Genomic DNA, 57671 nt, shown 5'->3' with positions numbered 1-57671 from the left:
ACCCCCGTCCGGGCCGAGGCCGCCGAGGACCTGCTGACCGCCGCGCTCGACGAGGGCGGATTCTGGGAGAGTGGACAGGTCATCACCCCGTCCCTGGCCCGGCGGTTCGCGGACCTGTGCGCCGCCGCCTGCAACCCCATCGACGACGTCCGGGGCACCGCGGGCTACCGCCGCCACGCGATCGGCGTGCTGGCCCGCCGGACGCTCACCTGGACCTGGGAGACGTACCGCGGCACCCGCCGCGCCGCTGAAGGAGCTGCGTGATGCGCGTCAACTTCACCGTCAACGGACGGCCGCAGGAGGCCGACGACGTCTGGGAGGGCGAGTCCCTGCTGTACGTGCTCAGGGAACGGCTCGGCCTGCCCGGCTCCAAGAACGCCTGCGAGCAGGGCGAGTGCGGTTCCTGCACGGTCCGCCTGGACGGCGTGCCGGTGTGCTCGTGCCTGGTCGCGGCCGGTCAGGCCGAGGGCCGCGAGGTCGTCACCGTCGAGGGCCTGGCGGACCACGCCGAACGGCGCTCCGGCGGCGGCACCCGGGGGACCACCCTCGACGAGGCGAAGCACTGGCGGGCGCAGGGCGGCGGCGCCCGGACCGGCGAGGGCGCCGGGCTCTCCCCGGTCCAGCAGGCGTTCATCGACGCCGGCGCCGTCCAGTGCGGTTTCTGCACCCCGGGTCTGCTGGTCGCCGCCGACGAGATGCTGGAGCGCACACCGAACCCGACCGACGCGGACATCCGCGAGGCGCTGTCCGGCAACCTGTGCCGCTGCACCGGCTACGAGAAGATCATGGACGCGGTCCGGCTCGCGGCGGCCCGCCAGTCCGAGGGGGTCTGACCATGCCGAACGGCGCTCCCATCAAGATCACCCAGGGCACCCGGACCAAGGGCGGCATCGGCGAGTCCACGCTCCGCCCGGACGGCGTCCTCAAGGTCACCGGCGAGTTCGCGTACTCGTCCGACATGTGGCACGAGGACATGCTGTGGGGGCAGATCCTGCGCTCCGCGGTCGCGCACGCCGAGATCGTGTCGATCGACACCGCCGAGGCACTGGCCACCCCGGGCGTCTACGCCGTGCTGACCTACGACGACCTGCCGGCCGGCGTGAAGAACTACGGCCTGGAGATCCAGGACACCCCCGTCCTGGCCCACGGCAAGGTCCGCCACCACGGCGAGCCGGTCGCCGTCGTCGCCGCCGACCACCCGGAGACCGCCCGCCGCGCCGCAGCCAAGATCAAGGTCGAGTACCGGGAACTCCCGGTCATCACCGACGAGGCGTCCGCGACCGCCCCGGACGCGGTCCTCGTGCACGAGAACCGCACTGATCACCACAGTGCCCACGTCCCGCACCCCAACATCGTCCACCGCCAGCCGATCGTCCGCGGCGACGCGGCGGCGGCCGCGGCGCGGGCCGACGTGATCGTCACCGGCGACTACGTCTTCGGCATGCAGGACCAGGCGTTCCTCGGCCCCGAGTCGGGCCTCGCCGTGCCGGAGGAGGACGGCGGTGTCCACCTCTACGTGGCCACCCAGTGGCTCCACTCCGACCTGCGTCAGATCGCGCCCGTGCTCGGGCTGCCCGAGGACAAGGTCCGGATGACGCTGTCCGGCGTCGGCGGAGCGTTCGGCGGCCGCGAGGACCTGTCGATGCAGATCCACGCCTGCCTGCTGGCACTCCGCACCGGCAAACCGGTCAAGATCGTCTACAACCGGTTCGAGTCCTTCTTCGGCCACGTCCACCGGCACCCGGCCCGCCTGCACTACGAGCACGGCGCCACCAAGGACGGCAGGCTCACCCACGTGAAGTGCCGCATCGTCCTCGACGGCGGCGCCTACGCCTCCGCCTCCCCGGCCGTGGTCGGCAACGCCGCCTCCCTCGGCGTCGGCCCGTACGTCGTCGACGACGTGGAGATCGAGGCCGTCGCCCTCTACACCAACAACCCGCCGTGCGGCGCCATGCGCGGCTTCGGCGCGGTCCAGGCGTGCTTCGCGTACGAGGCGCAGATGGACAAGGTCGCCGACCGGCTGGGCATGGATCGGGTGGAGTTCCGGCGGCTGAACGCGATGGAGCAGGGCACGGTCATGCCGACCGGGCAGCGCGTCGACTCGCCCGCCCCGGTCGCCGAACTGCTGCGCCGCGTCAAGGCGATGCCGATGCCGCCGGAGCGCCAGTGGGAGAGCAGCGAGGGCGTCGACGTACGGCAGTTGCCCGGCGGCCTGTCCAACACCACCCACGGCGAAGGCGTCGTCCGCGGGGTCGGCTACGCGGCCGGCATCAAGAACGTCGGATTCTCCGAGGGCTTCGACGACTACTCGACCGCCAAGGTGCGGATGGAGGTCGTCGGCGGCCTGCCGGTGGCCACCGTGCACACGGCGATGGCGGAGGTCGGCCAGGGCGGCGTCACCGTCCACGCGCAGATCGCCCGTACCGAGCTGGGCGTCGCCCAGGTGACCATCCGGCCCGCCGACACCCAGGTGGGCAGCGCCGGTTCGACCTCCGCGTCCCGGCAGACCTATGTCACCGGCGGCGCCGTGAGGAACGCCTGCGAGCTGGTGCGCGAACGGGTCCTGGACCTGGGCCGGCGCAGGTTCGGCAGCTACCACCCCGCCTGGGCGAACGCCGAACTGCTGCTGGAGGGCGGCAAGGTGGTCACCGACGCGGGTGAGGTGCTCGCCGACCTGGCGGACGTCCTGGAGGGCGAGACGGTCGAGGTCGAGGCCGAGTGGCGGCACCGGCCCACCGAGCCCTTCGACCTGCGCACCGGGCAGGGCAACGGCCATGTGCAGTACTCGTTCGCCGCGCACCGCGCGGTCGTCGAGGTGGACACCGAGCTGGGCCTGGTCAAGGTCGTCGAGCTGGCCTGCGCGCAGGACGTCGGCAAGGCGCTCAACCCGCTGTCCGTGGTCGGCCAGATCCAGGGCGGCACCACCCAGGGGCTGGGCATCGCGGTGATGGAGGAGATCGTCGTCGACCCGAAGACGGCGAAGGTGCAAAACCCCTCCTTCACGGACTACCTGATCCCCACCATCCTCGACACGCCGACGATCCCGGTCGACGTGCTCGAACTCGCCGACGAGCACGCCCCGTACGGGCTGCGCGGCGTCGGCGAGGCACCCACCCTGTCGTCGACCCCGGCCGTCCTCGCGGCGATCCGGAACGCGACCGGGCTGGAGCTCAACCGCACACCGGTCCGGCCGGAGCACCTCACCGGCCTGTCGTAGCCGAACCGCCGCCGTCGCGGCGGCTGTGCCTCTCCCTTGCCCCGCGGGCCGGGGGACCCAGCGGCACGGGTGTCCGCGGCGGCTCCGGCGCCGGGCGGTCCTTCACCCCGGTGCCGGCCGACAAGCGTGCAGTACCGGGCCGTCCCCCGGGTCGTGCACATCCCAAAACCCGTGTACGCCGAGTGCGCTTCGCGGGTGTCCCTATGACCCTTGGGAGACGGCACCATGACCCAGCAGTCACTGGAGACCGGGAATACCCGGAACACCGGGAACACCGGGAACACCGGGAACACCGGGAACACCGGGAACACCGGGAACACCGGGAACACCGGGAACACGGCCGAGGACGCGGGCGCGGGCACCCGCGTCCCGGCCGGCAGATCCTGGCTCGACCGGTACTTCCACATATCCCGGCGGGGATCCACCCTCGCACGCGAGGTGCGCGGCGGCATCACCACCTTCATGGCGATGGCGTACATCCTGCTGCTCAACCCGCTGATCCTGGCCGGCAAGGACGTGGCCGGGGACACCCTCGGCCGGCAGGCCCTGATCACCGCGACCGCGTTCGCCGCGGCCCTCACCACGCTGCTGATGGGCTTCGTGGGCAGGGTGCCGCTCGCCCTCGCCGCCGGCCTGTCCGTGTCCGGCGTGCTGTCCTCGCAGGTCGTCCCCCAGATGACCTGGCCGCAGGCGATGGGCATGTGCGTGCTGTACGGAGCGGTCATCATGCTGCTCGTCGTCACCGGCCTGCGCGAGATGATCATGAATGCGATCCCGCTCGCGCTCAAACACGGCATCACCATGGGCATCGGCCTGTTCATCGCCCTCATCGGCTTCTACAAGTCCGGCTTCGTGCACCAGGGCAAGGCCACCCCGCTCAGCCTCGGACCCGCGGGCGAACTGGCCGGCTGGCCGGTCCTGCTGTTCGCCGGCACGCTGCTGCTGATCTTCATGCTCCAGGCGCGGAACGTGCCCGGCGCCATTCTGATCGGCATCATCAGCGGCACGCTCGTCGCCGCGGTCCTGGGCGGCCTCGGCGTCGTCGACGCCGGGCAGTGGGCGAACGGCGCCCCCGAACTGCACGGCGGCGCCCTGTCGATGCCCGACTTCTCGCTGTTCGGGCAGGTCGAGTTCGGGGGCTGGGGCCAGGTCGGCGCGATGACCGTCGGCATGATCGTCTTCACCCTGGTGCTCGCCGGGTTCTTCGACGCGATGGCCACCGTCATCGGCGTCGGCACCGAGGCCGGACTCGCCGACGACAAGGGCCGGATGCCGGGTCTGTCCAAGGCGCTGTTCATCGACGGCGCGGGCGGCGCCATCGGCGGGGTGGCGGGCGGCTCCGGCCAGACCGTGTTCGTCGAGTCGGCCACCGGCGTCGGCGAGGGCGCCCGCACCGGCCTCGCCTCCGTCGTCACCGGCCTGTTCTTCGCGGCCTGCCTGTTCTTCACCCCGCTGACGGCGATCGTCCCGCAGGAGGTCGCGTCCGCGGCGCTCGTCGTGATCGGCGCGATGATGCTGATGAACGCCCGGCACGTGGACTGGGGCGACCGGGCCACCGCGATCCCGGTGTTCCTCACCGTCGTCCTGATGCCGTTCACCTACACCATCACCACGGGCGTGGCCGCCGGCGTCGTCTCGTACGTCGCCATCAAGGCCGCCCAGGGCAGGGCGCGGGAGGTCGGCGCCTTCATGTGGGGCCTGACGGTGGTCTTCCTCGTCTACTTCGCCCTCCACCCCATCGAGGGCTGGCTGGGCGTGCACTGAGCGCTCCGCCGGAAGGCCGGCCCGCACTGCTCGGCCGTCCCCGTCCCATCCCGTCGCACCGACCGTCGTAAGGAGACCGAGACATGCTGGACATCGCCGACGAACTGCACCGGTGGGTCGAGCAGGGCCGTGACTTCGCCGTGGCCACGGTGGTGGCGGTCGGCGGCAGCGCCCCGCGGCTGCCCGGCGCCGCCCTCGCGGTGGACGCCGAAGGCACCGCGATCGGCTCGGTCTCCGGCGGCTGTGTGGAGGGCGCCGTCTACGACCTGTGCCGCCAGGCGCTCCAGGACGGCGAGAGCGTCCTGGAGCGGTTCGGCTACAGCGACGAGGACGCCTTCGCCGTCGGCCTGACCTGCGGCGGCGTCATCGACATCCTCGTCACACCGGTGCGGGCGGCCGATCCCGTCCGCCCCGTGGCCGCGGCCGCGCTGGCCGCCGCCGCGGGCGGTGCGGCGGCGGCGCTCGCGCGGATCGTCGCGGGCCCGGCCCGGCTGCGGGGCCGGGCGCTGCTCGTCCGCGCGGACGGCACCGTCGAGGGCGGCTTCGGCGCCCACCCGGAACTCGACCGCACCGTCGCCGCGGAGGCCGGCGCCCTGCTGGACGCCGGCCGCACCGGCACCCTGGAGATCGGCGCACGGGGTTCCCGCTGCGGCGCCCCGCTCACCGTGCTGGTCGAGTCGTCCGTCCCGCCACCCCGGATGCTCGTCTTCGGGGCGATCGACTTCGCCTCGGCCCTGGTGCGGGTCGGCAAGTTCCTGAACTACCACGTGACGGTGTGCGACGCCCGCCCCGTCTTCGCCACCCGGACCCGCTTCCCCGAGGCCGACGAGATCGTCGTGGACTGGCCGCACCGCTACCTGGAGCGCACCGAGGTGGACGGGCGGACCGTGCTGTGCGTCCTCACCCACGACCCCAAGTTCGACGTGCCGCTGCTGCGCCGGGCACTCGGCCTGCCGGTGGCGTACGTCGGCGCGATGGGCTCCCGGCGCACCCATCTGGACCGCGCGGAGCGGCTGCGCGAGGTCGGTGTCACCGAACGCGAACTGGCCAGGCTGCGCTCCCCGATCGGCCTCGACCTCGGCGCCCGCACACCGGAGGAGACCGCCCTGTCGATCGCGTCGGAGATCGTCGCCGGCCGGCGCGGCGGCAGCGGAGCCTCCCTGACCGGCGCCCGCACCCCGATCCACCACGAGCCCGCGGGCGTCCCGCCCCGCCGGATCGGCTCGGTCGCCTGACCGGCGCCCCGCTCTCCCGCCCGCGGCCGCCCGCGCCCGGCGACCGCCGGACGGGGCCCGTGACGTCCCCGTGGACCGGCCCGAACGAGAGGTTTCCGCGACGGCCTGCTGATCGGCGACCACGGCCTGCTGCGGCGGAGGGGAGTACCGACCGGCGACCAGGGGAGTGCGAGGCGTGCGGCCAGGGGAGTGCGAGGCGTGCGGCCAGGGAGTGCGAGGCGTGCGACCAAGGCAGCGCGAGGCGTGCGGCCAGGGACTGCCGCGTCGGCCGGTGCCCGCGCAGGGAGGTCGTCACGCTCCGCGCCGGGCGCTGATCAGGCCGTTCTGAGCAGTGAGTTGACCTCGCGGCCGAACACGGCGCGGGCGGCTGCGGCCAGCGGCGGGTCGAAGAGGGCCGGGAGCCCGCGCAGGCGCAGTTCCTCCCGCCACAGCACCCGGGTACGGCCGCCGGGGCCCGGACGTACCTCCAGTTCGGCCCAGCCGGCCACCACCCGGCCCCGCTTGACCAGCCGGACCAGGCCGGGCTCGGCGTCGGTGGGCGGACGCCACACCGTGACCTCCATCGGGTCGTCGAAGCCGAGCGGACCCAGGCCGGTGCGGGCCACGAACCGCGTGCCCACCCGGGTCGGCGGCTCGGTGACCATGACGACGCGGGTCAGCGGCACCGTGCCGGCGTGCCGGGACCAGCGCGTGAGCCGGCGCCACGCCTCGTCGATCGGAAGCGGTGCGGTGCGCTGGAGAACGAAGTCGGCCACGGGCCGATCTTAGGGAGCACCCGGACGGCACGGTCCGCACGCGCGCGCGTGGCGGCGCGGACGCCTACGGCCGGTAGATCTTGCCCGGTCGGGGCTTCCCCGGTGCCAGCAACTGCGAGACCGTCACGAAGACGTACCCGCGCTCCTTCAGCCCGTCGATGACGCCGGGCACGGCGGGCACGGTGCCCGGGTAGATGTCGTGCAGCAGGATGATCCCGTCCCGGGACGCCTGGTCCAGCACGCGCCGGGTGATCAGCGCGGAGTCGTTCGTCGTGTAGTCCTTGGCGGTCACGCTCCACAGGACCTGCGCGATCCCGAGCTTTCGGCAGACACCGGTCACGGTCTCGTTCGTCCGGCCCTGCGGCGGGCGCATCAGCACCGGCCGCTGTCCGGTCAGCCGCTCGATCTCGTCGCTCGGCCGCAGCAGTTCCTCGCGTATCTGCTGCTCCGAGAGGCTGGTGAGGATCTTGTGGTCCCAGGTGTGGCTGGCGACCTCGTGGCCCTCGGCCGCCATGCGCTTGACGAGTTGCGGGTACTTCACGATGTGCCGCTTGCCGAGCAGGAAGAAGGTCGCCGGAACCTTCTTCTCCTTGAGGATGTCGAGGAGACGGGCCGAGTTCTCGCTGGGGCCGGCGTCGAAGGTGAGCGCGATGCACTTGGCCTCGCGGCAGTCGACGGTCCCGAACCGGGCCTGGGACGTCTCGTCGGCCTGCGCCCGCGCCGCGCTGGGCGCGGTGGTGTCCACCTTGGCGCAGCCCGTCAGCGCGGTGGCCAGACACCCGGCGGCGACGATCGTTACGGCCGGCCGGAACCAGGACGGCCACTGTCTCATCTTGTTGTTCGAATGCTTGCTCGGAAAGGGCATGCCCGGACTATACGCACAGCGTATATACAGGGTTTATAGAGGGGGTACACAGCCGGGGCATAGCCGCACCGTGGCCGTCGTATCACCATGGAAGGAGAGGGGGGAGCCGGCTCCGGCGGAGAGGACGGGCCATGCGCTTCCACGACCGACGGCAGGCCGGCCGGGAACTCGCCGGGCGGCTCACCGCACTGCGGGAGCGGAGCGGTCTGCCGGACCCCGTCGTCCTGGCCCTGCCCCGCGGCGGCGTCACGGTGGCCGCGGAGATCGCCCGCGCCCTCGGCGCCCCGCTCGACGTACTGCTCGTCCGCAAGATCGGCGCACCGCGCCACGAGGAGTTCGGCGTCGGCGCCATCGCCGGCGACGACCCGCCCTGCTACGACGAGATCAGCCTCAAGCGGCTCGGCCTGGACGAGTCCCGGCTCGCCCCCGTGGTGGCACGGGAACGGAACGAACTGCACCGCCGCGAGCTGCGCTACCGCGAGGGCCGCCCGCCGCCCGCACTCGCCGGCCGCACGGTGATCGTCGTCGACGACGGCCTGGCCACCGGCGGCACCGCGCGTGCCGCCCTGCGCCACGTCCGGCGGCAGGCGCCCGCGCGTCTGATCCTGGCGGTCCCGGTCGGCGCGCCCGAATCGCTGGCCGCGCTCCGCGGGGAGGCGGACGACGTCCTGTGCCTGCACGCGCCGTACTCCTTCAGCTCCGTGGGCCAGTGGTACGAGGAGTTCGGACAGTTGACGGACGACGACGTGCTCGACGCGCTGCACGGGAAGTGAACCTGCGGCAGGCGCGCCCCGAGGCACGGGAGAGCCGAGGAGGCCGATGGTGCCGGAGATGGCGGCGGACGAGGCGCGGCGGCGGTTCACCGCCGCCCGGGTGGCCCGGCTCGCGACGGTGGATGAGGCCGGCCGGCCCCATCTGGTGCCCGTCGTGTTCGCGGTACGCAACGCGGCGGGCGGGGACTGCACGGACGGCGTCGTGACGGCCGTCGACGGCAAGCCGAAGACCACGACCCGGCTGAAGCGGCTGCGCAACATCGCCGCCCACCCGGCCGTGAGCCTGCTCGTGGACGCCTACGAGGAGGACTGGGACCGGCTGTGGTGGGTCCGGGCGGACGGCGAGGCCCGCGTCCTCGGCCCCGACGCCGCCGACCCCGTCGTACGCGCCGCCCACCGGGCCGCGCTCGGCCGGTTGCGCGACAAGTACGCCCAGTACCGTGACCACCCCCCGACCGGCCCCGTCATCGCCGTCAACGTCATGCGCTGGACCGGCTGGCGCGCGGGCCCGCCGGCCTAGCGCCCCGGCAGGCAACGTTCGCCCCGGCAGGCACCGACCGGCCGCGGGCCGGGCCCGCCGGCTCCCGCCACCCGGGCGTCGACCCACCCGCACGGGCCTCGCGGACGGTGCCGCCACCTCGACCACATGGCTGCTCCAGTACTTCTCCCACGCGTCGTCGACCGTCAGTACCGCCCCGGTCCTCGGGCCGCGGCGTGATCCGGACGCCCGACCAGCGATGGAGCCCGCGTGGGATCGGTCACCCACCTGCGGCGACGGCCGAGGCGGAGCACACGTGCCGGCCCGGCCGCCGCCCGGCCCGCCCTCCCTCGCGTCGTCCCGGCCCCCGCCCGTCCGCCGGGACCCGGCGCATCACAGTGGTAGCGCGAAGGCACGGGGAGTAACCTCGGGAAACATGACGCTCACGGGGGAGCGAGTCGTCGAGTCGCGGTGGCGTACGCCGAGTTGGGTGGCACGCATCCATCGGACCGAGGGACCGGTCATCGGTGCCGGTGTGCTGCTGAGCCCTGACCGGGTGCTCACCGCGGCCCACGTCGTCAGGCCCGGACGGCGGTACGTCGTCCACTTCGTGGGCGCCCCCGGCGTCCCGGCCGTCGACGCCGCCGTCGACGACGAGGCGTACGTACCGGAGGAAGTGGACTCCTTCGGCGACCGCAGCGGAGACCTGGCCCTGCTGCGCCTCGCCGTGCCCCGGCCCGCCGACCACCCCACCCGGCTGTTCCGGCTCGCGGCCCCGCCCGCGGGCGTCGAGATGTACGGCTTCCCGGAAGGCGACGACGTCGGCCGCTGGTACAGCGCCGCCCCGCTCGGCGGGCGGGGCCGGGACAGCCGGGTCCAACTGCGCCCGCACACCCCGCAGGAGCTGGCGAGCCCCGGCTTCAGCGGCGCCGGCGTCGTCGACCTCGCCACCGGCCAGGTGCTCGGCATCGTGCTCAGCGCCGACGAGGGACACGAGGCCAACTTCACCCACATGAGCCCCACCGAGACCGTGCTGAGCCACCTCCCGCAGGTCGCCGACTGGACGGACGGCCCGTCCGCGGTGGATCCGCAACTGCGTCCCGGAGCAGCCGTCGGCCGGCTCGACGTGCCGTTCGCCACCGAACTGGCCACCTGGTTCGCCGGCCGGGGCTGGCCGGTGCTGGTGAGCGTCGTCCCGGCCGACGGCGACCGCGCCTGGAACCTCCGGCGGGCCATCGCCCTGGCCACCCGGGAACTGCGCACCACACAGCGGACGAGCCGCTTCGCAGGCGACCCCCCGCACACCGTGCCCCCGCCCGGCGGCCACGATCTCGCCCTCGCCGTACGGGACATGACGATTCGCCAGATCACGGACCGGCTCGCCGAGCGGCTCGGTATCCGCACCGACCCCGTGGTCCCGTTCCCCGACCGGCTCGGCACGCTGCGCCTGACCCCGGCCGCCGTCCTCGTCGGCGTGGACGAGTCCGCCGAACCCGGGCCGCTGCTCGGCATGCTGGAGCAACTCGCCGCCCAGGGCGCCCGGTTGCTGCTGGTCTTCCGCAGCCCGGACGGGCTCGCCGCGCAGGCCGAGGAGACCTTGGTGCACCGGCCGCTGCGCGAACGCCGGGCCCGGCTGCACCGAGCAGTCGACGCGATCGTGGACCGGCTCGGCCCCGGCCTCGACCAGCGCCTCAGCCGGGTGCGGCCCGGCCCGGACCCGGCCGACACGGAACTGGTCGACCGGGCCATGCAGGGTGTCTGGCTCACCGGCATGCTGCGCGAACAACTGACCGGCACCCGCGACGGAGAACCGGAACCCCTGGGCGCCGACGCCCTGTTCCGCCACGAGGCCACCGTCGAACGCCGCAGAAGACGACTGGAACGCGCCATCGAACACCTCGACGCCCGTCTGGTGCGCCTGCGCGAACTACGGCTGCGGCTCGCCGCGGAGTGGGGGCTGTGGCGGCAGAAGGCGGGCCCGGCGGGCACCGGCCCGGACCTGACGGCGTACGAGCTGTACGAGAGCGCCGCCGCGCTGCTGCGCGCGGCCCCCTGCGACGTCGACGCGGCGGAGACGGCCGTCGCCACGTTCGCCGAGCACTGCTCGAAACGACCTGATCCGTCCCGCTCCGCCCACGACAGCGAAGGGGAGGGCACGTCATGACGTCATGCACCCGGTCCGGCTGCCGGGGCCGCATCATGGCCACCGGCTTCTGCGACACGTGCGGCCGCCAGGCCCCGCCGGACCCCGCGCCACCGCCCGACGCCGACCTCGACGCCCCGGTGAGCCAGCGCACCGAGCGCTCCCGCCGCGCCCCGAAGCCCGCCTTCCCCGGCGTCGGCGAACTCGACCAGCACGGCCTGGTCGTCCTCCCCGAGGTGGCGGCCCCCGAACACCCGCTGGACGAGGACCCGCAGCCGCCCACCGGCGGGCGGCGCTGCGGCGCGAACGGCTGCTCCATGATCATCGGCGTGGGCTACGGCGGCCAGCCGCCCCGGGCCGACGGGCGCTGCCCGCGCTGCGGCACCCCCTACTCCTTCCGGCCCCAACTGCACGCGGGCGACCTGGTCGCGGACCACTACGCGATCCTCGGCTGCCTCGCCCAGGGCGGACTCGGCTGGGTCTACCTCGCCGAGGACACCCGCGTCACCGGCTACCGGGTGGCGCTCAAGGGACTCATCAACGTCCACGACGCGCTGGCCCGCAGGACCGCCGTCGAGGAACGCCGCTCGCTCACCGAACTGCACCACCCCGACATCGTCCGCATCGTGACGTACGCCGAACACGCCCTCGCCGGCCAGTCGCCCACCGGCTACCTGGTCATGGACTACATCGGCGGGCGCTCCCTGCGGGACCTGTTCGCCGCCGACGACGCCGAGCGCCTCTTCCAGGGCCGCCCCCGCCTCGACCACGTGCTCACCTACGGGTGCAAGATCCTCGGCGCCCTCCAGTACATGCACGAACGGGGGCTGCTGTACTGCGACATGAAGCCCGCCAACGTCATCCACTTCGGGCGCGGCATCAAGGTCATCGACCTCGGCGCGGTCCGCGCGGTGGGCGACCGCACCTCCGCCTACGTCTACACCAGCGCCTTCGCGCCGCCCCCGAGGAGGTCGAGGCCCGCGGCTGGCACGTCGACAGCGACCTCTACACCGTCGGCGTGACCCTCCAGGTGCTCGCCGGCGCCACCGAGCGCGCCCCCGGTCTCGCCGGTGACTCCTTCGACAGGCTCGTCGCCCGCGCCACCCACGCGGAGCCCCGGGCCCGGTTCCGCTCGGCGGCCGAGATGTCCCGCCAGCTGTGGGAGGTCCTGCGGGAGTTCCGCGCGCTGCGGTTCGGCGAACAACTGCCGGAGAGATCCACCCGGTTCCGGGCCACCGACGCCGCGCTCGACGCCGGGCTCGGCGCGATCCCCGCGCTCGGCCACTGGACGGACCGGCCGCACGGGCACCTCCCCGCGCTGGACGTCTCGCCGCCGTCCGCCGCCGACGTGGCCGCCGCCCTGCCCCAGCCCGCGCCCGACCCCGACGACGGCGCGGCCCTGCTGCTGGACGCGTTCGAGCCGGACGCCCCCGACCGCGTCGCCGAGCAGCGGCGCCGCTCGTCCCGGCTGGGCACGCCCGAGACCGCGCTGTGGCTGTGCCGCGCCTACCTCCGACGCGGCGAACAGGACCGGGCCGAGAAGTCGCTCGCCGAGGCCGAGACCCAACTCGGCGAGCGGCAGGCCCCGTACGACTGGCGCATCGCCTGGCACCGCGGCGTCCTGCACCTGAGCCAGGGGAAGGTGCGCGCCGCGGGCGCCTGTTTCGCGCAGGTGTACCGGGCGCTGCCCGGCGAGTACGTCCCGAAGCTCGCCCTCGGCTACTGCGCTGAACAGGACCGCGAGTCGTCCGCGGCCCGGCCCGTGACGTTCTACGAGGCGGTGTGGAAACGCGACTTCGCCCACGCGCCCGCCGCCTTCGGACTGGCCCGCTGCCGACTGGCCGCCGGGGAACGGGACGAGGCGGTCCGCGTCCTCGACGACGTGCCCACCACCTCCCGCCACCACGACGCCGCCCGCGTCGCCGCCGTCCGCATCCGCACCGGCGCCCTGCACGGCCGTCCGCCGTCCGTGGCCGACCTGCGGGACGCGGCCCTGCGCCTGCCCGAACTGCGGCTGGACGGCGGCGCGGCCGAGGGCGAATCACGCGCCCGGCTGGTCGCCGAGGTGCGGGAGACCGTCCTCGCCCACTGGCCGGAGCGGGGATGGGGGGAGCAGTACCCGGTCGGCCCGGTCTTCGGCACCGGCCACCAGGACTCGCTGCGCGGACTGCTCGAACAGTCCTTCCGGCAGCTCGCCGGGCAGGCCCGCACCGCCGACGAGCACGGCAGGCTGCTCGATCTGGCACACGCCGTCCGGCCCATGACCACCTTCTGAACACCCACGAGCCGTCGAGGGGGAGAGCGCGATGACCGAGACCGGTGGCACGGACAGAGCGACGGGCGAGCCGAGTGCCGTCGAGGTGACCCTGGCGGTGGGCCAGAACAAGTACCTGTCGACCGCGCCGACCGCCGCCGGTCCGCCGGGCGAACAGGTGATGTACGCCGTCCTGGAGGTCGGCGTCGGCACCACCGGCGGCGCGCCCGTCCCGCCCCGGCCGCCCGATGCGGGCGCCGCGCTCGCCGAGGTGCTGATCATCGACACCTCCAGGTCGATGCTCTACCCCGACAGCAAGCTGCACGCCGCCAAGGACGCCACCGTCGCGGCCGTACGGCGGCTGCCCGACGGCACCGCCTTCGCCGTGCTGTCCGGGCGGTTCGACGCGACCGTCGTCCACCCGGGCTCAGGCACCGAGGCGATGGCCGTCGCCGGACCGGACCAGCGCGAGGCCGCCGAGCACGCGATACGGGTCCTCGACGCGGACGGCGGCACCGCGATCGGCACCTGGCTCGACCTCGCCCGCCGCCTGCTCCAGGAGCAGCGCGCGCCCGTCAAACACGTCCTGCTGCTCACCGACGGGCGCAACGAGCACGACGCCCGCGCCGCCATCCGGCTGGAGAACGCGCTCACCGCCTGCGCGGGCGGCCGGATCAGCTGCGACGCCTGGGGCATCGGCGACGACTGGGACGCGGAACTGCTGCTGCGGATCACCCGGCGGCTGCACGGACGGGCCGGCGCGGTCCGGCGGGAGTCCGAACTGACCGCCGTCTACCAGGAGTTGATCGACGACCTGCTCGGCACCTCGGTGCCCGAGCTGCGGATACGGCTGATCCCCACCCCCGGCACCCGGATCCGGCAGGTCAAGCAGATCGTGCCGGGCGAACAGGAACTCCCCGCCACCGCCGACGAGTCCGGCACGCGGGAAGCCGAGTACGTCACCCGCGGCTGGGGCGACGAGGTGCGCCACTACCAGGTCGTGCTCGCCGCCGACCCGTCCGACCGGGACCTCGGCGAGGACCTCCAGCTCGCCGCCGTGGAACTGTCCGTCCCGGACCTCGGCCGGCCGGTGCGGCTGCCGCCGCCGCGGCCGATCCTGGTGCACTGGACGGACGCCCCCGCCGACGCGTCCAGACCGCACCCCGGGATCCGCCGCCACCAGCTCTACCAGCAGGCGAACGCGGCCGTGCTGCACGCGCACCAGGCGTGGCGGCGGGGCGAGGCCGGCCGGCCCGACGCGGACGCCGCGCTGGCCCGAGCCGTGGCGCTGGCCGGCGAACTCGGCGACGCGCAGCTCCTCGGCGCGCTGCGGAAGGTCGCCGACGCCTCAGGACCGGGCGCGGCGCGGGTACGGGACGGGCTCAAGGACGTCGACTGGCAGCACCTGATCCTCTCCAGCGCCATGACCACCCCGCACCGGTCCCCGGCCGCCGGGCCCGGGACGGAGGAGGGTATGCGGGACGCACCGGCCGCCGCCGAAGGGACCGGTGGCGGGACCGCCGAAGGGACCGGTGGCGGGACCGCCGAAAGGACGGGTGGCGGGACCGGCGGCAGGACCGCCTGCGGGGCCGGTGGCGGGGCCCTGGTCGAGTGCCCGACCTGCCACTGGCTCGGGCCGCCCGGCTCCCGTTTCTGCGGCGGCGACTGCGGCCGGGAACTCGGCGGGCCACCGGTATGAACGGGCCCGGCCCCACGCACCGACCGCCGCCCGTCACGGAGGTGAGTCCACCATGAGCGCGCAGAACACCACGGACGTCCCGGCGCGGCCCCCGGCCGCGCGCCCCGGGCGGACCCGCCCGCCGTCCGCGCCGACCCGCCTGTTCCGGCTGCTCGCCCCGGTCCTCGCCCGCGGGCCCGGCGCCCCGGGCACGGCAGGCCCAGCGGACGGCAGCACCACCTCCCGCGAACTGGCCCTGCGCCGACGGCTGCTGCTGGTCCTGTCCGCCGCGGTCAGCGTCGCCCTGTTCTTCTCCTACCAGGGCGTGCACGGCGACGCCGACCCGCTGCGCACCGCCAGCGGCCCGGCCGTCCTCGCCGTCGACACCGCACAGCACGCCCTCACCGAGGCGCAGACGACCGCCGCGACCCCGGCCACCAGCGAGTTCCAGAAGCAGATCTCGGTGGCCGTGCAGTCCCTCGCCGTCGCCGCCTCCGAAGGCGCGGGCGGCACCACCGGCCGCCAGTCCCTCCAGACGGTCGCCGGTCTGATCACCGTGTACGCGGGCATGGTCGCGAAGGCCCAGTTCGAACCGGCCGACTCGGTGCTGCGCCGGGCCTATCTCGGATACGCGACGAGCATCCTCGCGGACAAGGACTCCGGCATCACGGCACGGCTCGGCCTGCTCCAGGCGGAGCAGCGGCGCGTCGTGCGGCAGCAGACCTCCTTCGGACGGCTGCTGTGGCTCGGCTGGAGCGTCACCGCGCTGCTCGTCCTCGCGCTGGCCGCGGCCCTGGCGGAGACCCAGGTCTTCCTGCGCGGCCGGTTCCGCCGCCGCTACAACCGGCGGCTCCTCGCGGCCGGCGCCGTACTGCTCGGCGGCTTCGTGACGCTGACCCTGTTCACCCTGTGGACGCACCGGGGCATGGCGGACACCCGCGGGCTGCTCGACCGCCCGCTGTCCGGCCAGGCCATCACCGACGCGGGCCGGCGGACCGCGTCCTACCTGGCGAACACCGGCTTCCGCGCCGCGGCGGCGGTGTGGATCGCGATCGGAGGCATCGTGCTCATGGCGCTGGCCGAGGCGGGACTGCGCCCGCACGTCAACGACTACCGGTTCAGGCCGCGGTGAGCGCGCCCGGAAACGGCCCGGCGGCCGTCCCCGCCGCCCGTCGCCGTCCCTCCCGGCGGGCCGTCCGCACCGGCACCGTCCTGGCGAGCTGCCTGGTCCTGCTGGTGGCGGCGGTCGTCGTGGCCGTACGGGTCTACGACCGCGAACCGACCGTCACCCTGCTGGCCAACTGGACCGGCAAGGACGAACGCGCCTTCCGGGAGGCGGTGATCGCCCCCTTCGAGCGCAAGTACCGCGTCCACGTCGACTACCAGGGCAGCTCCGCCCAGAGCCAGGTGCTCAGCGCCGACGTGGAGGCCGGGACACCACCCGACGTGGTGGTGCTCACCGGCCCCGGCGAACTCGCCTCCTACGTCGCCCAGCGCCGGCTGAAAGCGCTCGACGGCCTGGTCCCCGAGGGCGGCTTCAGCGCGTCCTGGGCCACCCCGATCGACGGGCACGTCTACTGGTTCCCGCTCAAGGCGGACCTCAAGAGCATCGTCTGGTACCCGGGGGACATGACCGAACGGCAGCGCAGGGACGCCGCGGGGCAGCCGGCCCAGTGGTGCCTGGGCCTGGGCGCCGGCGCGACCAGCGGCTGGCCCGGCACGGACTGGATCGAGGACCTGCTGCTCCAGCAGTCCGGCTGGCGCACCTACGACAAGTGGGCGCGCGGAGACCTGCCCTGGACCGACACCGCGGTGCGCCGGGCCTGGACGACCTGGCGGGACCGGGTCGTCGGCGGCGGCGAGAACGAGCGGCTCGTCAGCCGGGCGCTTGAGACCCACTACCAGGACGCCTCCGGCTACGTCGTGAAGGACCCGCCCCAGTGCAGCCTGGAACACCAGGCGTCGTTCATCGGTGGCAACGAGGACTGGAAGAAGGCCGACGGACGCTACGAGGCGTCCGGCATGCTGCTGGGCACCGGCTACTCCGACGCCTGGGAGGTCTCCGGGGACCTGGTCGCGCTGCTGCACGAGACACCCGCGGCACGGCAGCTGATCCGCTATCTGGCCTCGACCGACGCCCAACGGGTGTGGAGCGCCGAGAAGTCCGGCTTCTCGGTCCAGGCCGACGTACCGGCCGGTTCGTACGGCGCACCGGGCACCCAGCAGCGTCGGCTCGCCGACACGCTGCGGGACCCGCGGGCGGTGCACTGCTTCGACGCCTCCGACGCGATGCCGCCCGCCGTGCGTGACGCCTTCGCCCTGTCCGCCATCGACTTCCTGGCCCGTCCGGGCGACCTGACGTCGCTGCTGAAGACGCTGGACACGCTGCGCACGGACCCGGAACTGACCTGGCTGCCCTCGGTCTGCGACCGCGCACCCTGAGCGGGCGGCACCGCTTCCGGTGCCGCCCGCGACGCGGGGCGGGTTACCCGGCGTCGGCGCCGGGCGCGGGGCGGCCGGCCGGGCTCAGAACGGGTAGGCGGGCTGCTCGGACCTGGCGGTGATCCAGCGGGTCTCGGTGAACGCCTCGATGTTGGCGTCGCCGCCGAAGCGGGCGCCGGTGCCGGAGGCGGCGACACCGCCGAACGGCGCGACGGCCTCGTCGCTGACGGTCTGGTCGTTGACGTGGACGATCCCGGTCGGGATGCGCTCGGCCAGTTCCAGACCGCGCATCGCGTCGGACGTCAGGATGCCGAGCGACAGTCCGTACGAGGACGCCGTGGCCAACGCCACCGCCTCGTCCAGGTCGCGGAAGGCACGGACGGGGGCGACCGGGCCGAAGACCTCCTCCGCGTAGGCGGGGGAGGCGTCGTCGACGTCGGCGAGCACGGTCGGCCGGTAGAACAGGTCCTGGTAGGTGCCGCCCGCCACCAGCCGGGCGCCGTTGCCGACACTGGCCGTGACCAGGCCGTGGATCTTGTCCCGCTGCCCGGCGTCGATGATCGGCCCGAGCGCCACCTGCTCCTTGGCGGGGTTGCCGACCGGCAACTGCTCGGCCTTCTCGGCGAGGCGCGCCACGTACTCGTCGGCGACCGAGGCGTGCACCAGGTGGCGGCCGGTGGTCATGCAGATCTGGCCCTGGTGGAAGTAGGACCCCCAGGCGGCCGTGGACGCGGCCCGCTCCAGGTCGGCGTCGGGAAGCACGATCAGCGCCGAGTTGCCGCCCAGTTCCAGGTGGGCGCGCTTGAGGTGCTCGGCCGCCGCCGCGCCGACCTTGCGGCCGGCCGCCGTGGACCCGGTGAAGGAGACCACCCGCACCTGCGGCGCCGCCACCACCGCGGCCCCGGTGTCCGCGCCGCCCGGCAGCAGGTGCAGCAGGTCGGCGGGCAGCCCGGCCTCCTCGAAGACCCGCATGACGGACACCCCGCCGCACACCGCGGTGCGCAGGTCCGGCTTGAACAGCACCGAGTTGCCGAGCGCGAGGGCGGGCGCGACCGAGCGGATGCCGAGGATGAGCGGCGCGTTGAACGGGGCGATGACACCGACCACCCCCGCGGGCACCCGGCGGGCCAGGCTGAGCCGGGGCTCCGCCGAGGGCAGGATCTCGCCGAGGGGGCGGGAGGCCAGGGTCGCGGCCTCGTAGCACTCCTGGGCGGCGGTCGTCGTCTCGAAGGCCGCCTTCCCCGGGATGCTGCCGCCCTCGCGGATCAGCCACTGGCCGATCTCGTCGGCGTACCGGGTGAACAGGTCACCGGCGCGGCGCAGCACGGCGGCGCGTTCGGTGTACGGGGCGCGGGCCCAGGCCGACTGGGCCCGCGCGGCGCGCTCGGCGGCGCTCGCGACGTCCTCGGGGGTGGCGACACCTATGGTGCCGAGGACCTCTCCGGTGGCGGGTTCGACGACGGGTGCGGTGCCCCCCGTCATGGCCGTCCAGGTGCCGACGTGGGCCTTGCCGGACCACTGGGTGGGATCGAGCAGGGACATGATGGTCTCCGGGCTGCGGGTCGGGAACGGTGGCGTGGGGGGAACGGTGGCGTGGGGGGAACGGGCGTCAGGGCCGGAACTCGGCGCCTACGCCGACGGAGATCTCCAGGAGCAGGGGTCGGGTGCGGTCGGCCAGGGTGGGGCCGAGGTCGTCGAGTGCCGCGCACAGTTCGGCGTGGTCGCCGATCCGGCGGGCGGGGCAGCCGAGGGACTCCGCGAGACCGGCCACGTCGATCTCCTCGAACGGGGGCCACGGCGGCTTGCCCCCGTGCTGTTCGGCGAGCTTGTCCATGACCGCGTAGCGGCCGTTGGCGAGGACGACGAAGACGACGCCGACGTCGTAGTGCACGGCGGTCCACAGGGCCTGGATCTGGTAGAGCGAGGAGCCGTCGCCGACGACGGCGACCACCGGGCGGCGCGGCTGCCCCATGCGCACCCCGATCGCGGCGGGCAGCGCGAAACCGAGACCGCCCATGGCGGCGCTGAGGAAGCCGAGCGGTGTCCGGGCCGGCAGCAGGGCGTGCAGGTCGGGGCGGGAGGACGGGGTCTCCTCCACGACCACGGTCTGCGGGGGCAGCCGTTCGGCGAGCGCCGCGAGGACCTGGGACGGGCTCAGCGGCTCGCCGGGCCCCGGCGGCTCGGGGCGCCGCGGGCGGGGCACCGCCGGACCGGCCGCCGGGCCGCGCGGCGGGGTGCGGCGGGCGAGCCGGTCGCAGAAGTCCGGCAGCGGGGTGAGCACCGCGAGTTCGGCGGGCGCGCGCCGGGCCTCGGCCGGGTCGTCGGTGACGACGACCACCCGGGCGTCCGTCAACTTCCCCGGCGTGTACGGATATTGCCGCAGGAACGGGGCGCCGACGCACAGCACCAGGTCGTGCGGGGCGAGGACGTCGCGCAGCCGGGGCCGGTCGGCGGGCAGGTGTCCGGCGAACTGCGGGTGGTCCTGGGGGAAGCCCGCGCGCGCCCCGAACGGTTCCTGCCAGACCGGGCAGCCGAGTCGTTCGGCGAGGGCGGTGAGCGCGCCCCAGGTGCGGGCGTCGTCGGCGCCCGAACCGACCACGAGCACCGGGGCCGATGCCTCGGACAGCAGCCCGGCGACCTCGGCGACGGACGACGGATCGGCGCCGACCGCGCGGCGCAGCACGGCCGCGGCGGGCACGGGCAGGTCCTCGGCGGGCTCCGCCCAGTCGTCCATGGGCACCAGGACCAGCGCGGGGCCGCGCCCCTCGTGGGCGGCGTGCGCGGCCCGACCGATCGCGCCGGGTACGTCCTGGGCGCGCACCGGTGACTCCACGCTCACCGGGTAGTCCCCGGCCAGGCCCGCGAGCCGGCCGGCGAGGAACGGCTCCTGGGCCAGGTGACGGCGGTCCTGCTGGCCGACCAGGACGACCAGGGGCGCCCGGTTGACGCGCGCGGTGGCGAGCGCGCCGACCGCGTTGCCGAGTCCCGCGGTGGTGTGCAGCAGGACCAGCGCGGGCCGTTCGCGGGCCAGCGCCCAGCCGGTGGCGGCGCCCACCACGGAGCCCTCGTGCAGGGCCAGGACGAACTCCAGGTCCGCGGGCAGATCGGCGAGCAGGGACACCTCGGTGGAGCCGGGGTTGGAGAAGAGGGTGGTCAGTCCGTGCCGGCGCAGTTCGTCGAATGCGGCGTCCCGTACGGTGCGGGGCGCTGTGGGGGTCTCGGTCATGACAGCGTGCTCCGGTGGCTCGCCACCTGGCCGCCCAGCCCGACGTTCGCCCGGAGCCAGGACAGCAGGGCGTCGCTGAGCCCCGTCTCGGAACGGGCCTCCTCCTCGCCCTGGCGGCCGGCCCGGACCTTCTCGATCGTCTCCAGGTGGTATTCGCGGATGACCTGCGCCGCGTGGGCCGGGTCCCGGGTGGCGACGGCGGTCACGATCCGCATCCGGCCGGGCTGGAGGGAACGTGCGATCTGACCGAAGTCGCCGCCCTCGCCGCCGGACAGCTTGACCGCGAGCCCGATCTGCATCTCGGTGATGAACCGGCACAGGGCGGCGAGCAGCGGGTTGTGGGAGATCTCGGCCATGGTGGCGAAGAACTGGTACAGCGCGGCGGCCAGCGCCTCGTTGTCCGTCGTGCGGGAGATGGCCTCGGCCGCCTCCCGCAGCCGTTCGATCTCCTCGTCGGAGGCTTGTTCGGCGGCGAGTTCGGCGGCGTAGCCGTGCAGGGCGCCGAGCAGGCCCAGCACCTCACGGGCGCCGACCTTCTCGACCTGGACGACGGAGGCGATGGACATCGCCAGCATGGTGTCGCCCTGTGCGTTGACCGTCGCCCGGCTGCCGTTGCGGGTGGTCACCAGTCCCATCGCGGTGAGAACCCGGATCGCCTCGCGGATGGTGGGGGCGCTGACGTCGTAGGACGCGGCCAGATCCCGCTCGGACGGCAGCCGGGAGCCGTTCGGCAGGGCACCGCTGAGGATCTGTTCGCGGAGGTCCTCGACGATCTGGTCGGCCACCCGGCCGCGGAAGATCCTCGCGGGGGTGTGAGGCACGGACATGTCACTCCCAGGGGTCTCTTGAGCCGCGCGGGCTCGGCCCGGGCACTTCGGCGGGCCACTGCATCAGACGCTAACCTACTTGGTAGGTCCCGGCAAGCGCTGGCGGTGCACTGCTCCCGCTTCGAGTTGCCGTGGCGGATGTGGCCGTTTAGCGTGGCCTAAACCTACTTAGTAGGTGTCGGACGGGCCGGACGGGTCGGAAACGAGGTACCAGGCAGGTCGAGTGGAGTTCCGCCGCGGTCCCGCGGCCCCGAAGGGCCCCGTTCGGCGGCAGGCTCGGGCGGGCGTCCCGCCGGCCCGTGCGTCTCACGGCGTTCGGCCCCGGAGACGAGCAGGAAGAGGAAGAACAGCCATGAGCACACTGACCCTGGCCCAGGCGTCCGAGATCGTCGACTCCGCGCTGGGTCACGCGCACGAGCTGGGCCTGCGTCCACTGGCCGTCACCGTCCTCGACCCCGGCGGCCACCCCCTGGTGGTCAAGCGGGAGGAGACGGCCGGCATCCTGCGCCCGCAGCTCGCCCACGCGAAGGCATGGGGCTGCCTCGGCACCGGCCAGGGCGGTGCGGCGAGCGCCCGGTACGCCATCCGTGACCCCGCGTTCTTCACCGCACTGGCGGCGATCTCCGAGGGCCGGGTCGCCTCCTGCAAGGGCGGCGCCCTGATCCGCGACGCGGCCGGTGAGCTGCTGGGCGCGGTCGGCGTCAGCGGCGACCGCCCCGACAACGACGAGGCCGCCGCGGTCTTCGGTGTGGAGAAGACGGGCCTGATCGCCGACGTGGGCTGAGGCTGCCTGCGCGCGGCGGCCCTGGCGGGCGTGGGTCTGTCGGCGGCGCAGGTCTGGGCGGCAATGCGTTGCGGGGTGGGGTGCCCTGCGTCGTCGCCGTGCGGACGAGGTACGCGTCGCCGACACGCTGTCCGGCTGCTGTGAAGGTCCACGCGGTGAGTCGCGCGACTGCTCGCCCGGTCGGTGCGGTGCCCTGCGGCCCGCGCGAGCGGCAAGTGGTGGCCGAATGAATTCCGGTTGCCCTACCTCACGAGACTTGTCCCCCTCGTTTTCTTGAACCGTTCGTCTTTGGGGCGATAGGTTGAGCGCCGTGACCGCAGCCCAGCCCCCCACCGTCGCTGACGAGCTGCGCGGTGCCGGCCTGCGTGTGACGGCCGCCCGCGTCGCACTGCTCGACACCGTCCGGCACGGCGACCACCTCGGTGTCGAGGCGATCGCCTCCGGGGTGCGCGAGCGTGTCGGCCACATCTCCGTCCAGGCCGTGTACGAGGCGCTGCACGCGCTCACCGCGGCCGGACTCATCCGCCGCATCGAACCGGCCGGCAGCCCGGCGCGGTTCGAGGGTCGCGTCGGCGACAACCACCACCACGTCATCTGCCGGTCGTGCGGTGCCGTCGCCGACGTCGACTGCGCGGTCGGCGACGCTCCTTGCCTGACCGCCTCGGACGACCGCGGCTTCGCCATCGACGAGGCCGAGGTCATCTACTGGGGCCTGTGCCCCGAATGTTCCACCACCAGCAGTTCCTGAGCACCAAGATGCGCCCCGTCCGGAAGGATTCCCATGGCCGAGAACAATGAGGCAATCGTCACTGACGCGAAATCGGAGGAGACAGGCGGCTGCCCCGTCGCGCACGGTCGCGCCCCGCACCCGACCCAGGGCGGCGGCAACCGCCAGTGGTGGCCGGACCGGCTCAATCTGAAGATCCTCGCGAAGAACCCGGCCGTGGCCAACCCGCTCGGTGCGGAGTTCGACTACGCCGAGGCGTTCAAGTCCCTCGACCTCGCGGCCGTCAAGCAGGACATCGCCGAGGTGCTGACGACGTCGCAGGACTGGTGGCCGGCCGACTTCGGCAACTACGGCCCGCTGATGATCCGTATGGCGTGGCACAGCGCGGGCACCTACCGCATCAGCGACGGCCGCGGCGGCGCCGGCGCCGGCCAGCAGCGCTTCGCCCCGCTCAACAGCTGGCCGGACAACGCCAGCCTGGACAAGGCCCGCCGCCTGCTGTGGCCGGTCAAGAAGAAGTACGGCCAGAGCATCTCCTGGGCCGACCTCCTGGTCCTCACCGGCAACGTGGCCCTGGAGACGATGGGCTTCGAGACCTTCGGCTTCGCCGGCGGCCGCGCCGACGTCTGGGAGGCGGAGGAGGACGTCTACTGGGGTCCCGAGACCGGCTGGCTCGACGACCGGCGCTACACCGGCGACCGCCAGTTGGAGAACCCGCTCGGCGCGGTCCAGATGGGCCTCATCTACGTCAACCCGGAGGGCCCCAACGGCAACCCGGACCCGGTCGCCGCGGCCCGCGACATCCGCGAGACGTTCCGCCGGATGGCGATGAACGACGAGGAGACCGTCGCCCTCATCGCCGGCGGCCACACCTTCGGCAAGACCCACGGCGCGGGCCCGGCGGACAACGTCGGCCCGGAGCCCGAGGGCGCGCCGATGGAGCAGCAGGGCCTGGGCTGGCAGAGCACGTACGGCACGGGCGTCGGCAAGGACGCCATCACCAGCGGTCTTGAGGTCACCTGGACCTCCACCCCGACCCAGTGGGGCAACGGGTTCTTCAAGAACCTCTTCGAGTACGAGTACGAGCTGACCAAGAGCCCGGCCGGTGCCAACCAGTGGGTGGCCAAGGACGCCCCGGAGACCATCCCGGACGCGTTCGACGCGGACAAGAAGCACCGCCCGAAGATGCTCACCACCGACCTGTCGCTGCGCTTCGACCCGGTCTACGAGCAGATCTCCCGCCGGTTCTACGAGAACCCGGCGGAGTTCGCCGACGCGTTCGCCCGCGCCTGGTACAAGCTGACCCACCGTGACCTCGGCCCGAAGTCGCTCTACCTCGGCCCGGAGGTCCCCGAGGAGACCCTGCTGTGGCAGGACCCGCTGCCCGCGGCCGAGGGCGAGGTCATCGACGCCGCGGACGTCACGGCGCTCAAGGCCGAGATCCTCGGCTCCGGCCTGAGTGTCTCGCAGCTGGTCAAGGCCGCGTGGGCGTCGGCCGCCACCTTCCGCGGCAGCGACAAGCGCGGCGGTGCCAACGGCGCCCGGATCCGCCTGGAGCCGCAGCGCGGCTGGCAGGTCAACGACCCCGACGAGCTGGCGCAGGTCCTGCGCACCCTGGAGAACATCCAGGGTGAGTTCAACTCCGGCGCGAAGAAGGTCTCCCTGGCCGACCTGATCGTCCTCGGCGGCAGCGCGGCCGTGGAGAAGGCGGCCAAGGACGGCGGCATCGACGTCGAGGTGGCCTTCACCCCGGGCCGGGTCGACGCGACCGACGAGCACACGGACGCCGAGTCGTTCGCGGCGCTGGAGCCGTCGTACGACGGGTTCCGCAACTACGTCGGCAAGGGCAGCCGCCTGCCGGCCGAGTACCTGCTGCTGGACCGGGCGAACCTGCTCACGCTGAGTGCGCCCGAGACGACCGTCCTGGTCGGCGGCCTGCGGGTGCTGGACGTGAACCAGGGCGGGTCGAAGCACGGCGTCCTCACCGAGACCCCGGGCAAGCTGACCAACGACTTCTTCGTCAACCTGCTCGACCTGGGCACGACCTGGAAGTCCACCTCCGAGGACCAGACCACGTTCGAGGCCCGTGACGCCTCGGGCGCGGTCAAGTGGACCGGCACCCGTGCCGACCTCGTCTTCGGCTCCAACTCCGAGCTGCGCGCCCTCGCGGAGGTCTACGCGAGCGACGACGCGAAGGAGAAGTTCGTGAAGGACTTCGTCGCGGCCTGGACGAAGGTCATGGACCTCGACCGGTTCGACCTCGTCTGATCCTTGGGACGACCGTCACCAACGGGACGCCCGGACCGGCCTCGCGGCCGGTCCGGGCGTTCGCGTCGTCGTGGTCCGGGCCGCGGGGCCACCGGATTCCACCGGGTCACAACGGGTCATAACGGCTGATGCGCGATCGCCGTCAGGAACGTTCCGTACGCCAGGGAGACCGCCGTCAGGGTGCCGCCCAGCAGCAGGGCCTTCGGCCGCCGCGCGCGCCAGGTCCGTACGAGCGCCAGGGCGACCGGGACGAGCAGCGGGAACGCGGGCAGCAGGAAGCGGGGCTTGGAGGCGAAGGGGCCGGACACCGCGACCACCAGCAGCACCAGGGCGCCCGCGAACACCACCAGCGGCAGCGGCGCGCGCTCCAGGCACAGCAGGCAGAACAGCAGGACACCGGCGGCGACCACCACCAGGGCCAGCGGGTAGACGACCCCGCCGCCGTGCAGGAACAGCGCCTTGAGGAAGCGCAGGGCGCCGATTCCGAAGTCGAGGCGTGAGCTCCAGGCGCTCTGCACGCGGAAGTAGCCGTGGAACAGGTCCCCGGTCCGCCGGCCCACCCACAGCACGTAGCCCACCCAGCCCAGCGGGGCGAGCAGGGCGCCCGCCCACAGGCCCGGCGGAACGCGACCGCGGCGGCGCACGATCTCGTGTCCGGCCGCGACGAGCACGGCCGCCACCGCCGCGATGCCGCTCGGCCGGGACAGCCCGGCCAGGGCCGCCAGCGAACCGGCCGACAGCCAGCGGTCCTTGAGCACGGCGTACAGGCACCAGGCGGCGAGCGCGGCGAACAACGGCTCGGTGTAGGCGAGGGTGAGGACCACCGAGTGCGGCAGCGACGCCCACAGCGCCACGAGCGCGGTGGCGACGGCCCGCCCGTACATGTGGTGGCCGATCGCGTAGACACCCCAGGCGGCCACGACCGCCGCAGTCCAGGCGAGCAGCAGTCCGGCGGCGCCGGGGGAGAGCGGCACGACGGCCGTGACGGCCCGGACGAGGACCGGGTAGAGCGGGAAGAACGCCCAGTCCGTCTGCACCTCACCCGTCCTGGTGATCCAGATCAGCCGCCCGTAGCCGTGCGTGGCGATGTGCAGGTACCAGGTGGAGTCCCAGGAGTGGGCGAGGTTCTTGGTGAGCGGCCGGCCCGACAGCCGGCTCGTCGCGGCCACCGCGACGACACCGGCGGCGCGGACCGCCACGAACAGGGCCAGGGCCGCGAGGACACCGGCCGGAGCCGGGTGCCACCGGCGCCGCGCCCGACCGGCCGGTGGGCGGTGCACGGGCGCGTACGGTACGGCGGGCTCGGGCAGCGGTGCGGAAGACGTGCTCACGCTTCGACCTTGAGCACGCCCCGCACCGGGCGCAATCGGGAGTCCTCCGTCCGCCCCGCCGGTACGCCGGCGGGGGAGACCTGTGCGAGACGACGGGCGAGGACCCGCGTGGCACGCCGGGGAGACCCCCGTGGGGCAGGCGAGCGGGGTCAGCCGGTGCGGCGCTGGTTGAAGCGGAGCATGTTGCCGGCCGGGTCGCGGAAGGCGCAGTCCCGGACGCCGTAGGGCTGGTCGATGGGCTCCTGGAGGACCTCTCCGCCGGCCGCCCGGATGTGTTCGAAGGTGGCGTCCACGTCGTCGGTGGAGAAGATCACGCCGCGCAGCAGGCCCTTGGCCAGCAGCTCCGCCATGGCCTGCCGGTCGGCGGGGGAGGCGCCCGGGTCGGCGAGCGGCGGTTCGAGGACGATCTCCACGCCCGGCTGCTCGGGTGACCCGACGGTCACCCAGCGCATCCCCTCGAAGGCGACGTCGTTGCGCACCTCCAGGCCGAGGACGTCACGGTAGAAGGGGAGAGCCTTGTCATGGTCGTCGACTGCGATGAAGCACTGTGAGAGCTTGATGTTCATGCCCTCGACGCTACGAGGCGGCGGCCGGTTCCGCTTCTCCGTTCCTGACCGGTTGCCCGCGGGCGTCGGATCAGGGCTTTCTGACCGGGCGGGTGAGGACCTTGGCCACGCATGCCGGTATCGCGGCGCCGGCCTCGTGGCGGCGGGCCCGGTAGGCGCTCGGGCTCTCGCCGACCAGTTCGGTGAAGCGCGAGCTGAACGAGCCCAGTGACGTACATCCCACCTCGAAGCAGACCTCCGTCACACTCAGATCGCCCCGCCGCAGCAGCGCCTTGGCCCGCTCGATACGGCGGGTCATCAGATAGCTGTACGGCGTCTCGCCGAAGGCGGCGCGGAAGCTGCGGGAGAAGTGGCCGGGCGACATGAGGGCGATGGCGGCCAGCGCGGGCACGTCCAGCGGCCGACCGTAGTCGCGGTCGATCGTGTCCCGGGCGCGGCGCAGTCTCACCAGGTCCTCAAGTGTCACGGAACCCAGCATCGCACGGGCCACCGACACCGCCCGGAGGGCCGCCGCCGCGCCCGTCCCACGGCCCGGCGGCGCCCGACGGGGGCGTGGGACGGGGCGGACCGGAATGCAAAAGGGGGTGGTCATACGGGTGCGGGAGCGGGCTATTCTCTGACCGCGGCCAGGCGGCCCGCCCCGGTCCGGGGCAGTGGCGTCCCGGTCTCCTCCCCCGCAGAGGCCGGACCTGGCTCTGGAACCCCGACCCCGACCGCGCCGTCCGGGCACCTCCTGGCGGCAGACCCCGCTTCCCGCGCCGAGCGCGCCCGACCGGGCACGCCCGGCGTCCGGCCGGCACCCCGAACGGGCCGCGGACCGTGCCGGGTCGGCTCCGGCCACGGCGGCGAGGACCGCGGAGCCGGCCCCGACATCCGGTCCCGGAGCCGGCCCCGCAACAGCCAGCAACAGAGGGAGAGACGATGAGCAAGGCCACGAGCACGGACGCGCGGACGCCCGCGTCGCACACCGCCGACAGCCACGACCTGATCCGGGTGCACGGCGCGCGTGAGAACAACCTCAAGGACGTCAGCGTCGAGATCCCGAAGCGCCGGCTGACGGTGTTCACCGGGGTGTCCGGCTCGGGCAAGAGCTCACTGGTGTTCGCGACCATAGCCGCGGAGTCCCAGCGGCTGATCAACGAGACCTACAGCGCCTTCGTCCAGGGCTTCATGCCCACGCTCGCCCGGCCCGAGGTCGACGTGCTCGACGGGCTGACCACCGCGATCATCGTGGACCAGCAGCGGATGGGCGCCGACCCCCGCTCCACGGTCGGCACCGCGACCGACGCGAACGCGATGCTGCGCATCCTCTTCAGCCGCCTCGGCAAGCCGTACATCGGCCCGCCCGGCGCCTTCGCCTTCAACGTGCCCTCGGTCCGGGCGAGCGGCGCGATCACCGTCGAGAAGGGCAACAAGAAGACGGAGAAGGCGACCTTCAGCCGTACCGGCGGCATGTGCCCGCGCTGCGAGGGCCGGGGCAGTGTCTCCGACATCGACCTGACCCAGCTCTACGACGACAGCAAGTCGCTGAGCGAGGGCGCGCTGACGATCCCCGGCTACAGCATGGACGGCTGGTACGGCCGTATCTTCCTCGGCTGCGGCTTCTTCGACCCGGACAAGCCGATCCGCAGGTTCACGAAGCGGGAACTGCACGACCTGCTGCACAAGGAGCCGACCAAGATCAAGGTCGACGGCATCAACCTGACGTACGAGGGACTGATCCCGCGGATCCAGAAGTCGATGCTGTCGAAGGACGTCGACGCGTTGCAGCCGCACATCCGGGCGTTCGTGGAGCGGGTGGTGACCTTCGCCACCTGCCCCGAGTGCGACGGCACCCGGCTGAGCGAGGGCGCCAGGTCCTCGAAGATCGAGGGGATCAGCATCGCCGACGCCTGTGCGATGGAGATCCGTGATCTCGCCGAGTGGGTCCGCGGCATCGACGAGCCCTCGGTGGCGCCGCTGCTCGGCAAACTGCGGCACACGCTGGACTCGTTCGTGGAGATCGGCCTCGGCTACCTCGCCCTCGACCGGCCGGCGGGCACGCTCTCGGGCGGTGAGGCACAGCGCGTCAAGATGATCCGGCACCTCGGCTCCGCGCTCACCGATGTCACCTACGTCTTCGACGAGCCCACCACGGGCCTGCACCCGCACGACATCCAGCGGATGAACGACCTGCTGCTGCGCCTGCGGGACAAGGGCAACACGGTGCTCGTCGTGGAGCACAAGCCGGAGCTGATCGGCATCGCCGACCACGTGGTCGACCTGGGGCCCGGCGCCGGCACGGGGGGCGGCACCGTCTGCTACGAGGGCGGCGTAGAAGGGCTGCGCGGCTCTCAGACCGTCACCGGACGCCATCTCGACGACCGGTCGGCCCTGAAGGGGACGGTGCGCGAGCCCACCGGTGTGCTGGAGATCCGCGGTGCGTCGGTGAACAACCTGACCGGTGTGGACGTGGACGTTCCGCTCGGCGTGCTCACCGTCGTCACCGGCGTCGCCGGGTCGGGCAAGAGTTCCCTGGTGCACGGCTCGATCCCGGCCGACGAGGGGGTGGTCGCGGTCGACCAGAGCCCGATCCGCGGGTCCCGGCGCAGCAACCCGGCGACGTACACCGGGCTGCTCGACCCGATCCGCAAGGCGTTCGCCAAGGCCAACGGCGTCAAGCCCGCGCTGTTCAGCGCCAACTCCGAGGGCGCCTGCCCCACCTGCAACGGCGCGGGCGTCATCTACACCGACCTGGGGATGATGGCCGGGGTCTCCTCGCCCTGCGAGGACTGCGAGGGCAAGCGGTTCCAGCCCTCGGTCCTGGAGTACACGCTGGGCGGCCGTGACATCAGCGAGGTCCTCGCGATGCCGGTGTCCGAGGCCGAGGAGTTCTTCGGCTCGGGCGAGGCGCGCACGCCTGCCGCGCACCGCATCCTCACCCGGCTAGCCGACGTCGGTCTCGGCTACCTCACCCTCGGGCAGCCGCTCACCACCCTCTCCGGCGGTGAACGCCAGCGCCTCAAGCTGGCCACGCACATGTCCGAGAAGGGCGGTGTCTACGTCCTCGACGAGCCGACCTCGGGCCTGCACCTCGCCGATGTCGAGCAGTTGCTCGGCCTGCTCGACCGGCTCGTCGACTCCGGCAAGTCGGTGATCGTGGTCGAGCACCACCAGGCGGTCATGGCGCACGCCGACTGGATCATCGACCTCGGTCCGGGCGCCGGTCACGACGGCGGTCGGATCGTCTTCGAAGGCACCCCCGCCGATCTCGTCGCCGCCCGCTCCACCCTCACCGGCGAGCACCTCGCGGCGTACGTCGGCGACTGACACGGGTCCGCCCACCTGGATTCCGGACGGCGTGGCCGGAGCCACCCACTTGGATTCCGGGCGGCTGAGCCAGTCCCACTCACCTGGGTTCCGGGCGGCTGAGCCAGGCCCGCTCACCCGGATTCCGGGCAGCTGAGGCGGCACGGCCGGCCCACCCGCATCCCGTGGGACGAGCCCGGCTGCCCGCGCCGGGTTCGTCCCACACAGCCGCTGCCGAGACGCGTTCCGGCAGCGGCTCCGCTTTCCACCGCACTTTAACCTACTTGGTAGGTAGGCGGCCAGGGTGTCGGGTGCCGCGACATCGCCCCGCCCTGTCCCGCGCCGGGCCTCGACGCCACTGCGGAGCCCCGTGCCGCTACGCGGCCCCCACGTCACCCCGCGGAGCCGCATGTCATTGCGGAGTCCCACGTCACCGGCGTCTCGGTCGCCATGTACCGGTCCCGTCGGACGCGCCGGTGACCAGGGTGGCGGCTCTCGTGAGGCCGGTGCCGGTCATCGGGGTGCTCCTTCGATTTCGATGAAAGCTCACTACCTACCTTGACACAAACCTACTAGGAAGGTTCTGTAGTTACGGCGATCGGAGGTCGTCGGACAGACGCGCCTCGGCCCGGCCGGGCGAGCGCATCCGGTGACCGCCGCCCGTAGTCAGACTCCGTCCCGCCCGCTCCGGGCCCGGGACGGCTGAGCACTCGAAAACGGAGGACAGCGATGAAGATCGCGCCGTACGACGAGAACGCGTTCAAGATGGACCATCCGCGGGGGACGGTGTCCTTCAACTACCTGCTGATGGGCGACCGGACCAAGCCGTTCGAGAACTACCGCTACATCCTCGGCCGCAACGAGGCCGACTTCAGCATGCCGCGGCACTGCCACACGTTCGAGCAGATCCGGCTGCCCGTGATCGGCGACATGAACATCGGCGAGCAGGGCTTCCTGCGCGAGGGCGAGGTCGGCTACTTCCCGGAGGGCCAGACCTACGGGCCGCAGGACGACAAGCTGGAGGACCCCAAGCAGCTCCAGCTGGTGCTGCAGTTCGGCGGGGCCTCGGCGCTGGGCATGCAGGCCGGCCGCGGCCGCGGCCCGGACAACAAGGAGGCCCAGGCCGAGCGCCGTCCGCGCCGGGAGCAGAGGTTCCCCAAGCCGCGTTACAACGGCGTCGTCATCAGCAACCCGGACCACTTCAACTACCTGCCGGTGGCGGGCCGGCCGGGGGTCAAGCGCAAGCACATCGGCACCTACACCGAGCGGCAGTTCTGGATCGACTTCGTCAAGCTCGACGCCGGTGCCGAGTGGGTGTCGGAGAGCGCGGACGCCAAGCGGCTGACCGTGGTGCTCCAGGGCCGGGGCACGGCCGAGGGCACCGAGATCGGCTGGATGGGCGCGGTCGAGGCCGAGCCGGGCGAGAAGGTCCGCTACACCGCGACCGAGGAACTCGTGCTGTACACGGTCGGCCTGCCGCCGATCGTCCAGCCGGTCGAACCCGACGACGACAAGTTCGTCACCGTCGTCACCGACGGCGGCATCCGCTTCGAGAACCCCAAGGACGCCGACAACGGCTGACGCACGGCTTCTCACCAGGACGATGGCTCGGGAGCGGGACCACCCCGAGCCACCGTCGGCTGCCTCGACCCCACTCATGGAAAGTCTTCGCGCCCCGTGAAAATCGCCTCGCGCCGGACGCCCTTCGGCGACCGCCTCTGCTTCGCCGACGTCGTACCCGGCCACCTCGTCGACATCCAGGCCGCCTCGGTCCGCCGGGCGGAGACAGCCGGCGTCCACCGGGACGACGCCCTGGCCCGCTCCCGGCACGTCGTCCTCGGCGACCTGCCCGCCCTGCTCCAGGTCGACCCGGACCTCGGTGAGATCCGCCGGGTGCACGACTGGGCCGTCGACCACGCCGGCACCGGTGAACTCGACGCCGACTGCCTGTGGTCCGACGAGCCCGCACGACTCGGCACCCCGCTCGGGCGACCGCGCACGGTCTGGCTGATGCTCGCCAACTTCCCACGCGGCGCCCGGCCCGGCGCGCAGCAGCCGCCGCGGGGCGAGCGCCCCACCATGCGGGGCTGCCTGAAGTCGGTGAGCGCCCTGGCCGGCCCCCGCGACGACCTGCTCCACCCGGCGATCAGCAGCAAGGTCGACCCGGAGGTGGAACTCGGCGTGGTGGTGGGCCGCCGCTCCCGCCACCTCACCCAGGCCGACGCCCTGAACGCCGTGGCCGGTTACGTGCTGTTCTGCGACTCCGGTTCCCGGGACGTGTCCGAAGTGGACGGCGGCCGCATGGACCGCGCCAAGGGCTTCGACACCTACGGGATCACCGGCCCCTGGTTCGTCACCCCCGACGAGATCGCCGACCCCTACGACCTGCCCATCCGGCAGTGGGTCAACGGCGCATTGCGCCAGGAGGGCAGCACCGCCCAGATGTTCCACACCATCCCCGAGCAACTGGCCTGGCTCACCGAGGCGATCACCCTGGCGCCGGGCGACGTGCTGTCCACCGGCACCCCGCCGGGCCACGGGGCCGTCGAGCCGGGCGACCTCGTGCGCGGCGAGATCGAGGGGCTCGGAGTCATCGAGAACAAAGTCGTCCTCGACGACTGAGACACGGAGGGTCAGCAGTGACGCAACCGCAGCTTCAGATCATCGTCGGCAGCACCCGGCCCGGCCGCCGCGGCCTGCCCATCGCCACCTGGTTCCACGGCCTGGCGGTCAAGCACGCCGGATTCGACGCCCGGCTCGTCGACCTCGCCGAGGTCGGGCTGCCGCTCCTCGACGAGCCGCGTCCGCCGCAGCGCGGCCGGTACGAGCACGACCACACCCGCCGCTGGAGCGAGACCGTGCGCACCGGCGACGCGTACGTCTTCGTGGTGCCCGAGTACAACCACAGCTACAACGCGGCCACCAAGAACGCCCTCGACTACCTCGCCCGTGAATGGGCCGGCAAGCCGGTAGCGTTCGTCGGGTACGGCGGGGTCGCGGCCGGCGCCCGCGCCGTGCAGGCGCTGCTGCCCGTGGTGGCCTCACTCGGCATGGTGCCGCTCTCCGGCAGCGTGCACATACCCTTCGTACGGACGTCGATCACCCCCGAGGGCCGGTTCGAGTCCGCTCCCGGTCTCGACGAGAACGCCACCGGAGTGATCGACGAACTGCTGCGGCTGACGACGTCACTCGGAGCGGCCCGGACCACCCCACCGGTCGGATGAGCGCGCACCCGGCCACGGAGTCCGCGGGCGAGCCGCCCGAGGACGCCCGCGGCCCGCGGATCGCCGTCAGCCAGAAGGTGGCCGTCGGGGTCGTGTACGTGGCCGGGCTGTTCCTGAGCACGCTCGACATGACCATCGTCAACGTCGCCCTGCCCACCATCGGCCGCGCCTTCGACGTCCCCGCCACGGCCGTCGACACCGTCTCCATCTCCTACCTGGTCAGCCTCGCCGTCTTCGTCCCCGTCTCCGGCTGGCTCGGCGACCGCTTCGGCGGCAAACGCACCCTGCTGACCGCCGTCGCCCTGTTCACCCTCGGCTCCGCACTGTGCGGCACGGCCACAGGGCTCGGCCAACTGGTCGCCTTCCGGGTCCTGCAAGGCATCGGCGGCGGCATGCTCGCCTCCGTCGGCATGGCGATGCTGCTGCGCACCTTCCCGCCCGAGGAACGGGTGCGCGCCTCCGCCGTACTCAGCATCGCCAACGGCCTCGCCCCCACCATGGGCCCGGTACTCGGCGGCATCCTGGTGACCCACGTCTCCTGGCGGGCCATCTTCTACGTCAACGTCCCCATCGGCGTCCTCGCCGTCCTCTTCGGCCTGCTCTGCCTGCGCAACGAACCGGCCCGGCCCGCCGAACGGTTCGACCTCGGCGGCTTCCTGCTCGCCGCGTCCGGCTTCGGACTCCTCATGTACGGCATCTCCGAAGGGCCCGAACAGGGCTGGGGCACCGCGCCCGTGACCGCCGCCCTCGGCTGCGGCGCCGTCCTGGCCGCCGGGCTGACGGCCGTCGAACTGCGCAAACGGTCACCGATGCTCGACCTGCGGCTGCTGCGGGACCGGCTGTTCGCCGCCGGCACGACCGTGCTGACCATGCAGACGGTGACCTTCCTCGGCGCCCTGTTCACCCTCACCCTCTACCTCCAGGACGAACGGGGCATGACCCCGATGGCCGCCGGCCTCACCACCTTCCCCGAGGCCGTCGGCGTGGTCACCGGCTCGCAACTCGCCAGCCGGGTGCTCTACCGCAGGCTCCGGCCCCGCCGGCACCTGATGCTCGGCACCGGCGCCACCTGCGTGGTCATCGCCGCGATGGGGCTGTTGCTGCGCGCCGACACCGGCGGGTGGCTGATCGTGCTCCTGCTGTTCGGCATGGGCCTCGCCGTCGGACAGGTCTTCGTCGGCACCCAGTCCGCGTCCTTCGCGACGGTGTCGTCCTGGTCCTCCGGCCGGGCCTCGACCCTCTTCAACGTCGGCCGCAGGCTCGGCGGGGCCGCCGGAGTCGCCCTCGCCACCACCGTCCTGGTGACCGCGGGCACCACGGGCCCGCGCCCCTCCCCGGGCATGTCCGGCTACCACGCCGCCTTCCTCACCCTCGCCGCCGTCAACCTCCTCGGCCTGTACGCGGCCACCCGCGTCAACGACGAGGACGCGGCGAGCACGATCCCCCCTTCCCCGAGCGGCACCCGCCAGAACGGACCCGACGACCAGGCCGACAACACACCGGACCAAGAACACCGACAAGCCGACGAACAAGCCGACGAACAAGCCGACGAACGAGAACCCGGCAACGAACCCGGCAACGAACCCGACAACGAACCCGACAAGAAACCCGAGAAGGAGAAGGAGCCTCAACGATGAGCACACTGACCCTGAGCCAGGCGTCCGAGATCGTGGACGCGGCCCTCAGCCAGGCCCGCGAACTGGGCCTGCGCCCGCTGGCCGTCACCGTCCTCGACCCCGGCGGCCACCCGCTGGTGGTCAAGCGTGAGGAGACCGCGGGCATCCTGCGCCCGCAGATCGCCCACGCCAAGGCATGGGGCTGCCTCGGCACCGGCCAGGGCGGCGCCGCCGGTGCCCGCCACGCGACGCGCGACCCCGCGTTCTTCGCCGCCCTGGCGGCCATCTCCGAGGGCCGGATCGCCGCCTCCAAGGGCGGTGTGCTGATCCGCGACGCGGACGGCGTGCTCCTCGGCGCGGTCGGCGTCAGCGGCGACCGCCCCGACAACGACGAGGCCGTCGCGGTCTTCGGCGTGCAGAAGGCGGGCCTCACCGCCGACGCCGGCTGACGACCCCCGCCACCTCGGCGCCCGCACTCCCGGCCACCGGCCCGGGAGCCACGGCACAGGGGCCGGGACCGCAGCCCGTGCGGGTCCCGGCCCCCTATCGGAAACGGATGTAGCTCCCCCAGCAAGAGCCGCATTCCCCGGGGGCCGCACACCTCGCGTGACAGCCGCCCCCACGGCATCGAACTCCCTTTTGAAGATGGCCGACGGGAAAAACAGAGGTACACCATGGCAAAGACGCCGGAAGACCTCGGCACACCAGCTGAAACACCCGGGAACAAGGGACGTCCCGGTACCCCCGAATCCGCCCAGCTCAGCAGCAGGCACCGTGCTCAGGCCCTGGCCGTGTGCATCGCCGCCGCCTTTCTGACCCTCCTCGACGTGAGCATCGTGACGGTGGCGCTGCCCTCCATGGAGCACCATCTGCACCTGTCGTCCTCGCAGGCGACCTGGTCCGTCGCCGGGTACACCCTCACCTTCGGGCTCGTCCTGGTCCCGAGCGGCCGACTGGGCGACGAGTTCGGCCGCAAGAAGATCTTCCTCATCGGGATGGTGCTGTTCACCGTCACCGGCGTGCTGTGCGGGGTCGCGCCCGACGCCACCTGGCTCGTCGCGGCGCGCCTGGCCCGGGGCGTCGCGGCCGGCCTGGTCGCACCCCAGGTGGTCGGGCTGCTGCACCAGATGTACCAGCGGCGGGAACGCGGGCGCGCCTTCGGCTACTACGGCGCGAGCGTCAGCCTCTCCACCGCCATCGGCCCGCTCCTGGGCGGCATCATCCTGCGGAACTTCGGTGACGCGGATGGCTGGCGCTGGATCTTCTTCGTGTTCATCCCGCTCGACGTGGTGGCACTGCTGCTGGCCGCGCGCCTGCTGCCCGAGGGCCGGCGCGGCGCCCGGCGCCGCGGACTCGACCTGGTCGGCACCGTGGTGCTCGGCCTGGGTGTCACCGGCGTGATGCTGCCGCTGCTACAGGGCGGGGCGTGGGCCGAGCGCCGCTGGTGGCTCGCGGCCTGCGGGATCGCCCTGCTGGCCGTCTTCGTCCGGTGGGAACGCTCCGTCACCCTCCGGGAACGGCAGCCCCTGGTCGACCTCTCGCTGTTCCGCGAACGCACCTACTGGGTCGGCACCCTGGTCGCCGGAGCGCTCTACGGCGGATTCACCGGCATCTTCATCGTCGTGGCCCAGTTCCTCCAGCAGGGCCTGCACTACTCACCGCTCAAGGCGTCCCTGTGCACGGTGCTCTTCACGGTCGGCTCCGCGGCCTGCGGCGTCGTCACCGGCCGTCTCGTGCACCGCATCGGCCGCCCGCTGGTCGTCGTCGGCACCGCCATGACCGCCGCCGGGCTCGCGGTGACCGCCCTGGTGGTCGGTGCTTCCGGCCCGGGGGACAACATGTTCCTGCGGATGGCCCTGCCGCTCCTCGTGGCCGGCTGCGGCGCCGGGTTCGTCATCGCGGCCAACCAGACGCTCGCCCTGCAAGGGGTGCCGCGCCGGGACGGCAGTACCGCGGCGGGTGTCTACCAGACCGGCATGAAGATCGGCACCTCGCTGGGTACGGCACTGGCCGGCTCCCTGTACTTCAGCAAACTCCTCGCCACGCACGGCGACTTCGCCACCGCGGCGCGCACGGGTCTGCTGGGCGCGGCGGCCGTCGCCACCGTCGCCTTCGTGGTGGCCCTGCCCGGCCTGACCATCCCCGGCCGGCAGGACGCGACACCGCGGGTGCCCGTCCTGGAGGAGGCCGAGTCCGCCAGGTGAGCCGGGCGACCGGAGGGCGCCCGCACCCCGGGCGCCCTCGGCGCGGGACCACCTCCGCGCCGGCCTCCTGGGCCTGCGGGGTCACCTCCGCGCGGGCCCTCTGGGTCTGCGGGACCACCTCCGCGCCGGCCTCCTGGGCCTGCGGGGTCACCTCCGCGCGGGCCCTCCGGATCTGCCGCGGTCACCTCTACGCCGTCCCTCCAGGTCACCCCGAGCCACCCCGTGCACCGGCCGGGACTGATACGGGTCGCCGAACACGCCCTCGGCGACGAGGTGGAACCCGCCGGTGGATCAGCGGTCGTGGACTTCGCCGCGCCCCCCTGTTGACCGCGGCGCCTGGCTGATCGCCCGGTACTCGCTCGGCGTCAGACCGACGGAGGTACGGAAGGCACGGGTGAAGTCGGACGGCGCCGGGTATCCCCAGCGCGCGCCGATGACCGCGACGGGCACCGTGCGCTGCGCCGGGTCCGCCAGATCCCGTCGGCAGCGGGCGATGCGCTGCTGCCGTACGAACTCGCCGAGCGTCGTGCCGTGTTGCTGGAATATGCGGTGCAGATAGCGGGTCGAGATGAAGTGCGCCGCTGCCACCGTGCCCGGCTTCAGACCGGGGTCGTGCAGATGAGCGGCGATGAAGGCGCCGATCTGCTGGAACAGCGCGCCCTGCCGGGACTCGGCCGGGAGCAGGGCCTGCCGGCCGCTGTGGTGGGCGAGCAGGGCCGCGGCGAGATCGATCGCGGTGTTGCCGAGCCGGGCGGTGTCAGCCGGAGTGAGATCGCCGTGCGTCTCCACCAGGCCGTTGAGCATCAGGCCGAGCAACCGCCCGACGCCCGACCCCGAGTCCAGCGCCGTACCGCACAGCGGCGCCACGTCCTGCTCCGGCAGGGGCATGAGTGTCCTGGGGAACTGGAGCAGGACGGTCCGGGTGCCGGAGGACTGCGGGCCCGAGACGGCGGTGAACGGCCGCGAACTGTCGTACAGCACCAGTTCGCCGGGACCGAGCGCGACACTCGACCGGGCCTGCTCGATCCGCTGGTGTCCGGCCACGGTCAGCCCGAGCTGGTACTGCTCGGGATCGGACTGCCGGATCAGCCGGGCGGTGCGCCGGGACGACAGCGGCGTGTAGGACATGACCGACAACTGGACCGGGCCGAGTGGCAGGGTCTGGATCTGGGCGCTCACCTGATCGGGTTCGTGGACCAGGAAGCGGATCAGGGTGTTCACCAGCGCGAGGCCGGTGACCTCGGCCCACGCCGCGGTCCGCTCGGCGGGCCGCAGCCGGGCGGTGTCCAGCACTGTGGTGAGCATTCCCCTCCCCCGGTGATGCCGCATGGGAGCGTACGCCGGGAGCGGCCCCGCCCGCCACGGGGGTGCCGCGGTCCGCGGGGTCCCCGGACAGTGCGCTGTGCGCCAAGCCGAGTGCACTCCTGGCCGATGAGGCGACCGGTGCCCGGATGTCAGGCTGGGCGCGGCACGGGGGTGCGGCACGGGGGCCGCGAGCCGGGCGGCGCGGTCGCTTCCGCGCCGCCCTCACCTGCCGGTGTGCCGACCGCGTCGTCGGCTGTGTCGTCGGTTGTGTCGTCGGTTGTGTCGTCGGCCGGGCCGTCCGCCGGGCCGTCCGCCCGGCCGCGTCAAGACGGTGTCAGGACCGACGCGTTCCGCACGCACACCTCCTGCGGTGGCTGCGGTGCCGTCCGGTGCCCACGAAGCCCGCCCGCCCGGACGACGGCCCGCCGAACGCCTTCGCTCTGGATGCCGACCGCGGGGTCGGCCGGCCGGGCAGCGCTCGCCTTCGCCCAGGTCCGCGCGCCGTACGCCGCATCACGCCGGACCGTCCGATCGCTGTGAGGCAGGTCACCGAAAGTCATGGCGGACCGGCCACCGGCGGCCCGCGGCCGTAAGGGGCCCGTCAAAGCCGAGCGGGCCGCCGTATGAGAGCTGTCAACGCGCGACCGGAACCGGTCACTCAGGCGTTTTCCTCGAACGGTCCGATTCAACCGAACCTCATTCCAGGAGTTCGCGATGGCCGATGTGGCCTTCGTCGTCACCACGATCGCGCTGTTCGCGCTGGTGGCCCTTGTCGCCCGGGGGGTGGCGAAGCTGTGACCGCTGAGAACATCGTCGGTCTTGTCGTGGCCGTTGCCCTGCTGGGTTATCTCGTCCTCGCCCTGATCTTCCCGGAGAGGTTCTGAGAACAGACATGGGTCCGGTACTCGCGGGCGTGCTCCAGTTGCTCGCCCTCATCGGCGCGCTGGCGCTCGTCTACATCCCCGTCGGCAACTACATGGCCCGGGTCTACTCCTCCGACCGGCATCTGCGCGTGGAGAAGTGGATCTACAAGGGCATAGGCGCGAACCCGAACACCGAGATGACCTGGCCCGCGTATCTGCGCGGTGTCCTCGCCTTCTCGGCGATCAGCGTCTTCTTCCTCTATCTGCTGCAACGGCTCCAGGGCATCCTGCCCGGTTCGCTCGGCTTCTCCTCGGTCAACCCGGCGCAGTCGTTCGACACGGCCGTGTCGTTCGTGACCAACACGAACTGGCAGTCGTACTACGGCGAACAGACCATGGGTCACGTCGTGCAGACCGCCGGTCTCGCCGTGCAGAACTTCCTCTCCGCCGCGGTCGGCATGGCCGTCGCGGTCGCGCTGGTGCGCGGCTTCGTGCGCTCGCGCACGGGTGAACTCGGCAACTTCTGGACCGACCTGGTGCGCGGCACGCTGCGGATCCTGGTGCCGATGGCCGCCGTCGCCGCGGTGATCCTCGTCGCCTGCGGGGCGATCCAGAACTTCTCCGGCATCCACGAGGTCGGACAGTTCATGGGCGGGTCGCAGCAGTGGAACGGCGGCGCGGTCGCCTCCCAGGAGGCAATCAAGGAACTGGGCACGAACGGCGGTGGCTACTTCAACGCCAACTCGGCCCACCCGTTCGAGAACCCCAGCCCGTTCTCGAACCTCTTCGAGATCTTCCTGATCCTCATCATCCCGTTCTGCCTCACCCGCACGTTCGGTGTGCTGGTCGGCTCGGTGAAGCAGGGTTACGCCATCCTCGCCACGATGTTCACCATCTGGCTGGGCTTCGTGGCCCTGATGATGTGGACCGAGTTCGCCCACCACGGCCCGGCGCTCCAGGCCGCGGGCGGGGCGATGGAGGGCAAGGAGGTCCGCTTCGGCATCGGCGGCTCGTCGATCTTCGCGGTGTCCACGACGCTCACCTCGACCGGCGCGGTGGACTCCTTCCACTCCTCGTTCACCGGACTGGGCGGCGGCATCACGATGCTGAGCATGATGCTCGGCGAGATCGCGCCCGGCGGTACCGGTTCCGGCCTCTACGGCATCCTGATCATGGCGATCATCGCGGTCTTCATCGCCGGTCTCATGGTCGGCCGGACACCCGAGTACCTGGGCAAGAAGATCGGCTCGCGGGAGATCAAGCTCGCCGCCTGCTACATCCTGATCACCCCGGCGCTGGTCCTGGTCCTCACCTCGATCTCCATGGCGCTGCCGACCCCGCCGCACTCGATGCTCAACTCCGGTGCGCACGGGTTCTCCGAGGTGCTGTACGCCTTCACGTCGGCGGCGAACAACAACGGCTCGGCCTTCGCCGGTCTGAACGCGAACACCGACTGGTACAACACCATGACGGGCGTCGCGATGCTGCTGGGCCGCTTCCTGCCCATGATCTTCGTCCTCGCCCTGGCCGGCTCGCTCGCCGAGCAGAAGCCCGTGCCGGTCACCGCCGGCACCCTGCGCACCGAGAAGCCGCTGTTCACCGGCCTGCTGGTCGGCGCAATCCTGATCATCACCGGCCTCACCTACTTCCCGGCCCTCGCGCTGGGTCCGCTCGCCGAAGGGCTGGCGTCGTGATGGCCACTCGTACACAGAAGTCAGAGGACTCCATGTCCACAGCCACTCCCACCAGGGCGCCGCACAGCGACGTACCCACCGGGCACAAGTCCGCCGAGGGCCGTGTCGGAGCGGGTCTGTTCGACCCCAAACAACTGCTCAAGTCGCTGCCGGAGGCGTTCCGCAAGCTCGACCCGCGGGTGATGATCAAGTCGCCCGTGATGTTCGTGGTGTGGGTCGGCTCCCTGCTGACCACGGTCTTCTCCTTCAAGGATCCGGGTGACTGGTTCGGCTGGGCGATCAGTGCCTGGCTGTGGTTGACGGTGGTTTTCGCGAACCTGGCGGAGGCGGTGGCGGAGGGTCGTGGCAAGGCGCAGGCGGACACGCTGCGCAAGGCCAAGACGGACACGGTGGCCCGCCGTGTCGTGGGTGGTGCGGAGGAGCAGGTGCCGGGTACCGAGCTGCGGATCGGTGATCTGGTGGTCTGTGAGGCGGGTGAGGTGATTCCGGGTGACGGTGATGTCGTCGAGGGCGTGGCGAGTGTCGACGAGTCGGCGATCACGGGTGAGTCGGCGCCGGTGATCCGGGAGTCGGGTGGTGACCGTTCGGCGGTGACGGGTGGGACGAAGGTGCTGTCCGACCGGATCGTCGTGAAGATCACGACGAGGCCGGGTGAGACGTTCATCGACCGGATGATCGGGCTGGTGGAGGGTGCGGCGCGGCAGAAGACTCCGAACGAGATCGCGCTGAACATCCTGCTGGCGTCGTTGACGATCGTGTTCCTGCTGGCGTGTGCGACGCTGCCGCCGTTCGCGGACTTCGCGGGTACGCATCTGACGATGGTCGTGCTGGTGGCGCTTTTGGTGTGTCTGATCCCGACGACGATCGGTGCGCTGCTGTCGGCGATCGGTATCGCGGGGATGGACCGGCTGGTGCAGCGCAATGTGCTGGCGATGTCGGGGCGTGCGGTGGAGGCGGCGGGGGATGTCTCGACGCTGCTGCTGGACAAGACGGGGACGATCACGCTGGGCAACCGGCAGGCGGCGGAGTTCTTGCCGGTGCGGGGGACGACGGAGGCGGAGGTCGCGGACGCGGCGCAGTTGTCGTCGCTGGCCGACGAGACGCCGGAGGGCCGGTCCGTCGTGGTGCTGGCGAAGGAGCGGTACGGGCTGCGGGAGCGGCATCAGGGTGAGCTGGTGAACGCCGAGTGGATCGCCTTCACCGCGCAGACCCGCATGTCGGGTGTCGACGTCGACGGCCGCAAGGTCCGCAAGGGCGCGTCGGCCTCGGTGATCGCCTGGGTCCGTGACGAGGGCGGCACGGTCGCCGAGGACGCGGACAGCACGGCGAGCCGCATCTCCGCGGCCGGCGGCACTCCGCTGCTGGTCGCCGTGAAGGACGAGCACGGCGCCCGGGTCCTGGGCGTCATCCACCTCAAGGACGTCGTCAAGGACGGTATGCGGGAGCGGTTCGGGGAACTGCGCCGCATGGGCATCAAGACCGTCATGATCACGGGTGACAATCCGCTGACCGCCAGGGCGATCGCCGAGGAGGCGGGTGTCGACGACTTCCTGGCGGAGGCGACGCCCGAGGACAAGATGGCGTTGATCAAGCGGGAGCAGGCGGGCGGCAAGCTGGTCGCGATGACGGGTGACGGCACCAATGACGCGCCGGCCCTCGCGCAGGCGGACGTCGGTGTGGCGATGAACACGGGGACGTCGGCCGCCAAGGAGGCCGGCAACATGGTCGACCTCGACTCCAACCCGACCAAGCTCATCGAGATCGTGGAGATCGGCAAGCAGCTCCTGATCACCAGGGGTGCGCTGACGACGTTCTCCATCGCCAACGACGTCGCGAAGTACTTCGCGATCATCCCGGCGCTGTTCGCGGCGGTCTACCCGGGCCTGGACAAGCTGAACATCATGCGGCTGTCCTCGCCGGACTCCGCGATCCTGTCCGCGGTGATCTTCAACGCGCTGATCATCATCGCGCTGGTGCCGCTGTCCCTGCGCGGGGTGCAGTACCGGCCGGTCAGCGCCGACAAGCTGCTCCGCCGCAACCTCGGGATCTACGGCATCGGCGGCCTGATCGCGCCCTTCATCGGCATCAAGATCATCGACCTGCTCATCTCCCTCATCCCCGGAATCGGCTGATCGCCATGAACAACTCCGTCTCGAACACCGTCCGGCTGCTCGGTGCGGGCCTGCGCGCCCTCCTCGTGCTGACCCTGGTGACCGGCGTCATCTACCCGCTGGTCGTCACCGGCATCGCCCAGGGACTGTTCAACAACAAGGCGAACGGCTCCGAGATCAAGGTGGACGGCAAGGTCGTCGGCTCCGCCCTGATCGGACAGTCGTACAACCTGCCGCTGAAGAAGGGTCAGGAGACCCCCGACGCGGACCTGAAGTGGTTCCAGGGCCGCCCGGCGAACGGGCTCGGCAGCAACAGCATCAACACGCAGTACAAGCTGCTGCTGTCGGGCGCCACCAACCTCGCCGCGGACAGCGGCGCCGTGCACGGCACGTGCCCCGCCAAGCCGGCGGACGGCACGCTCTGCGCCCAGGTGGTCGCCGCCAAGGAGGCCGTGGTCAAGGACAACTCGGTCCCGGGCTACACCGTCGAGCCGTCCGACGTCCCCGCCGACGCGGTCACCTCGTCCGGCTCGGGCCTCGACCCGAACATCTCCCCGGCCTACGCCGAACTCCAGGCGCACCGCGTCGCCGAACTCAACCACCTCTCCGTCGCCCAGGTGGACCAGCTGGTCAAGGACCACACCACCGGCCGCACCCTCGGCTTCATGGGCGATCCCCGCGTGAACGTCCTCGAACTCAACATCGCGCTCAAGGACCTCGTGGCCGGCAAGTGACGGCCTTACGCGACGCACGCGGGAGCCGGCGGCCCGGGAGACCTCCCGGTTCCGCCGGCTCCAGCCCCCCTGCGCAGGCCGCCACGCGACCGGCGCGCACGGCCCCAGGCAGCACAGGAGAGGCAGGCGCTCATGACCCGGGTGCTCGTGGTGGAGGACGACCCGCAGCTCGTACGGGCCCTCGTCATCAACCTGGAGGCACGCCGGTACGGCGTGGACGCCGCGCCCGACGGGGCCACGGCCCTGCGGTTCGCCGCCGCGCGCCAGCCCGACGTGGTCCTGCTCGACCTCGGTCTGCCCGACATGGACGGCGTGGACGTCATCAGGGCGCTGCGCGGCTGGACCCGTGTGCCGATCCTGGTCCTCTCCGCCCGCCAGGCGTCCGACGAGAAGGTGTCCGCGCTCGACGCGGGTGCCGACGACTACGTCACCAAGCCGTTCAGCATGGACGAGCTGCTCGCCCGGCTGCGGGCCGCCGTCCGCCGCACCGAGGACGTACCGCCGGCCCCCGAACGCCTGGTGGAGACCGAGCACTTCAGCATCGACCTGATCGCCAAGAAGGCCGTACGGGACGGTAGGGACGTACGGCTGACGCCGACCGAGTGGCACCTGCTGGAGATCCTGGTGACCAACCCCGGCCGGCTGATCACCCAGAAGTACCTCCTCCAGGAGGTCTGGGGCGTGTCGCAACGCAACAAGACCAATTATCTGCGGGTCTACATGGCGCAGTTGCGCCGCAAACTGGAACGGGATCCCTCCCACCCGCGCTATCTGATCACCGAGCCCGGCATGGGCTATCGCTTCGAGGGGTGACATGGCACGCGGCAAGCTCCGCATCTACCTCGGTGCGGCCCCCGGCGTCGGCAAGACCTACGCGATGCTGTCGGAGGCGCACCGCCGCACCGAACGGGGCACCGACTGCGTGGTCGCCGTCGTGGAACACCACGAACGGCCGCGCACCAAGGTGATGCTGCACGGCCTGGAACAGGTGCCGCGCCACGAGATCCGTTACCGGGACAGCACGTTCACCGAGATGGACGTGGACGCGGTCCTCGCGCGCCGCCCCAGGGTGGCGCTCGTGGACGAACTGCCGCACACCAACGTCCCCGGCTGCCGCAACGCCAAGCGCTGGCAGGACGTGGAGGAAATGCTCGCCGCCGGGATCGATGTGATCTCGACGGTCAACATCCAGCACCTGGAGTCGCTGGGTGACGTGGTCGAGTCGATCACCGGCGTGCGGCAGCGCGAGACCGTGCCGGACGAGGTGGTCCGCCGCGCCGACCAGATAGAGCTGGTCGACATGTCGCCGCAGGCGCTGCGCCGCCGCATGGCGCACGGCAACATCTACCAGCCCGACAAGGTGGACGCGGCCCTGTCGAACTACTTCCGGCCGGGCAACCTGACGGCGCTGCGGGAGCTGGCGCTGCTGTGGGTGGCCGACCGGGTCGACGAATACCTCCAGCAGTACCGCAGTGAGCACCGGGTCTCGAAGATCTGGGGCTCGCGGGAGCGGATCGTGGTCGGCCTGTCCGGCGGACCCGAGGGACGCACCCTGCTGCGCCGCGCGGCCCGCCTGGCCGAGAAGGGCGCGGGCGGCGAGGTGCTCGCCGTCTGCGTCGCCCGCAGCGACGGCCTCACCACCACCGCCTCCCCGAAGGAACTGGGCGTCCAGCGCACCCTCGTCGAAGACCTCGGCGGCACCTGGCACCAGGTCGTCGGCGACGACGTCCCGGCCGCCCTGCTGGACTTCGCCCGAGGCGTGAACGCCACCCAGATAGTGCTCGGGGTCTCCCGCCGCCGGAGCTGGCAGTACCTCTTGCGACCGGGCGTCGGCGCCACGGTCGCCCAGGAGTCGGGGTCCGACCTCGACGTCCACCTCGTCACCCACGACGACGTGGGCAAGGGCCGCGGGCTGCCCGTGGCGCGCGGCGCGCTCCTTGGCCGGTCCCGGGTCATCTGGGGCTGGCTCGTCGGCGTGCTCGGCCCGGTCCTGCTGACCTGGCTCCTGGCGGGCGCGGCCCCGCAGATCGGCCTCGCCAACGACATGCTGCTGTTCCTGTCGCTGACGGTGGCGGCGGCCCTGCTCGGCGGGCTCCTCCCGGCCCTCGCCTCGGCGGTGGCCGGCTCCCTGCTGCTCAACTGGTTCTTCACCCCGCCCGTGCACACCCTGACCATCTCCGACCCCGCGAACATCGTCGCCATCGCGATCTTCGTGTCGGTCGCCGCGTCCGTGGCGTCGGTGGTGGACCTCGCGGCCCGGCGCACCCACCAGGCGGCCCGGCTGCGCGCCGAGTCCGAGATCCTGTCCTTCCTCGCCGGCAACGTACTGCGCGGCGAGAACACCCTGGAGGCCCTGCTGGTACGGGTCCGGGAGACCTTCGGCATGGAGTCGGTGGCCCTGCTGGAGCGGACCGGCGAGACGGCGCCCTGGACCTGCGCCGGCAGCGTCGGACCCGGACCGGCACCGAACCCGGAGGACGCCGACGTCGACGTACCGGTCGGCGACCACATGGCGCTGGCCCTGCGCGGCCGGGTGCTGCCCGCCGCCGACCGCCGGGTGCTCGCCGCGTTCGCCGCGCAGGCCGCCGTCGTGCTGGACCGCCGACGCCTGAAGCACGAGGCCGACCGGGCGAAGGCGCTGGCCGAGGGCAACCGGATGAGGACCGCGCTGCTCGCCGCCGTCAGCCACGACCTGCGCACTCCGCTCGCCGGGATCAAGGCCGCCGTGTCCTCGCTCAGGTCCGACGACGTGGAGTGGTCCGAACAGGACCGGGCCGAGCTGCTGGAGGCCATCGAGGAGGGCGCGGACCGGCTCGACCACCTGGTGGGGAACCTGCTGGACATGTCCCGGCTGCACACCGGCACCGTGACGCCCATCATCCGGGAGACCGATCTCGACGAGGTCGTGCCCATGGCGCTCGGCGGGGTGCCCGAGGACAGCGTGCACCTGGACATCCCCGAGACGCTGTCGATGGTCCACGTCGACCGGGGGCTGATGGAGCGGGCCGTCGCCAACATCGTCGAGAACGCCGTCAAGCACAGCCCGCCCGACGTGAAGGTCCTGGTGTCCGCGAGCGCCCTCGCCGACCGGGTCGAGGTACGGGTCGTGGACCGCGGGCCGGGCGTGCCGGACGAGGCCAAGGACCGTATCTTCGAGCCCTTCCAGCGCTACGGCGACGCGCCCCGCGGTGTCGGCGTCGGCCTCGGCCTCGCGGTGGCCCGCGGCTTCGCCGAGGCCATCGGCGGCACCCTGCACGCCGAGGACACGCCCGGCGGCGGCCTCACCATGGTGCTGGCCGTACGCATGGCACCGCGCCGCCGTCCCGCGCGGCCGGACCTGCCGGCGGCAGCCACCTCCTGACGGCCGGCCCGCCGGCGCCTCAGGCGTCCGGCGGGACGGACTCGAACTCCCGCGCCAGATCACCGGTGTCCAGCCGCAGCCGCCACGCGTTACGGCGGTGCACCGCCGCCAGCGCCGCCTCCAGCGGGGACGGCGGCACCGCGAGGACCGGACAGCAGGCACGCGCGACGCACTGGCGGCTGACCGAGGGCCACAGCGCGCGGTGCAGCCGCCCGCGCTGTCCGGCGCCCACCACGAGCAGGTCGCCGTCCCGGTCGGCGACGGACACCAGCACCGGTCCGGGGGCGCCCCGGACGACGAGCGCCTGTCCGGGCAGCCCTGGGTCCGTGCCGCCGAAGACCTCGCGCAGCGCGCGTACGAGCCGCTCCCGGGCCAGCCGTTCCCAGTCCTCGCCGAGCAGCGCGGACGCCGGTGACCTGCGGTCCGTCAGCTCCGCGCCGGGCGGCTCCCAGGCCAGCACCGGCCAGAGTTCGGCTCGCCGGCGGCGCGCTTCGTCGGCACCCCGGCCCAGGGCGGCCAGACTCCCCGGAGAGCCGCTCACACCTACCACCACGCGAGCGGCTGAGGGCGGGCGGGATTCGGACATCACATCCACCGTTCTGCGCACGTCGGCCGGTGCCTCCGGCCGACGGAACTCCTCGGAAACCCTCCCCAGTCCACCTCCGCGCCCCGGCTTCCCACCACCCCGCACCCCACTTCTTGGCACCCTTCTGACGACCGCCTCCCCGGCCGCGGCCCCAAGCTCACGCGCGTGTGCCACGCCGCCACGCCGGGTCACCGCCGCGGGGCGCGGAGCCCTCGGGGCGGGCGTGCGCGGCAGGCTCCGTGTTCCTGCTCGCGGCCCGGGAGTTCGCCCCGGCACACCTTCGTGGCGGCACCGGACGACGGGAGGATGCCGCGGCCGCCACAGCAAGATCATCTCGACCGTGGACGGATGTCCCTCGTAAGGGTCAACTAAAGGTCCGGCGGGCCTTGATCAACGTCGTGACGTCATGCAGGGACATAATCTCGGACTCGACTCACTGAGGCGGCCGCTGCCGCCTCGCCCCCCTTTGCATGCGGATCTCTGACGGCCGTCCGGGCGGCCGTTGCCGGTGCACGTCGTGGCCACGGTCGACACTGCGAAGAAGGAACCCTGAATGTACGACACGCTCGCGAAGCTGCTGGCGGAGGAATTCGGTATCGAGAAGGACCGGATCACCCCGCGGTCGACAAGCCGTGAGCTGGAGCTGGACTCGTTGAGCATGGCCGAGTTGGCGGTCATCGTGACCGACCTGACCGGGGTGCGCCTGGAGGACGTGGACCTGTCCCTGGACCTGACGCTGGGCGAGATCGCCGACCGGTTCGAGGCAGCCCTGCGCGCCTCGGACGGTCTGCAGGTGGCCGGCTCCGCCGCGCCGACGTGGTGAGGCGGAGCCGAGACCGGGTGGCCGTCACGGGCGTGGGTCTGGTGAGCGCGGGCGGCGTCGGTGCCGAGCCGACCTGGGGTGCCGTCTGCGCCGCGGTGGGACGGGCGCAGCGCGCACCCGAACTGGCGGACGAGCCCGTGGACATGGTGTGCCGGGTCGGGGGATTCGACGGTGACGCCCTGCTGGGGCGGCGGCTGGCGCGGCGGATGGACCGTGCGACGCAACTGGGTGTGGTCGCCGCCCGGGAGGCCGTGGACATGAGCGGCCTGGCGTCGGGCGGGGTCGCGGCGCACCGGTTCGGGGTCGTGATGGGGGCGGGCGGCACCGGCGTGGCCGACGTCGTCGACGCCCAGGAACGCCGGCGGGCCGGCCGGGCGGCGACGATCTCACCCATGGGGCTCGCCCGCTCCCTGCCGAGCGCCTGCGCGGCCGAGATCGCCCTGGACCGCGGCGCAGCCGGCCCCGGCTTCGCGACCTCGGCGGGCTGCGCGTCCGGGCTGATCGCCGTCGGCACGGCCATGGAACTGCTGCGGTCCGGGGCCGTGGACGTGATGCTGGCCGGGGGAGCCGACTGCCTGCTGCACCCGGTGACGCTCGCCGCCCTCGGGCAGATGGGCGTGCTGGCGCGGCGGGCCGCCCGGCCGGACGCGGCCGTGCGGCCCTTCGACGTGGCACGCGACGGGTTCGTGGCGTCCGAGGGGGCCGGTGTGCTCGTCCTGGAGACCGCCGCGCACGCGCGGGCGCGCGGGGCCCGGGTGCTCGCCTGGCTCGCCGGATACGGCGCGGCGGGCGACGCCCACCACATCGCGGCCGTGCACCCCGAGGGCAGAGGCGGCGAACAGGCGGCGCGCACCGCGCTCGCCGACGCCGGATGGGCGGCCCGCGACATCGAGCACGTCAACGCGCACGGATCGGCCACCGAGGCCGGCGACCGGGCGGAGGCGCGCTGGCTCACCCGGCTGCTGCCGCACCGGCCGGCGGTGACCGCGTCCAAAGCCGTCCTCGGGTACGCCGGAGCGGCCTCCGGCGCGACCGAAGCGGCCCTGACGGTACTGGCCGTGGCCCGCCGCCTCGTCCCGCCCACGGCCAACCACGAGCAGCAGGAACCCGGCATGGACCTGGACGTCGTCACGGGCGGCCCCCGCGGCGTACGGCTGCGGAAGGCACTGTGCGTCTCCACTGCCCCCGGCGGCCAGAACAGCGTCCTGGCCGTGGCAGCGGACTGACCTCCCGAGAGAGCTTCATGAAAGTGATCAGCACGGATTCGTCCGTGCAGGCGCGGGCGACCCGGCTGCTGCTGGGGCTGCGCCGCGCCCCCGACCCGTACGAGGTCTACGACCGCCTGCGCGAGCTGGGCCCGGTGCTCCCCGTACCGGCCCTGCGCACCGTGGTGCTGTGCGGTTACGACGTCTGCCGGCACGCGCTGCGCTCCCCGGACTTCCGGGTGCCGGATCCCGCCTGGCGGGATCTGCACACACCCGGCTGGCGCCGCCATCCGTCGGCGGAGCAGTACGCCGCCAGTCTGCTCAACACCAATCCACCCGGGCACCAGGCCCTGCGGAGCCGGTCCGCCGCGCTCGTGAGCCGGCCCGCGATCGGCGCCCTGCGGTCCACCGTCCGGGAGTTGGCCGACGACTGCGTCGGCAGGCTGGCGTCCGCGGTGTCCCGGGAGGGTGCCGCGGACGCCGTCCGGCACCTGGTGCTGCCGCTGCCGGCCCGCGTGCTGTGCGCACTGCTCGACCTGCCCGACGACGACGCCGCGTACCTCGCCGAACTGACCCTGCGCAACCAGATGGTCGGTGAACTGTTCCCCACCGAGGCGGACTTCGAGGGCGCGGACCGCGCCCTCGCGGAGTTCGAGAGCTACGTCCGGGCGCTGCGGCGGGGAACCGACCCGGGCGGTGCCCGGCCCGCCTGGGCGCGGGTCAGCCCGGCCGAGTGCGGGCTGCTGCTTCAGGCCGGGTTCAGCACGACGTTCGCGCTGCTGGGCACCGCGATGCGCGAACTGCTCAAGGACGACGGCGCACTTGCGGCCGCCCTCCTGGCCCGGCCCGAGCTGATCCCCGACGCGGTCGAGACCTGGCTGCGCCGCCGTCCGCCGTCCGCCATGGTCAGCCGGATCCCGAGCCGCGACATGGTCCTGGCCGGCGTCCCCGTCGCGGCGCAGACCCGTCTGCTGGTCCTCATCGCCGCGGCCACCCGTGACCCCGCCGCGGTCGGCACTCTCTCCTTCGGCCACGGCCCCAAGTACTGCCTCGGCGCCCACCTGGCACGGCTGGAGGCGGTCGCCCTCGTCCGGGCCGTGCTGCCGTACGCCGTCACCTGGCGGCTCCCGGGTTCCCCGCCGCCCACCGCCGGATACGTCATGCCCCAGTTACGGAGCCTGCACATCACCGCGCGGCGGGCGCCCGTACCTCCCGGCCCCGCCCGGGACCGACGGGAACCGGACCCACCGAGATGACTGCTGCCCCCGACATCCTCGCCGCACTCGAACCGAGCGCCGAACGGCTGCTGAAACGTCACCTGACCGCGGCCCCGGAGTGGCTGCCCCACACGTACGTCCCCTGGAGCGCGGCCACCGACTACGACGGGCCGCTGGACGGCGAGCCGTGGACGGCCGCCCAGTCCCGGATCGACGCGGCGGTGCAGGACGCCCTCGTCGTCAACCTCCTGACCGAGGACAACCTGCCCAGCTACCACTTCGAGATCGCCACCCGGTTCGGCCGGGACCGGGCGTGGGGCGAGTGGGTGCACCGCTGGACGGCGGAGGAGGACCGGCACGCGCACGCCCTGCGCTGCTACCTGCACGCCACCAGGGCGATCGACCCGGTCGCCCTGGAACGGCAGCGCATGCGCACCATGACCACCGGCTTCCGCAGCGACCAGCCCACCCCGCTGCACGCCCTGGCCTACGTCCTGGTGCAGGAACTGGCCACCCGCGAGGCGCACCGCAACGCGGGCGCGGCCTGCGCGGACCGGCCGGGCCGGCTGCTGATGACCCGCATCGCCGCGGACGAGAACCTGCACATGATCTTCTACCGTGACCTGTACGCCGACGCGCTGGACCTGGCGCCGGACCACGCGACGGCGGCGCTGGCCGACGTGATCTGCGACTTCCGGATGCCCGGCACCGTCATCCCCGGCTTCCAGCGCCGCGCCCTGCGCATCGCCGCCGCCGGCATCTACAACCTCGACGTCCACGTCGACCACGTACTGCGGCCCCTGCTGCGCACCCTGCGCGTCGCGACCCGGACGGACCTCGGACCCGAGGGCGAACGGGCCCGTGACCGCATCGGCCGGCACCTGGAGCGGACGAAGGCCACCGCGGAGCGCTTCCGCACCCTGTACCAGCGCATGGAAGGAGGCGGCCGTGCCGCACACACGTGAGGTCGCCGTCACCGGCATCGGCATGATCACACCCGGCGGCGCGACGGCCGAGGAGACCTGGCGCGCCGTCTGCGAAGGCCGCAGCCTCGCGCGCACCGACCCCCGGCTGGCCGGTCTGCCGGTGGACATCGCCTGCCGCATCGACGACTTCGACCCGGTCACCGTGTACGGCCGCCGGCTCGCCCGGCGTCTGGACCGCTTCGCACACCTCGCCCTGCACGCGTCCCGGCAGGCCGTCGTCGACGCCGAACTCGACCCCGAGCACTGGCCGCGCGAACGGGTGGGCGTCATCCTCGGCGTCGGCGGCAACAGTCTGGAGACCTACGTCCGGGAGTTCACCCTGCTCGGCGAGGGCCGCCCCACGGCCGTCTCCCCGGTGGCGCTGCCCCGCAGCGTGCCGAACATGGTCCCCGGCGAGGTCGCCATGGACCTGGGGATCCACGGGCCGAGCTTCAGCGTGGCCAGCGCCTGTGCCTCCGGCGCCACGGCCATCGGGGTGGCCCGGGACCTGCTGCTCGCCGGTGCCTGCGACATCGTCCTCGCGGGCAGCGCGGAATCCGGTGTCTCCCGGATGCCGGTCACCTGCTTCGCCCAGATGACGGCCCTCTCCCGGCGCCTGGACGACCCGGCCGCCGCCTGCCGCCCCTTCGACGCCGACCGGGACGGCCTCGTGCTCTCCGAGGGCGCGGCCGTACTCGTCCTGGAACGCCCCGACGCGGCCCGCGCCCGCGGCGCCCGGGTCCGGGCCCTGCTGCGCGGCTACGGCAGTACCAGCGACGCCCACCATCCGGTGGCACCGCACCCGGAAGGGGCGGGCGCGGAGCGTGCGCTGCGCGCGGCACTGGCCGACGCCGGCTGCACCCCGCGCGACGTCGACCACGTCAACGCCCACGGCACCTCCACACCGGCCGGTGACCGCGCCGAGGCGCTGGCCCTGCTCCGCACCTTCGGCGGCACCCCGCCGCCGGTGACCGCGCCCAAGGGCGTCCTCGGCCACGCGCTCGGTGCCTCCGCCGCCGTCGAAGCCGCGCTGACCGTACTGACGTTGCAGCACCGGCACATCCCGCCGACCGCGAACCTGCGTCGCCAACTGCCGGGCCAGGAACTCGACATCGTCACCGGTGAGCCCCGTCCCGCGGAGGTCGGCGTCGCCGTCTCCAGCTCGTTCGGCTTCGGCGGCCAGAACACCGTCCTGGTGCTCGGCACGCCCTGACGCCGCGCGGACGAACGCGTCCGCGACGGCCGCACGGCCAGGCGCGCGCCCCGTCCGGGCCGCGCACCTGGCCGTTTCCTATTTCCCCTGGCCCTCGGCCACGGCCAGGGCGTGGTCCGCCTCGGCCCGCAGGCCGTCCGGTGGCGGCCCGCTCGCGCCGGACGGCCGGGCGCGGCGCAGGGTCGGAGCCCACCAGTTCGCCGGGCCGAGAGCCGCCATGACCGCCGGGACCAGCACGCCGCGCACGAGCAGGGCGTCGACGAGGGCGGCGACCGCCACACCGACGCCGACCAGCTTCAGGCTGCTGACCCGCGACGTGACCAGGGCCACCGTGGAGACCGCGACGGCCGCCGCGGCGGAGGTCATCAGCCGGCCGGTGCGCGCGATGCCCCGGACGATGGCGAAGGTGTTGTCGCCGGTGCGGTCGTGCTCCTCCCTGAGCCGGCCGAGCTGGAAGACCTCGTAGTCGACCGACAGGGCGAGCGCGATGGCCAGCGTGAACAGCAGCAGCGAGGCGTCCAGCGCACCCGTGACGGAGAAACCGGCCACCAGGCTGCGGCCGTGGCCCAGTTGGAAGACCAGCACGAGCGCGCCCGCACTCGCGCCGAGGCTGAGCACGGCGACCACCAGGGCCTTGAGCGGGGCGACCAGGCTCCGGGTCAGCAGGACCAGCAGGACCACGAACGCGGCCGCCAGCAGGCAACCCACCCTGGGCAGTGCCGCGCACACCGCGGCGACGGTGTCGGTGATCTCGGCGGCGCGGCCACCGACCAGGGCGACACCGGGCACCTGCCGCACCGCGCGCACGAGCCGGGCGGCCCGTTCGCCGCCGGGAGCGTACCGGGCGGCCACGACGAACACGGCCTGCGCCGAACGCGTCGCGGCGGCCGTCGGCGTCGGTACCGTCCGTACCCCGGCCACCCCCGGCAGCGCGCGCAGCCTGCTCGCGTAGCGTTCGCGTGCGCGCCGGGCGTCCCCGGTGGCCGGGGGCAGGTCGGCGACGACGGACAGCAGCCGGTCGGGCGGATGGTCGAAGCCGGTCTCCAGACGGGCCGCGGCGGCGGCGGCCGGAGCGGACGCGGGCAGGACCCGCTGGTCGATGACGCCGAGGTGCACCCGGCTGAACGGCAGGGCGAGGACGAGCAGCACCACGCCGGCGGCGGCCCCGCAGAGCAGCGGCCGGGCGGTCACCCGCCGGGTCACCGACTGCCAGAACCTGCTCGGCTCGCCCAGCCGGCACCGGCGCAGCCCGCGCAGCGGGTCACCGCGATGCAGATGGGGGCCCAGCAGGGTCAGCAGGCCGGGCAGCAGGAACAGTGCCGCCAGGGCCGACAGCACCGTGACGACGATCCCGGCCAGGGCCAGGGCCCGCAGCAGCGGTGAGGGGACGACGAGCGTGGCCGCCAGGCAGGCGGTGACCGCGGCGGCGGAGAAGACGACGGAGCGTCCGCTCGTCCGCCACGCGGTGCGCAGGGCCCGTACCGGCGTCGCACCGTACGCCGTCTCCTCCTGGTAGCGGGAGAGCAGGAACAGGGTGTAGTCGACGGCCAGGCCGAAGCCGATGGCGGAGGCGGCGTTGACGGCGAACACCGACACGTCCGTGACCCTGGCCAGCAGGCCCAGTACGGGGATGGTGCACACCACCGCGCAGGCCGCGACCAGGACCGGCAGCAGCGCGCACACCAGTGAGCCGTAGGCGATGAGCAGCACCAGCAGCACGGCCGGCGCGGCCAGCAACTCGGCCCGCAGCAGGTCCCGTTCGCACTGTGCGTCGATCTGGGCCGTGAGCCACGCCGAGCCGCTGATCTCCAGCGTCGCCGGCGCGGCGGCCGCCCGTACCGCCGGCGCGATCCGCTCGGCGGTCCGTCCCCGCCGGCGTTCGTCGCCCGCCAGGTCGGCCGTGACCAGCAGCGTCCGCCCGTCGCGGGAGCGCAGCCACGTGTCACCCGAGCCGGCGAAGGAGGCGACCGCGTCGACGCCCGGGGTGTGCGCCAGCAGCGACGCGACCCTGCGGTCCGCCTCGGCGAGGCGTGCCGTGGACGCGGCGGCGGACCCCGGGCCCGCGGACACCGCGAAGACGACGTCCGGGCGGGGCAGACCGAGCCGGGCGGCCCGCCGTTCGGCGCGTTCCGCCTCGGTGCCCGTGGCCAGGGTGCCCCCGGATCCCAGCATCTCGAAGGCCGGCACGATCTGCAGCGCGGCGATCACCAGCACGGACAGCGCACACAAGAGCGTCGCCCACGCCTGTCTGCGGCTCTGGTCAAGCATCCGTCCGTCACTCCCGCCTCGGCACATCGACCCTTTCACCACAGGGGCCAACGAGACCGTGGCGCGCCGGGCATGGTTTTGCACGGAATCCACCGCGGATGGGGGTCAGTTGGCGGCACGAGGACCGACGGGAGCACCCGGCGCGGAAGCGGAAACGTTCAGCCCGGACCTCGGTTCCCCGTCGCGGGCCAGTAGGTCTGGACCATTGACCTGGACATGGCGATGCGGCTATGGAATGCAGTGCACGGGCGCATGTCCCCGTCCCGTATCCGAGGAAGGGCCTCACATGTTCAGACCCCGCACCACCCGCCGTTGGTCCCGGACCCTGTCACGGTTGTTCGCGCTGTTCGCCGTAGTGCTCGGCCTGCAGACGGTTCCGGCGCACGCGGCGCAGGCCGCGCCGGCCTTCAAGGTGCTCGCCTTCTACGACGGCACGTACGACGCGGCACACATCAGCTTCGTCCACGAGGCCAACACCTGGTTCCCGCAGGCCGCCGCGCAGTACGGCTTCTCGTACACCTCGACCAACGACTGGAACCAGCTGAACACCGCCAACCTGGCCAACTACCAGGTGGTCATGTTCCTCGACAACTACCCGCACACCGCCGCGCAGCAGTCGGCGTTCCAGACCTACGTGAACAACGGCGGCGGCTTCTTCGGCTTCCACGTCTCCGCCTTCAACGCCGACAGCGGCGACTGGCCCTGGTACCACAACACCTTCCTGGGCACGGGCACCTTCCAGACCAACACCTGGGGGCCGACCGCCGAGACGCTCAGGATCGACGACCCCGCCCACCCGGCCACGGCGGGCCTGCCGGCCACCATCGCCTCCTCGGTCAGCGAGTGGTACAGCTGGCAGTACGACCTGCGGCAGAACCCGGCGATCGACATCCTCGCGTCGCTGGACGCCTCCACCTTCCCGGTCGGCACGGACCCCAACCAGTCCTGGTACAGCGGCTACTACCCGATCGTCTGGTCCAACCACAACTACAAGATGATCTACGCCAACTTCGGCCACAACGCGATGGACTACTCCACCAACACCCCCTTGTCCTCCACCTTCGCCAGCGCCCAGCAGAACCAACTGCTCATCCAGGGCCTGCGCTGGCTGGGCGGGCAGTCGGGCACGACCCCGCCGCCGGCCGCCACCGGACCGATCCACGGCTACGGGGGCAAGTGCGTGGACGTGGCCGGCGCGAGCAGCGCCAACGGCACCGCGGTGCAGCTCTACGACTGCAACGGCTCCGGCGCGCAGAACTGGACGGTGGCCGCGGACGGCAGCCTGCGGGCGCTCGGCAAGTGCATGGACATCACCTCGGGCGGCACCACGAACGGCGCCCAGGTGCAGCTCTACGACTGCAACGGCTCCGGCGCCCAGCGGTGGCAGCCCGGCACGGCCGGCTCGCTGGTGAACCCGCAGTCCGGGAAGTGCCTGGACGCCACCGGCCCCAGCTCCGCCAACGGCACCCGGTTGCAGATCTGGTCCTGCACCGGCGCGGCCAACCAGAGCTGGACCCTGCCCGCCTGACCGGTGGGGAGCAGGGCACGGCGCCACCTCCCCGGCAGGGGAGTGGCCGGGGGGGCGGGGCGCGCCGCCGGCGGGCGCGGCCGCGCCCCGCGGGGCCGGCCCCCCCCCGCCCCCGGCCGCCCCGGGGCGGGCG

Annotated in this window: 46 protein-coding genes (1 of these 46 running past the window's edge); 35 read left to right on the top strand and 11 right to left on the bottom strand. The window is 72.9% G+C overall.

Features of this window, described 5'->3' with window-relative positions:
* From ACFC09_RS35840 to ACFC09_RS35820, 5 genes are all read left to right on the top strand, one after another.
* Positions 1-264: the 3' portion of an FAD binding domain-containing protein gene (locus ACFC09_RS35840; protein ID WP_376535408.1), read on the top strand. Its footprint begins 627 nt before the window's first position; the window shows 264 of its 891 coding nt (coding positions 628-891); the start codon falls outside the window, past its left edge; it ends in the stop codon at positions 262-264.
* Positions 264-833 carry a (2Fe-2S)-binding protein gene (locus ACFC09_RS35835; RefSeq protein ID WP_376535405.1) on the top strand — a complete coding sequence of 190 codons (570 nt, stop codon included), beginning with the start codon at positions 264-266 and terminating at the stop codon, positions 831-833. Before ACFC09_RS35840 ends, ACFC09_RS35835 begins: the two co-directional genes overlap by 1 nt.
* 2 nt (positions 834-835) lie before the next feature.
* A complete protein-coding gene (locus ACFC09_RS35830) occupies positions 836-3217 on the top strand; it encodes a xanthine dehydrogenase family protein molybdopterin-binding subunit (protein ID WP_376535403.1) in 2382 nt (793 codons plus the stop codon).
* A gap of 225 nt (positions 3218-3442) precedes the next feature.
* Entirely contained in the window at positions 3443-4981 is a 1539-nt protein-coding gene (locus ACFC09_RS35825) for an NCS2 family permease (protein WP_376535401.1), read from the top strand.
* 83 nt (positions 4982-5064) lie between these two features.
* Positions 5065-6216 (top strand): XdhC family protein, encoded by a 1152-nt coding sequence (locus ACFC09_RS35820; protein ID WP_376535399.1) that lies wholly within the window; start codon positions 5065-5067, stop codon positions 6214-6216.
* A 314-nt stretch (positions 6217-6530) separates the two neighbouring features.
* On the opposite strand, the gene ACFC09_RS35815 is transcribed toward ACFC09_RS35820, so the two are convergent.
* Both ACFC09_RS35815 and ACFC09_RS35810 read right to left on the bottom strand, forming a co-directional pair.
* Entirely contained in the window at positions 6531-6971 is a 441-nt protein-coding gene (locus ACFC09_RS35815; RefSeq protein WP_376535397.1) for an SRPBCC family protein, read from the bottom strand.
* Positions 6972-7035: 64 nt separating this feature from the next.
* Positions 7036-7803, bottom strand: a complete 768-nt coding sequence (locus ACFC09_RS35810; protein ID WP_376535423.1) for a polysaccharide deacetylase family protein — start codon at positions 7801-7803, stop codon at positions 7036-7038.
* Positions 7804-7967: 164 nt separating this feature from the next.
* On the opposite strand from ACFC09_RS35810, the gene ACFC09_RS35805 reads away from it, so the two are divergent.
* From ACFC09_RS35805 to ACFC09_RS35770, 8 genes are all read left to right on the top strand, one after another.
* Entirely contained in the window at positions 7968-8609 is a 642-nt protein-coding gene (locus ACFC09_RS35805) for a phosphoribosyltransferase (RefSeq protein ID WP_376535395.1), read from the top strand.
* A gap of 49 nt (positions 8610-8658) precedes the next feature.
* Positions 8659-9129, top strand: a complete 471-nt coding sequence (locus ACFC09_RS35800; RefSeq protein ID WP_376535421.1) for a TIGR03668 family PPOX class F420-dependent oxidoreductase — start codon at positions 8659-8661, stop codon at positions 9127-9129.
* 394 nt (positions 9130-9523) lie between these two features.
* A complete protein-coding gene (locus ACFC09_RS35795) occupies positions 9524-11251 on the top strand; it encodes a trypsin-like peptidase domain-containing protein (protein ID WP_376535393.1) in 1728 nt (575 codons plus the stop codon).
* Positions 11248-12252, top strand: a complete 1005-nt coding sequence (locus ACFC09_RS35790; RefSeq protein WP_376535391.1) for a serine/threonine protein kinase — start codon at positions 11248-11250, stop codon at positions 12250-12252. The genes ACFC09_RS35795 and ACFC09_RS35790 overlap by 4 nt, the downstream gene beginning before the upstream one ends.
* Positions 12249-13505 carry a tetratricopeptide repeat protein gene (locus ACFC09_RS35785; RefSeq protein WP_376535389.1) on the top strand — a complete coding sequence of 419 codons (1257 nt, stop codon included), beginning with the start codon at positions 12249-12251 and terminating at the stop codon, positions 13503-13505. Before ACFC09_RS35790 ends, ACFC09_RS35785 begins: the two co-directional genes overlap by 4 nt.
* Positions 13506-13536: 31 nt before the next feature.
* Positions 13537-15183: a VWA domain-containing protein gene (locus tag ACFC09_RS35780; RefSeq protein WP_376535387.1), complete on the top strand. Its 1647-nt coding sequence runs from the start codon at positions 13537-13539 to the stop codon at positions 15181-15183.
* A gap of 52 nt (positions 15184-15235) precedes the next feature.
* Positions 15236-16294, top strand: a complete 1059-nt coding sequence (locus ACFC09_RS35775) for a hypothetical protein (protein ID WP_376535385.1) — start codon at positions 15236-15238, stop codon at positions 16292-16294.
* The gene (locus ACFC09_RS35770) at positions 16291-17604 is read left to right on the top strand and encodes an extracellular solute-binding protein (protein ID WP_376535383.1); all 1314 of its coding nucleotides are present in this window, start codon (positions 16291-16293) and stop codon (positions 17602-17604) included. The genes ACFC09_RS35775 and ACFC09_RS35770 overlap by 4 nt, the downstream gene beginning before the upstream one ends.
* Positions 17605-17688: 84 nt before the next feature.
* Here the strand turns inward: ACFC09_RS35770 and ACFC09_RS35765 are convergent, their stop codons facing one another.
* The 3 genes from ACFC09_RS35765 to ACFC09_RS35755 all read right to left on the bottom strand — a co-directional run bounded on the left by ACFC09_RS35765 (position 17689) and on the right by ACFC09_RS35755 (position 21657).
* Positions 17689-19146 carry a benzaldehyde dehydrogenase gene (locus ACFC09_RS35765; protein WP_376535381.1) on the bottom strand — a complete coding sequence of 486 codons (1458 nt, stop codon included), beginning with the start codon at positions 19144-19146 and terminating at the stop codon, positions 17689-17691.
* Positions 19147-19213: 67 nt separating this feature from the next.
* Positions 19214-20830 carry a thiamine pyrophosphate-dependent enzyme gene (locus tag ACFC09_RS35760; RefSeq protein ID WP_376535379.1) on the bottom strand — a complete coding sequence of 539 codons (1617 nt, stop codon included), beginning with the start codon at positions 20828-20830 and terminating at the stop codon, positions 19214-19216.
* Complete coding sequence (locus ACFC09_RS35755; RefSeq protein WP_376535377.1) at positions 20827-21657, bottom strand: FadR/GntR family transcriptional regulator; 831 nt, start codon at positions 21655-21657, stop codon at positions 20827-20829. The genes ACFC09_RS35760 and ACFC09_RS35755 overlap by 4 nt, the downstream gene beginning before the upstream one ends.
* 352 nt (positions 21658-22009) lie before the next feature.
* Between ACFC09_RS35755 and ACFC09_RS35750 the strand changes: the two genes are divergently transcribed.
* From ACFC09_RS35750 to katG, 3 genes are all read left to right on the top strand, one after another.
* Positions 22010-22441 carry a heme-binding protein gene (locus tag ACFC09_RS35750; protein WP_376535375.1) on the top strand — a complete coding sequence of 144 codons (432 nt, stop codon included), beginning with the start codon at positions 22010-22012 and terminating at the stop codon, positions 22439-22441.
* 310 nt (positions 22442-22751) lie between these two features.
* Positions 22752-23189: a Fur family transcriptional regulator gene (locus ACFC09_RS35745; RefSeq protein ID WP_376535373.1), complete on the top strand. Its 438-nt coding sequence runs from the start codon at positions 22752-22754 to the stop codon at positions 23187-23189.
* A 33-nt stretch (positions 23190-23222) separates the two neighbouring features.
* Positions 23223-25436 carry a catalase/peroxidase HPI gene (gene katG / locus ACFC09_RS35740; RefSeq protein WP_376535371.1) on the top strand — a complete coding sequence of 738 codons (2214 nt, stop codon included), beginning with the start codon at positions 23223-23225 and terminating at the stop codon, positions 25434-25436.
* 116 nt (positions 25437-25552) lie between these two features.
* Here the strand turns inward: katG and ACFC09_RS35735 are convergent, their stop codons facing one another.
* The 3 genes from ACFC09_RS35735 to ACFC09_RS35725 form a co-directional block, all read right to left on the bottom strand.
* Complete coding sequence (locus ACFC09_RS35735) at positions 25553-26767, bottom strand: hypothetical protein (protein WP_376535369.1); 1215 nt, start codon at positions 26765-26767, stop codon at positions 25553-25555.
* A gap of 149 nt (positions 26768-26916) precedes the next feature.
* A complete protein-coding gene (locus ACFC09_RS35730; RefSeq protein WP_376535367.1) occupies positions 26917-27333 on the bottom strand; it encodes a VOC family protein in 417 nt (138 codons plus the stop codon).
* 70 nt (positions 27334-27403) lie between these two features.
* Positions 27404-27799 (bottom strand): helix-turn-helix transcriptional regulator, encoded by a 396-nt coding sequence (locus ACFC09_RS35725; protein ID WP_376535365.1) that lies wholly within the window; start codon positions 27797-27799, stop codon positions 27404-27406.
* Between the two features lie 455 nt (positions 27800-28254).
* Here ACFC09_RS35725 and ACFC09_RS35720 point away from each other — a divergent pair, with 455 nt between their 5' ends.
* The 7 genes from ACFC09_RS35720 (at position 28255) to ACFC09_RS35690 (ending at position 37665) form a co-directional block, all read left to right on the top strand.
* Complete coding sequence (locus tag ACFC09_RS35720; protein WP_376535362.1) at positions 28255-30642, top strand: ATP-binding cassette domain-containing protein; 2388 nt, start codon at positions 28255-28257, stop codon at positions 30640-30642.
* 708 nt (positions 30643-31350) lie between these two features.
* Positions 31351-32202 carry a hypothetical protein gene (locus tag ACFC09_RS35715; protein WP_376535360.1) on the top strand — a complete coding sequence of 284 codons (852 nt, stop codon included), beginning with the start codon at positions 31351-31353 and terminating at the stop codon, positions 32200-32202.
* 96 nt (positions 32203-32298) lie between these two features.
* A complete protein-coding gene (locus tag ACFC09_RS35710) occupies positions 32299-33243 on the top strand; it encodes a fumarylacetoacetate hydrolase family protein (RefSeq protein ID WP_376535358.1) in 945 nt (314 codons plus the stop codon).
* Between the two features lie 17 nt (positions 33244-33260).
* The gene (locus ACFC09_RS35705) at positions 33261-33845 is read left to right on the top strand and encodes an NADPH-dependent FMN reductase (protein WP_376535356.1); all 585 of its coding nucleotides are present in this window, start codon (positions 33261-33263) and stop codon (positions 33843-33845) included.
* The gene (locus ACFC09_RS35700) at positions 33842-35482 is read left to right on the top strand and encodes an MDR family MFS transporter (protein WP_376535354.1); all 1641 of its coding nucleotides are present in this window, start codon (positions 33842-33844) and stop codon (positions 35480-35482) included. The genes ACFC09_RS35705 and ACFC09_RS35700 overlap by 4 nt, the downstream gene beginning before the upstream one ends.
* A complete protein-coding gene (locus tag ACFC09_RS35695) occupies positions 35479-35910 on the top strand; it encodes a heme-binding protein (protein ID WP_376535352.1) in 432 nt (143 codons plus the stop codon). The genes ACFC09_RS35700 and ACFC09_RS35695 overlap by 4 nt, the downstream gene beginning before the upstream one ends.
* 225 nt (positions 35911-36135) lie before the next feature.
* Positions 36136-37665: an MFS transporter gene (locus ACFC09_RS35690; RefSeq protein ID WP_376535350.1), complete on the top strand. Its 1530-nt coding sequence runs from the start codon at positions 36136-36138 to the stop codon at positions 37663-37665.
* 291 nt (positions 37666-37956) lie between these two features.
* On the opposite strand, the gene ACFC09_RS35685 is transcribed toward ACFC09_RS35690, so the two are convergent.
* Entirely contained in the window at positions 37957-38970 is a 1014-nt protein-coding gene (locus ACFC09_RS35685; protein WP_376535348.1) for a helix-turn-helix domain-containing protein, read from the bottom strand.
* A 794-nt stretch (positions 38971-39764) separates the two neighbouring features.
* Here ACFC09_RS35685 and kdpF point away from each other — a divergent pair.
* The 6 genes from kdpF to ACFC09_RS35655 all read left to right on the top strand — a co-directional run bounded on the left by kdpF (position 39765) and on the right by ACFC09_RS35655 (position 47733).
* Positions 39765-39854: a K(+)-transporting ATPase subunit F gene (kdpF, locus tag ACFC09_RS35680; RefSeq protein ID WP_016434100.1), complete on the top strand. Its 90-nt coding sequence runs from the start codon at positions 39765-39767 to the stop codon at positions 39852-39854.
* Positions 39855-39862: 8 nt separating this feature from the next.
* Positions 39863-41527 carry a potassium-transporting ATPase subunit KdpA gene (kdpA, locus tag ACFC09_RS35675; RefSeq protein ID WP_376535346.1) on the top strand — a complete coding sequence of 555 codons (1665 nt, stop codon included), beginning with the start codon at positions 39863-39865 and terminating at the stop codon, positions 41525-41527.
* Positions 41528-41559: 32 nt separating this feature from the next.
* Positions 41560-43659, top strand: a complete 2100-nt coding sequence (gene kdpB / locus ACFC09_RS35670) for a potassium-transporting ATPase subunit KdpB (protein ID WP_376535344.1) — start codon at positions 41560-41562, stop codon at positions 43657-43659.
* Positions 43660-43664: 5 nt separating this feature from the next.
* Positions 43665-44372: a potassium-transporting ATPase subunit C gene (locus tag ACFC09_RS35665; protein WP_376535342.1), complete on the top strand. Its 708-nt coding sequence runs from the start codon at positions 43665-43667 to the stop codon at positions 44370-44372.
* 132 nt (positions 44373-44504) lie between these two features.
* Positions 44505-45185: a response regulator gene (locus tag ACFC09_RS35660; protein ID WP_376535340.1), complete on the top strand. Its 681-nt coding sequence runs from the start codon at positions 44505-44507 to the stop codon at positions 45183-45185.
* 1 nt (position 45186) lies between these two features.
* Entirely contained in the window at positions 45187-47733 is a 2547-nt protein-coding gene (locus ACFC09_RS35655; protein ID WP_376535338.1) for a DUF4118 domain-containing protein, read from the top strand.
* A gap of 19 nt (positions 47734-47752) precedes the next feature.
* Here ACFC09_RS35655 and ACFC09_RS35650 read toward each other — a convergent pair whose 3' ends face one another.
* A complete protein-coding gene (locus tag ACFC09_RS35650) occupies positions 47753-48319 on the bottom strand; it encodes a universal stress protein (protein ID WP_376535336.1) in 567 nt (188 codons plus the stop codon).
* A gap of 553 nt (positions 48320-48872) precedes the next feature.
* On the opposite strand from ACFC09_RS35650, the gene ACFC09_RS35645 reads away from it, so the two are divergent.
* The 5 genes from ACFC09_RS35645 to ACFC09_RS35625 are packed head-to-tail and all read left to right on the top strand — an operon-like array spanning position 48873 to position 53742.
* Complete coding sequence (locus tag ACFC09_RS35645; protein ID WP_376535334.1) at positions 48873-49142, top strand: acyl carrier protein; 270 nt, start codon at positions 48873-48875, stop codon at positions 49140-49142.
* A gap of 17 nt (positions 49143-49159) precedes the next feature.
* A complete protein-coding gene (locus tag ACFC09_RS35640; protein WP_376535332.1) occupies positions 49160-50368 on the top strand; it encodes a beta-ketoacyl-[acyl-carrier-protein] synthase family protein in 1209 nt (402 codons plus the stop codon).
* Between the two features lie 23 nt (positions 50369-50391).
* Positions 50392-51603 (top strand): hypothetical protein, encoded by a 1212-nt coding sequence (locus ACFC09_RS35635; RefSeq protein WP_376535330.1) that lies wholly within the window; start codon positions 50392-50394, stop codon positions 51601-51603.
* Complete coding sequence (locus ACFC09_RS35630; protein ID WP_376535328.1) at positions 51600-52529, top strand: acyl-ACP desaturase; 930 nt, start codon at positions 51600-51602, stop codon at positions 52527-52529. The genes ACFC09_RS35635 and ACFC09_RS35630 overlap by 4 nt, the downstream gene beginning before the upstream one ends.
* A gap of 22 nt (positions 52530-52551) precedes the next feature.
* Positions 52552-53742 (top strand): beta-ketoacyl-[acyl-carrier-protein] synthase family protein, encoded by a 1191-nt coding sequence (locus ACFC09_RS35625; protein ID WP_376535419.1) that lies wholly within the window; start codon positions 52552-52554, stop codon positions 53740-53742.
* A 78-nt stretch (positions 53743-53820) separates the two neighbouring features.
* Here the strand turns inward: ACFC09_RS35625 and ACFC09_RS35620 are convergent, their stop codons facing one another.
* Positions 53821-56010 (bottom strand): MMPL family transporter, encoded by a 2190-nt coding sequence (locus ACFC09_RS35620; RefSeq protein ID WP_376535326.1) that lies wholly within the window; start codon positions 56008-56010, stop codon positions 53821-53823.
* A 286-nt stretch (positions 56011-56296) separates the two neighbouring features.
* On the opposite strand from ACFC09_RS35620, the gene ACFC09_RS35615 reads away from it, so the two are divergent.
* Positions 56297-57538, top strand: a complete 1242-nt coding sequence (locus tag ACFC09_RS35615) for a ThuA domain-containing protein (RefSeq protein ID WP_376535324.1) — start codon at positions 56297-56299, stop codon at positions 57536-57538.
* Positions 57539-57671 lie beyond the last annotated feature (133 nt).

Source organism: Streptomyces sp. NPDC056161 (assembly GCF_042268025.1).
GTDB lineage: Bacteria > Actinomycetota > Actinomycetes > Streptomycetales > Streptomycetaceae > Streptomyces.
Note: the sequence above shows the minus strand (reverse complement) of the source record. Positions and strands in the feature narration are given on the sequence as shown.

Excerpts from the sequence above, each read along its gene's own strand:
- ACFC09_RS35720 (WP_376535362.1), top strand. The coding sequence starts at position 28,255 with ATGAGCAAGGCCACGAGCACGGACGCGCGGACGCCCGCGTCGCACACC.
- ACFC09_RS35665 (WP_376535342.1), top strand. The coding sequence starts at position 43,665 with ATGAACAACTCCGTCTCGAACACCGTCCGGCTGCTCGGTGCGGGCCTG.
- ACFC09_RS35765 (WP_376535381.1), bottom strand. The coding sequence starts at position 19,146 with ATGTCCCTGCTCGATCCCACCCAGTGGTCCGGCAAGGCCCACGTCGGC.
- kdpB (WP_376535344.1), top strand. The coding sequence starts at position 41,560 with ATGTCCACAGCCACTCCCACCAGGGCGCCGCACAGCGACGTACCCACC.
- ACFC09_RS35695 (WP_376535352.1), top strand. The coding sequence starts at position 35,479 with ATGAGCACACTGACCCTGAGCCAGGCGTCCGAGATCGTGGACGCGGCC.
- ACFC09_RS35615 (WP_376535324.1), top strand. The coding sequence starts at position 56,297 with ATGTTCAGACCCCGCACCACCCGCCGTTGGTCCCGGACCCTGTCACGG.
- ACFC09_RS35830 (WP_376535403.1), top strand. The coding sequence starts at position 836 with ATGCCGAACGGCGCTCCCATCAAGATCACCCAGGGCACCCGGACCAAG.
- katG (WP_376535371.1), top strand. The coding sequence starts at position 23,223 with ATGGCCGAGAACAATGAGGCAATCGTCACTGACGCGAAATCGGAGGAG.
- ACFC09_RS35730 (WP_376535367.1), bottom strand. The coding sequence starts at position 27,333 with ATGAACATCAAGCTCTCACAGTGCTTCATCGCAGTCGACGACCATGAC.
- ACFC09_RS35715 (WP_376535360.1), top strand. The coding sequence starts at position 31,351 with ATGAAGATCGCGCCGTACGACGAGAACGCGTTCAAGATGGACCATCCG.
- ACFC09_RS35625 (WP_376535419.1), top strand. The coding sequence starts at position 52,552 with ATGATCACACCCGGCGGCGCGACGGCCGAGGAGACCTGGCGCGCCGTC.
- ACFC09_RS35650 (WP_376535336.1), bottom strand. The coding sequence starts at position 48,319 with ATGTCCGAATCCCGCCCGCCCTCAGCCGCTCGCGTGGTGGTAGGTGTG.
- ACFC09_RS35690 (WP_376535350.1), top strand. The coding sequence starts at position 36,136 with ATGGCAAAGACGCCGGAAGACCTCGGCACACCAGCTGAAACACCCGGG.
- ACFC09_RS35820 (WP_376535399.1), top strand. The coding sequence starts at position 5,065 with ATGCTGGACATCGCCGACGAACTGCACCGGTGGGTCGAGCAGGGCCGT.
- ACFC09_RS35685 (WP_376535348.1), bottom strand. The coding sequence starts at position 38,970 with ATGCTCACCACAGTGCTGGACACCGCCCGGCTGCGGCCCGCCGAGCGG.
- ACFC09_RS35655 (WP_376535338.1), top strand. The coding sequence starts at position 45,187 with ATGGCACGCGGCAAGCTCCGCATCTACCTCGGTGCGGCCCCCGGCGTC.
- ACFC09_RS35790 (WP_376535391.1), top strand. The coding sequence starts at position 11,248 with ATGACGTCATGCACCCGGTCCGGCTGCCGGGGCCGCATCATGGCCACC.
- ACFC09_RS35810 (WP_376535423.1), bottom strand. The coding sequence starts at position 7,803 with ATGAGACAGTGGCCGTCCTGGTTCCGGCCGGCCGTAACGATCGTCGCC.
- ACFC09_RS35660 (WP_376535340.1), top strand. The coding sequence starts at position 44,505 with ATGACCCGGGTGCTCGTGGTGGAGGACGACCCGCAGCTCGTACGGGCC.
- ACFC09_RS35700 (WP_376535354.1), top strand. The coding sequence starts at position 33,842 with ATGAGCGCGCACCCGGCCACGGAGTCCGCGGGCGAGCCGCCCGAGGAC.
- ACFC09_RS35755 (WP_376535377.1), bottom strand. The coding sequence starts at position 21,657 with ATGTCCGTGCCTCACACCCCCGCGAGGATCTTCCGCGGCCGGGTGGCC.
- ACFC09_RS35795 (WP_376535393.1), top strand. The coding sequence starts at position 9,524 with ATGACGCTCACGGGGGAGCGAGTCGTCGAGTCGCGGTGGCGTACGCCG.
- ACFC09_RS35805 (WP_376535395.1), top strand. The coding sequence starts at position 7,968 with ATGCGCTTCCACGACCGACGGCAGGCCGGCCGGGAACTCGCCGGGCGG.
- ACFC09_RS35630 (WP_376535328.1), top strand. The coding sequence starts at position 51,600 with ATGACTGCTGCCCCCGACATCCTCGCCGCACTCGAACCGAGCGCCGAA.
- ACFC09_RS35825 (WP_376535401.1), top strand. The coding sequence starts at position 3,443 with ATGACCCAGCAGTCACTGGAGACCGGGAATACCCGGAACACCGGGAAC.
- ACFC09_RS35835 (WP_376535405.1), top strand. The coding sequence starts at position 264 with ATGCGCGTCAACTTCACCGTCAACGGACGGCCGCAGGAGGCCGACGAC.
- ACFC09_RS35775 (WP_376535385.1), top strand. The coding sequence starts at position 15,236 with ATGAGCGCGCAGAACACCACGGACGTCCCGGCGCGGCCCCCGGCCGCG.
- ACFC09_RS35760 (WP_376535379.1), bottom strand. The coding sequence starts at position 20,830 with ATGACCGAGACCCCCACAGCGCCCCGCACCGTACGGGACGCCGCATTC.
- kdpA (WP_376535346.1), top strand. The coding sequence starts at position 39,863 with ATGGGTCCGGTACTCGCGGGCGTGCTCCAGTTGCTCGCCCTCATCGGC.
- ACFC09_RS35780 (WP_376535387.1), top strand. The coding sequence starts at position 13,537 with ATGACCGAGACCGGTGGCACGGACAGAGCGACGGGCGAGCCGAGTGCC.
- ACFC09_RS35645 (WP_376535334.1), top strand. The coding sequence starts at position 48,873 with ATGTACGACACGCTCGCGAAGCTGCTGGCGGAGGAATTCGGTATCGAG.
- ACFC09_RS35750 (WP_376535375.1), top strand. The coding sequence starts at position 22,010 with ATGAGCACACTGACCCTGGCCCAGGCGTCCGAGATCGTCGACTCCGCG.
- ACFC09_RS35620 (WP_376535326.1), bottom strand. The coding sequence starts at position 56,010 with ATGCTTGACCAGAGCCGCAGACAGGCGTGGGCGACGCTCTTGTGTGCG.